51 protein-coding genes (2 of these 51 only partly in view) are annotated in these 57,671 nt (G+C 61.6%); 31 read left to right on the top strand and 20 right to left on the bottom strand.

Annotated elements, in window-relative coordinates:
- The 14 genes in view from M0808_RS09935 to M0808_RS09870 are tightly spaced (at most 25 nt apart) and all read left to right on the top strand, a layout consistent with a single transcriptional unit that may run on beyond the window.
- A protein-coding gene (locus M0808_RS09935) for a glycosyl transferase (RefSeq protein WP_134785261.1) crosses the window boundary here: on the top strand, positions 1–33 show its 3' portion. The gene continues 915 nt to the left of window position 1, outside the view; only the last 33 of its 948 coding nucleotides appear in the window; its start codon lies beyond the left edge, outside the window; it ends in the stop codon at positions 31–33.
- Positions 14–1,558, top strand: a complete 1,545-nt coding sequence (locus M0808_RS09930) for an aromatic amino acid ammonia-lyase (RefSeq protein WP_097087039.1) — start codon at positions 14–16, stop codon at positions 1,556–1,558. The genes M0808_RS09935 and M0808_RS09930 overlap by 20 nt, the downstream gene beginning before the upstream one ends.
- Entirely contained in the window at positions 1,551–1,976 is a 426-nt protein-coding gene (locus M0808_RS09925) for an acyl-CoA thioesterase (RefSeq protein ID WP_027611337.1), read from the top strand. The genes M0808_RS09930 and M0808_RS09925 overlap by 8 nt, the downstream gene beginning before the upstream one ends.
- Entirely contained in the window at positions 1,973–2,575 is a 603-nt protein-coding gene (locus tag M0808_RS09920; protein ID WP_247840928.1) for an outer membrane lipoprotein carrier protein LolA, read from the top strand. Before M0808_RS09925 ends, M0808_RS09920 begins: the two co-directional genes overlap by 4 nt.
- Positions 2,559–4,898 (top strand): MMPL family transporter, encoded by a 2,340-nt coding sequence (locus M0808_RS09915; protein ID WP_247840926.1) that lies wholly within the window; start codon positions 2,559–2,561, stop codon positions 4,896–4,898. Before M0808_RS09920 ends, M0808_RS09915 begins: the two co-directional genes overlap by 17 nt.
- Positions 4,895–6,058: a sodium:proton antiporter gene (locus M0808_RS09910; protein WP_247840924.1), complete on the top strand. Its 1,164-nt coding sequence runs from the start codon at positions 4,895–4,897 to the stop codon at positions 6,056–6,058. The genes M0808_RS09915 and M0808_RS09910 overlap by 4 nt, the downstream gene beginning before the upstream one ends.
- Positions 6,045–7,292 carry an NAD(P)/FAD-dependent oxidoreductase gene (locus M0808_RS09905; protein WP_098966841.1) on the top strand — a complete coding sequence of 416 codons (1,248 nt, stop codon included), beginning with the start codon at positions 6,045–6,047 and terminating at the stop codon, positions 7,290–7,292. Before M0808_RS09910 ends, M0808_RS09905 begins: the two co-directional genes overlap by 14 nt.
- Positions 7,289–8,014, top strand: coding sequence for a class I SAM-dependent methyltransferase (locus tag M0808_RS09900; RefSeq protein WP_247840923.1), 726 nt, complete (start codon positions 7,289–7,291; stop codon positions 8,012–8,014). The genes M0808_RS09905 and M0808_RS09900 overlap by 4 nt, the downstream gene beginning before the upstream one ends.
- Complete coding sequence (locus M0808_RS09895; RefSeq protein ID WP_247840921.1) at positions 8,014–8,604, top strand: DUF3261 domain-containing protein; 591 nt, start codon at positions 8,014–8,016, stop codon at positions 8,602–8,604. The genes M0808_RS09900 and M0808_RS09895 overlap by 1 nt, the downstream gene beginning before the upstream one ends.
- Positions 8,601–9,797 (top strand): beta-ketoacyl-[acyl-carrier-protein] synthase family protein, encoded by a 1,197-nt coding sequence (locus tag M0808_RS09890; protein ID WP_247840919.1) that lies wholly within the window; start codon positions 8,601–8,603, stop codon positions 9,795–9,797. Before M0808_RS09895 ends, M0808_RS09890 begins: the two co-directional genes overlap by 4 nt.
- Entirely contained in the window at positions 9,794–10,258 is a 465-nt protein-coding gene (locus M0808_RS09885; RefSeq protein ID WP_134785254.1) for a hotdog family protein, read from the top strand. The genes M0808_RS09890 and M0808_RS09885 overlap by 4 nt, the downstream gene beginning before the upstream one ends.
- Positions 10,251–10,979 (top strand): 3-oxoacyl-ACP reductase FabG, encoded by a 729-nt coding sequence (fabG, locus tag M0808_RS09880; RefSeq protein ID WP_027611328.1) that lies wholly within the window; start codon positions 10,251–10,253, stop codon positions 10,977–10,979. The genes M0808_RS09885 and fabG overlap by 8 nt, the downstream gene beginning before the upstream one ends.
- Positions 10,979–12,205: a beta-ketoacyl-ACP synthase gene (locus M0808_RS09875; RefSeq protein WP_247840917.1), complete on the top strand. Its 1,227-nt coding sequence runs from the start codon at positions 10,979–10,981 to the stop codon at positions 12,203–12,205. Before fabG ends, M0808_RS09875 begins: the two co-directional genes overlap by 1 nt.
- 25 nt (positions 12,206–12,230) lie before the next feature.
- Entirely contained in the window at positions 12,231–13,034 is an 804-nt protein-coding gene (locus M0808_RS09870; protein WP_007967258.1) for a hypothetical protein, read from the top strand.
- 213 nt (positions 13,035–13,247) lie between these two features.
- On the opposite strand, the gene M0808_RS09865 is transcribed toward M0808_RS09870, so the two are convergent.
- Positions 13,248–13,631, bottom strand: coding sequence for a type II toxin-antitoxin system PemK/MazF family toxin (locus M0808_RS09865; RefSeq protein WP_115985328.1), 384 nt, complete (start codon positions 13,629–13,631; stop codon positions 13,248–13,250).
- A 208-nt stretch (positions 13,632–13,839) separates the two neighbouring features.
- Here M0808_RS09865 and M0808_RS09860 point away from each other — a divergent pair, with 208 nt between their 5' ends.
- On the top strand, positions 13,840–14,277 hold the full coding sequence (locus M0808_RS09860; RefSeq protein ID WP_098966827.1) for an excinuclease: 438 nt from the start codon (positions 13,840–13,842) through the stop codon (positions 14,275–14,277).
- A gap of 103 nt (positions 14,278–14,380) precedes the next feature.
- Here M0808_RS09860 and M0808_RS09855 read toward each other — a convergent pair whose 3' ends face one another.
- Complete coding sequence (locus tag M0808_RS09855) at positions 14,381–15,283, bottom strand: LysR family transcriptional regulator (protein WP_247840915.1); 903 nt, start codon at positions 15,281–15,283, stop codon at positions 14,381–14,383.
- 118 nt (positions 15,284–15,401) lie between these two features.
- On the opposite strand from M0808_RS09855, the gene M0808_RS09850 reads away from it, so the two are divergent.
- The gene (locus M0808_RS09850; RefSeq protein WP_247840913.1) at positions 15,402–16,679 is read left to right on the top strand and encodes an MFS transporter; all 1,278 of its coding nucleotides are present in this window, start codon (positions 15,402–15,404) and stop codon (positions 16,677–16,679) included.
- Between the two features lies 1 nt (position 16,680).
- Here the strand turns inward: M0808_RS09850 and M0808_RS09845 are convergent, their stop codons facing one another.
- The 12 genes from M0808_RS09845 to M0808_RS09790 form a co-directional block, all read right to left on the bottom strand.
- Positions 16,681–17,193, bottom strand: coding sequence for a cytochrome b/b6 domain-containing protein (locus M0808_RS09845; RefSeq protein ID WP_247840912.1), 513 nt, complete (start codon positions 17,191–17,193; stop codon positions 16,681–16,683).
- A gap of 188 nt (positions 17,194–17,381) precedes the next feature.
- Positions 17,382–18,449, bottom strand: a complete 1,068-nt coding sequence (gene hemE / locus M0808_RS09840) for a uroporphyrinogen decarboxylase (protein WP_047290897.1) — start codon at positions 18,447–18,449, stop codon at positions 17,382–17,384.
- A gap of 242 nt (positions 18,450–18,691) precedes the next feature.
- Positions 18,692–20,110, bottom strand: a complete 1,419-nt coding sequence (locus M0808_RS09835) for an FAD-dependent oxidoreductase (RefSeq protein ID WP_134785249.1) — start codon at positions 20,108–20,110, stop codon at positions 18,692–18,694.
- A 33-nt stretch (positions 20,111–20,143) separates the two neighbouring features.
- Complete coding sequence (gene gltB, locus M0808_RS09830) at positions 20,144–24,589, bottom strand: glutamate synthase large subunit (protein WP_139053555.1); 4,446 nt, start codon at positions 24,587–24,589, stop codon at positions 20,144–20,146.
- A 350-nt stretch (positions 24,590–24,939) separates the two neighbouring features.
- On the bottom strand, positions 24,940–26,529 hold the full coding sequence (locus tag M0808_RS09825; RefSeq protein ID WP_123585560.1) for an AAA family ATPase: 1,590 nt from the start codon (positions 26,527–26,529) through the stop codon (positions 24,940–24,942).
- A 10-nt stretch (positions 26,530–26,539) separates the two neighbouring features.
- Positions 26,540–27,640, bottom strand: coding sequence for a 3-dehydroquinate synthase (gene aroB / locus M0808_RS09820; RefSeq protein WP_027611317.1), 1,101 nt, complete (start codon positions 27,638–27,640; stop codon positions 26,540–26,542).
- A gap of 151 nt (positions 27,641–27,791) precedes the next feature.
- Positions 27,792–28,310: a shikimate kinase AroK gene (aroK, locus tag M0808_RS09815; protein ID WP_027611316.1), complete on the bottom strand. Its 519-nt coding sequence runs from the start codon at positions 28,308–28,310 to the stop codon at positions 27,792–27,794.
- A 4-nt stretch (positions 28,311–28,314) separates the two neighbouring features.
- Positions 28,315–30,393, bottom strand: a complete 2,079-nt coding sequence (gene pilQ / locus M0808_RS09810) for a type IV pilus secretin PilQ (RefSeq protein WP_139053557.1) — start codon at positions 30,391–30,393, stop codon at positions 28,315–28,317.
- Positions 30,394–30,406: 13 nt separating this feature from the next.
- Positions 30,407–30,934 (bottom strand): pilus assembly protein PilP, encoded by a 528-nt coding sequence (locus M0808_RS09805; protein ID WP_098966815.1) that lies wholly within the window; start codon positions 30,932–30,934, stop codon positions 30,407–30,409.
- On the bottom strand, positions 30,931–31,554 hold the full coding sequence (pilO, locus tag M0808_RS09800) for a type 4a pilus biogenesis protein PilO (protein WP_098966813.1): 624 nt from the start codon (positions 31,552–31,554) through the stop codon (positions 30,931–30,933). The genes M0808_RS09805 and pilO overlap by 4 nt, the downstream gene beginning before the upstream one ends.
- Positions 31,551–32,117 carry a PilN domain-containing protein gene (locus M0808_RS09795; RefSeq protein WP_247840910.1) on the bottom strand — a complete coding sequence of 189 codons (567 nt, stop codon included), beginning with the start codon at positions 32,115–32,117 and terminating at the stop codon, positions 31,551–31,553. Before M0808_RS09795 ends, pilO begins: the two co-directional genes overlap by 4 nt.
- Complete coding sequence (locus tag M0808_RS09790) at positions 32,117–33,181, bottom strand: pilus assembly protein PilM (RefSeq protein WP_247840908.1); 1,065 nt, start codon at positions 33,179–33,181, stop codon at positions 32,117–32,119. The genes M0808_RS09795 and M0808_RS09790 overlap by 1 nt, the downstream gene beginning before the upstream one ends.
- Before the next feature lie 216 nt (positions 33,182–33,397).
- On the opposite strand from M0808_RS09790, the gene M0808_RS09785 reads away from it, so the two are divergent.
- Positions 33,398–35,845 carry a penicillin-binding protein 1A gene (locus M0808_RS09785; RefSeq protein ID WP_096794690.1) on the top strand — a complete coding sequence of 816 codons (2,448 nt, stop codon included), beginning with the start codon at positions 33,398–33,400 and terminating at the stop codon, positions 35,843–35,845.
- Positions 35,846–36,164: 319 nt separating this feature from the next.
- On the opposite strand, the gene M0808_RS09780 is transcribed toward M0808_RS09785, so the two are convergent.
- From M0808_RS09780 to rpmE, 3 genes are all read right to left on the bottom strand, one after another.
- Positions 36,165–37,433 carry a malic enzyme-like NAD(P)-binding protein gene (locus M0808_RS09780; protein WP_041074924.1) on the bottom strand — a complete coding sequence of 423 codons (1,269 nt, stop codon included), beginning with the start codon at positions 37,431–37,433 and terminating at the stop codon, positions 36,165–36,167.
- A 183-nt stretch (positions 37,434–37,616) separates the two neighbouring features.
- Positions 37,617–38,399, bottom strand: a complete 783-nt coding sequence (locus M0808_RS09775; protein WP_247840949.1) for a thermonuclease family protein — start codon at positions 38,397–38,399, stop codon at positions 37,617–37,619.
- A 41-nt stretch (positions 38,400–38,440) separates the two neighbouring features.
- Positions 38,441–38,656, bottom strand: coding sequence for a 50S ribosomal protein L31 (gene rpmE, locus M0808_RS09770; protein ID WP_007968345.1), 216 nt, complete (start codon positions 38,654–38,656; stop codon positions 38,441–38,443).
- Positions 38,657–38,942: 286 nt separating this feature from the next.
- On the opposite strand from rpmE, the gene M0808_RS09765 reads away from it, so the two are divergent.
- From M0808_RS09765 to M0808_RS09720, 10 genes are all read left to right on the top strand, one after another.
- Entirely contained in the window at positions 38,943–41,162 is a 2,220-nt protein-coding gene (locus M0808_RS09765; RefSeq protein ID WP_247840906.1) for a primosomal protein N', read from the top strand.
- 230 nt (positions 41,163–41,392) lie between these two features.
- The gene (gene argS, locus M0808_RS09760) at positions 41,393–43,129 is read left to right on the top strand and encodes an arginine--tRNA ligase (RefSeq protein ID WP_247840904.1); all 1,737 of its coding nucleotides are present in this window, start codon (positions 41,393–41,395) and stop codon (positions 43,127–43,129) included.
- 1 nt (position 43,130) lies between these two features.
- Positions 43,131–43,838, top strand: a complete 708-nt coding sequence (locus M0808_RS09755) for an SPOR domain-containing protein (protein WP_041074932.1) — start codon at positions 43,131–43,133, stop codon at positions 43,836–43,838.
- A 284-nt stretch (positions 43,839–44,122) separates the two neighbouring features.
- Positions 44,123–44,659 carry an ATP-dependent protease subunit HslV gene (hslV, locus tag M0808_RS09750; protein WP_003220875.1) on the top strand — a complete coding sequence of 179 codons (537 nt, stop codon included), beginning with the start codon at positions 44,123–44,125 and terminating at the stop codon, positions 44,657–44,659.
- A 49-nt stretch (positions 44,660–44,708) separates the two neighbouring features.
- Positions 44,709–46,046, top strand: coding sequence for an ATP-dependent protease ATPase subunit HslU (hslU, locus tag M0808_RS09745; protein ID WP_007968354.1), 1,338 nt, complete (start codon positions 44,709–44,711; stop codon positions 46,044–46,046).
- Positions 46,047–46,199: 153 nt separating this feature from the next.
- Positions 46,200–46,577, top strand: a complete 378-nt coding sequence (locus M0808_RS09740) for a DUF971 domain-containing protein (RefSeq protein ID WP_003220870.1) — start codon at positions 46,200–46,202, stop codon at positions 46,575–46,577.
- 257 nt (positions 46,578–46,834) lie between these two features.
- Positions 46,835–48,514: a class II poly(R)-hydroxyalkanoic acid synthase gene (gene phaC / locus M0808_RS09735; protein WP_027611304.1), complete on the top strand. Its 1,680-nt coding sequence runs from the start codon at positions 46,835–46,837 to the stop codon at positions 48,512–48,514.
- Between the two features lie 224 nt (positions 48,515–48,738).
- Positions 48,739–49,593: a poly(3-hydroxyalkanoate) depolymerase gene (phaZ, locus tag M0808_RS09730; protein WP_027611303.1), complete on the top strand. Its 855-nt coding sequence runs from the start codon at positions 48,739–48,741 to the stop codon at positions 49,591–49,593.
- Between the two features lie 139 nt (positions 49,594–49,732).
- A complete protein-coding gene (gene phaC, locus M0808_RS09725; protein ID WP_103368731.1) occupies positions 49,733–51,415 on the top strand; it encodes a class II poly(R)-hydroxyalkanoic acid synthase in 1,683 nt (560 codons plus the stop codon).
- Positions 51,416–51,445: 30 nt separating this feature from the next.
- Entirely contained in the window at positions 51,446–52,066 is a 621-nt protein-coding gene (locus M0808_RS09720; protein ID WP_103520650.1) for a TetR/AcrR family transcriptional regulator, read from the top strand.
- A gap of 256 nt (positions 52,067–52,322) precedes the next feature.
- Here M0808_RS09720 and M0808_RS09715 read toward each other — a convergent pair whose 3' ends face one another.
- The 3 genes from M0808_RS09715 to M0808_RS09705 form a co-directional block, all read right to left on the bottom strand.
- A complete protein-coding gene (locus tag M0808_RS09715) occupies positions 52,323–53,234 on the bottom strand; it encodes a phasin family protein (protein WP_096794687.1) in 912 nt (303 codons plus the stop codon).
- Positions 53,235–53,244: 10 nt separating this feature from the next.
- The gene (locus tag M0808_RS09710; protein ID WP_027611299.1) at positions 53,245–53,667 is read right to left on the bottom strand and encodes a phasin family protein; all 423 of its coding nucleotides are present in this window, start codon (positions 53,665–53,667) and stop codon (positions 53,245–53,247) included.
- A gap of 244 nt (positions 53,668–53,911) precedes the next feature.
- Complete coding sequence (locus tag M0808_RS09705) at positions 53,912–54,187, bottom strand: polyhydroxyalkanoic acid system family protein (protein WP_003220859.1); 276 nt, start codon at positions 54,185–54,187, stop codon at positions 53,912–53,914.
- 154 nt (positions 54,188–54,341) lie between these two features.
- Between M0808_RS09705 and ubiE the strand changes: the two genes are divergently transcribed.
- The 4 genes from ubiE to hisI all read left to right on the top strand — a co-directional run.
- Positions 54,342–55,112: a bifunctional demethylmenaquinone methyltransferase/2-methoxy-6-polyprenyl-1,4-benzoquinol methylase UbiE gene (ubiE, locus tag M0808_RS09700; RefSeq protein ID WP_007961779.1), complete on the top strand. Its 771-nt coding sequence runs from the start codon at positions 54,342–54,344 to the stop codon at positions 55,110–55,112.
- A complete protein-coding gene (locus M0808_RS09695) occupies positions 55,112–55,735 on the top strand; it encodes an SCP2 domain-containing protein (RefSeq protein WP_003220855.1) in 624 nt (207 codons plus the stop codon). The genes ubiE and M0808_RS09695 overlap by 1 nt, the downstream gene beginning before the upstream one ends.
- Complete coding sequence (gene ubiB / locus M0808_RS09690; protein ID WP_027611297.1) at positions 55,732–57,336, top strand: ubiquinone biosynthesis regulatory protein kinase UbiB; 1,605 nt, start codon at positions 55,732–55,734, stop codon at positions 57,334–57,336. Before M0808_RS09695 ends, ubiB begins: the two co-directional genes overlap by 4 nt.
- A gap of 80 nt (positions 57,337–57,416) precedes the next feature.
- Positions 57,417–57,671: the 5' portion of a phosphoribosyl-AMP cyclohydrolase gene (gene hisI, locus M0808_RS09685; RefSeq protein WP_003220851.1), read on the top strand. It continues 147 nt past the right edge of the window; only the first 255 of its 402 coding nucleotides appear in the window; it begins with the start codon at positions 57,417–57,419; its stop codon lies beyond the right edge, outside the window.

The raw sequence follows: 57,671 nt of genomic DNA, 5'->3' as shown, positions 1-57,671 counted from the left end.
TTCTGGAAGACCGATGACGACGCCAACCCATGAGCCGGTAACCTTCGGCGAACGCCCTTTGCGCATCGAAGACGTGCTGGCCCTGGCCAACCGTCAGGCGCCCGTGCAGTTGCAGAGCGACGCCGCTTACCGCGAGCGCATCGCCAAAGGCGCACGGTTCCTCGACTCGCTGCTGGACAAGGAAGGCGTGATCTACGGCGTGACCACCGGTTACGGCGATTCCTGCGTGGTCGCGGTGCCGCTGCATCACGTCGAGGCACTGCCGCGTCATCTCTACACCTTCCACGGTTGCGGACTCGGCAAACTGCTCGACGCGCAAGCCACCCGCGCCGTGCTGGCGGCGCGTTTGCAGTCGCTGTGTCACGGCGTGTCCGGGGTGCGCATCGAACTGCTGGAGCGCCTGCACGCCTTCCTCGAACACGACATCCTGCCGCTGATCCCCGAGGAAGGTTCGGTCGGGGCCAGCGGCGATCTGACGCCGCTGTCCTACGTCGCCGCCACCCTGTCCGGCGAGCGTGAAGTGCTGTTCCGTGGCGAGCGTCGCCAGGCTGCCGATGTGCATCGCGAACTCGGCTGGACGCCGCTGGTGCTGCGCCCGAAAGAAGCGCTGGCCTTGATGAACGGTACGGCGGTGATGACCGGCCTCGCCTGCCTCGCCTTCGCCCGCGCCGACTATCTGCTGCAACTGGCCACGCGCATCACCGCGCTCAACGTGGTCGCGCTGCAAGGCAATCCGGAACACTTCGACGAGCGTCTGTTCGCCGCCAAGCCGCATCCGGGGCAGATGCAAGTCGCCGCGTGGCTGCGCAAGGATCTGGCGATCGACGCGCCGACCGCGCCGCTGCATCGCCTGCAGGATCGCTACTCGCTGCGCTGCGCTCCGCACGTGCTCGGGGTGCTGGCCGACAGCCTGAACTGGCTGCGTGCGTTCATCGAGACCGAACTCAACAGCGCCAACGACAACCCGATCATCGACGCCGAAGCCGAACGCGTGCTGCACGGCGGGCACTTCTACGGCGGGCACATCGCGTTCGCCATGGACAGCCTGAAAAATCTGGTGGCCAACGTCGCCGACCTGCTCGACCGGCAGCTCGCGCTGCTGGTCGACGAGCGCTACAACCACGGTTTGCCGAGCAACCTGTCCGGCGCCCCGGCGGATCGCGCCATGATCAACCACGGTTTCAAGGCTGTGCAGATCGGCACCAGCGCCTGGACCGCCGAAGCGCTGAAAAACACCATGCCGGCCAGCGTGTTCTCACGCTCCACCGAGTGTCACAACCAGGACAAGGTGAGCATGGGCACCATCGCCGCCCGTGACGCGATCCGCGTGCTGGAGCTGACCGAACAAGTCGCCGCCGCCACGTTGCTCGCGGCCAATCAGGGCGTCTGGCTGCGTGGTCGCGATGAAGACGCACGCGCGCTGCCACCTTCGCTGGCCGCCATGCACGAAGAGCTGGCCAAGGACTTCCCGCCGGTCATCGAAGACCGTGCACTCGAAGGCGAATTGCGCCTGTGTCTGCAACGTATCGCCGAGCAACACTGGAGGCTGCATGCGTAGCGCCGGAGTGCTGCACGCCGACACGGAAATCCTCGTACCGTTTTTCGACGTCGACACTATGCACGTGGTCTGGCACGGGCATTACGTCAAATACCTGGAAGTGGCGCGCTGCGCGCTGCTCGACCAGATCGGCCACAACTACACGCAGATGTCCGAGTCCGGTTACGCATGGCCGATCATCGACCTGCAACTGCGTTATGTGCGCGGCGCGGTGTTCGGCCAGCGCTTGAACGTACGCGCCAGTCTGGTGGAGTGGGAGAACCGCTTGAAGATCAATTATCTGATCACCGACCTGCAGACCGGTGAGCGCCTGACCCGTGCCAGCTCGGTGCAGGTAGCGGTCGAGATCAGCAGCCGCGAGATGCAACTGGCCTCACCCAAAGTGTTCACCGATGCGGTGGAAAGGATGCTGCGATGAACCTGTTCTGCAAATGCCTTGGCGCGATGGCGCTGCTCGCCGTGTCGACGCTGGCCAACGCCTTCGACCTGCAACAGCTCAGCGAACAACTGGCGAAACCGGAAGTGATCCACGGCCAGTTCATTCAGGAAAAACACCTGCGCGCCCTGCCTCAGCCGTTGATCAGCAAGGGCAACTTTGTCCTGGCGAAAAACCACGGCCTACTCTGGCTGCTCAAGACCCCGCTGCAACAGGATTACCGCATCACCGCCAACGGCATCGCCCGTCGTGACGGCAACGCTTGGCAGTTGCTGCCGAACAAGAGCGCCGGTGCCGAACAGAACCGCTTGTTCCTCGCCGTGCTGCAAGGCGACAGCAGCGGTTTGCAGCGGGATTTCGAACTGGCCCTGAGCGGCGACGCACAGCAGTGGAAACTCACCCTGACCCCGCGTTCGGTGCTGCTCAAGCAAGTGTTCAATCAGATCAATATCGACGGCGGTGAGCTGGTGCAGAGCATCGAACTGCTGGAAACCCAGGGCGACAGCACCGTGCTGCGCATGCAGGACAGTACCTCCGGTCAACCGTTGAGCGAATCGGAGCAACATGACTTTGCCGAGTGAGCGCAGGCTGCCGTGGCTGTTTCTGATCCTGCTGCTGGCGGTCGTCGCGCTGGCCGGGTGGCAGTGGCGCGACGGTGCGCCGCTGTCGGCCAACCTCATGGAACTGGTGCCCGGAACCAACCCTGACGCCCTCGAACTGCGCGCCGAACAGCGCATGCAGGAGCCGCTCAATCGGGAAATGCTGGTGTTGGTCGGTCACACTGATCGCCAGCAAGCGGTGGCCATGGCCCAGACTTTGGGCGAGCAATGGCAGGCCAGCGGTCTGTTCGAAAAGGTCCAGTGGAACCTGCAGGCGGATCTGCCGGCGCTGCGCACGCAACTGCTGCAAGGGCGGCTGGCGATGCTCTCAGCGGATGACCGGCAACTGCTGACCGAGCATCCCGATGCGTTCATTCAGCAACGGGTGCAGGCACTGTTCGACCCGTTCAACGGTTTCACCCTGGTACCGAGCCAGGACGACTGGCTGGGCCTGACCGGACGGATCCAGAACAGCCAGCCGAAACACGGCGCGGTGCAACTGGACATCGGCAGCGGCGCACTGATCGCCGATGCCGACGGCAAGAGCTGGGTGCTGCTGCGCGCGCGCACCACCGGCAATGCCTTCGACATGAACCTGCCGCTGAAAGTCGCCGATCTGCTGCAGCACAGTCGCGAGCAGGCGGCGAAATCTGACGTACAACTGTTGGCTGCCAGCGGTCTGCTCTACGCCGCCAACGGTCAGCAGCAAGCCACCCGCGAAATGACCTGGGTCGGCGGCGGCGCCACTCTCGGCATTCTGCTGTTGCTGCTGTTGGCGTTTCGCCGCTGGCGGGTGCTGCTGGCGTTCGTGCCGGTGTTGGTGGGCATGCTGTTCGGCGCGGTGGCCTGCGTGGCGCTGTTCGGCCACATGCACGTGATGACCCTGGTACTCGGCTCCAGCCTGATCGGCGTGGCGGTGGATTACCCGCTGCACTATCTGTCGAAAAGCTGGAGCCTCAAGCCGTGGCGCAGCTGGCCGGCGCTGCGCCTGACACTCTCCGGACTGACGCTGAGCCTGATCACCAGCGCCATCGGTTATCTGGCGCTGGCCTGGACGCCCTTCCCGGCGCTGACACAAATCGCGGTGTTCTCTGCCGCCGGATTGCTCGGTGCCTATCTGTCGGCGGTGTGCCTGCTGCCGGCCCTGCTGAACAACGTTGAGCTGCAACCGGCGCAATGGCCGCTGCGTCTGGCCGAGCGCTTGGTGCAGCTGCGCGAAACCCTGCTCGAACACGTGCGCACCCCGGTGCTGCTGGCGCTGTTGATCGCGTTCTGCGCTGGCGGTCTGGTGCAGCTGCAAAGCAAGAACGACATTCGCCAGTGGGTCGGTGCGCCACAACGCCTGACCGATGAAGCGCAGACCATCGCACACATCACCGGCTATCAGCCGACCAGCCAGTTCTTCCTCGTGCGCGGCGCCAATCAGCAGCAACTGCTGGAGCGTCAGGCCGCGTTGAGCGAGCGTCTGCAGCAACTGGTCAACCTCGACAAACTGCAAGGCTATCTGGCCCTCGATCAACTGCTCAGTCCGCCGAGCCAGCAACAGCAGGTTCGCGAAGCGCTGAGCAAACTGCCGCAATACTGGCAGCCACTGCTCGAGCTCGGCGTACCGCTCGCGGCGTTGCAAACCGAGTTGCAGCAGTTGCAGAACCTGCCTGCCGAAGACATCGACGCGGCACTGGCCGGGCCGTTAGGCGAGCCTTACCGTACGCTGTGGCTCGGCCCGACCGCTGACGGCGTAGCGGCGATGACCAGCCTGCAAGGGCTGAACAATCCGTCACTGCTGCGGGTGCAGGCGCTGGACTTGCCGGGCGTGATGCTGGTCGATCGTCTCGGCGAATTGAACAACGTGTTCGCCGCGACCCAGATCAGTGCCGCCGAACTGAAACTCGCCTCCTGCGTGTTGATTGTGCTGGTGCTGACCGTGCCGTTCGGCTTGGGCGGCGCGTTGCGCATCGTCGCCCTGCCGTTACTCGCGGCGCTGTGCAGCCTCGCCAGTCTCGGTTGGCTCGGTCAGCCGCTGACCCTGTTCAGCCTGTTCGGCCTGCTGCTGGTAACGGCGATCAGCGTCGATTACGCGATCCTCATGCGTGAGCAGGTCGGCGGTGCCGCTGTCAGCCTGCTGGGCACCTTGCTGGCGGCGCTGACGACCTGGTTGTCGTTCGGTCTGCTGGCGGTGTCGAGCACGCCGGCGGTGAGCAACTTCGGCCTGGCGGTAAGCCTGGGGCTGGCGTTCAGTTTCATTCTGGCGCCGTGGGCCGGACGTCACGTCCACCGCGCCGCCGTCGTGGAGCCGGCAGCGTGATGGTCGTAGGTTTCTGGCTGATGGCCCTGGCGCTGTTTGCTGTGGCGACCCGTATCGGCCGGCATTTCGGCCTGATCCCGATCGTCAGCCAGTTGCTGCTGGCCAGCTTCGGTTTGCCGCTGCTGATGTATTTCTGGATCGAACCGGGCTGGCAGCTCAGCGGTGCCGAACTGATTGCGCCGGGGTGGCTGAAAGACCTCTACAGCCTGAGTTTCGCGCTGTTGCTCGGGCACATTCTCAGTGATGTGATCGACCTGCGTCTGGACCGCCAGAGCGTGAAAATCGCCGTGCCGAGTTTTGCCGTGCCATTTGCCTCCGGTCTGGCGGCCGCCGCTTGGTTGCTGCCAGCGCAACCGTGGCTGAACTCGCTGGCCATTGGGCTGGTGTTCGCGATCACCGCGATTCCGGTTTTGTATCTGTATTTGCGTCACATCGACTACCCGCCCGCCGCCACCCGGCGTCTGGTGCAGACCGCCATCCTCATCGACCTGACCTGCTGGACGCTGTTCGGTCTCGCTCAGGGCAGTCTGCATTTGAGTAGCCTGTTGTTGCCGCTGGGACTGGCCTGCGTGCCGCTGCTGTTGAGTCTGCTGCGCGTGCGTCGACCGCTGACCTACAGCCTCGGTTTCTTTGCGCTGCTGGTGCTGGTCGAGCACTACAAGCTCAACGCGCTGATTTTCGGCATCGGTTATCTGCTGTGCATGGCCTTGCTGAAAGTGCCGTTGGTACTGCCATTGCCGGCGCGATGGATGAGCCGTTTGCAGACGTGGATCGCGATCCCGCTGATCCTCACCTTCGGTATCGTGCAGATTGACGTGCACAGCGCCCTCGCCAGTCTCGGCGCGGCGCAATGGGCGGCGCTGCTGCTGTTGCCGATTGCCAGTAAACTGCTCGGCAACTGGCTGGGCCTGGGCTGGGCCGGTGCGTCGTTCGAAGGCGCCAGCCGCTGGCGTGAAAGCGTGCTGCTGAACATTCGCGGGCTGAGCGAAATCGTCTTTCTCAACCTGTTGCTGCAACAACAGCTGATCAGCCCGGCGCTGTACTTCGCGCTGATGCTGATGGGCCTGATCGCGACGCTGTTGCCGGCCCTGATCGGCCTGCACCGCGCGCCCCTGAAAACCACCGCCACTGCGCCCGGGAGTTCACGTGCCAACCGTTGAAATGCAACGTCGTCAGGTAGTGATCATTGGTGCCGGCCCGTCCGGCGCCATCGCCGCTGCGCTGCTCACGCGCAAGGGCCACGATGTGCTGGTGCTCGAGCGCCAGCACTTCCCGAGGTTTTCCATTGGTGAAAGCCTGCTCAGCCATTGCCTGGACTTCGTCGAAGAAGCCGGCATGCTCGACGCCGTCAACGCCGCCGGCTTCCAGCGCAAGACCGGTGCTGCGTTCGCCTGGGGCGAGCGCTACAGCGCCTTCGATTTCGGCGACACCTTCAGCGCAGGCAAGCCGACCACATTCCAGGTGCAGCGCGCCGATTTCGACAAGCTGCTGGCCGATCAGGCTGAATTGCAGGGTGCCGAAATCCGCTACGGTGACGCCATCGTCCGCGTTGATTTCGACCGCGCCAGACCGCAGCTCGACGTGCTGCGCGAGGACGGCAGCGAGTACCGCGTCGAAGCGGATTTCGTGCTCGACGCCAGCGGCTACGGGCGCGTGCTGTCGCGTTTGCTCGAGCTGGAAGCGCCATCGAATTTCCCGGTGCGCCAGGCGGTGTTCACCCACGTTGAAGATCACATCGACAACCCGGCCTTCGACCGCGAGAAGATCCTCGTCACCACCCACCCCGAGCACCGCGACATCTGGTTCTGGACGATCCCGTTCAGCAACGGGCGCTGCTCGGTGGGCGTGGTGGCTGCCGCCGAACACTTCAAGGGTCGCGACAGCGATCTGGACGCCTGCCTGCGCGGCTTCATCGCCGAAACCCCAAGCCTCGCCGGCGTGCTGAACAACGCGGTGTGGGACACTCCGGCGCGCACCCTCGGTGGTTATGCGGCGAATGTGAAAACCCTGCATGGCCCCGGCTTCGCCCTGCTCGGCAACGCCGCGGAATTTCTCGACCCGGTGTTCTCCTCCGGCGTGACCATCGCCATGCGTTCGGCGAGCATGGCCGCCGCCGTCCTGCACCGGCAGTTGCAGGGCGAAACCGTCGATTGGCAGCGCGAGTTCGCCGAACCGCTCAAACGTGGGGTCGACACCTTCCGCTGCTACGTCGAAGGCTGGTATGCCGGCACCTTTCAGGACGTGATTTTTTATCAAGACAGTCAGGCGGACATTCGCCGAATGATCTGCTCGATCCTCGCCGGCTACGCCTGGGATGAACGCAACCCGTTCGTCAGCGAAGCGCGCCGCCGGTTGAAGATGATTTCCGAACTCTGTGCAAAGGACGCCCCATGAATTACTTGAGCGACAGCTACGTCGAGGAAACCCGCTTCGGTTTCTGGTTCCTGCGCAGCCACACCTGGCAGCACCATGTGTTGCGCGTGGCGATCAACGATTTGCGCGGGCTGTTCAGCGAGTCGCTGCCGGCCAATCCGGTACTGCTGGATGCTGGCTGCGGTCAGGGCAAATCGTTCCGCCATCTGCGCCAGACCTTCGCCCCACAGCGTCTGATCGGCATCGACGCCGATCCGCACAGCCTGCAACTGAGCGCCGAAGAAGCGGCGCGGCAGGGCTTCGACGTGGAGCTGATCGGTAGCGATTGCGCGACGCTCAACGTCGCCGATGCCAGTGTCGACCTGCTGTTCTGCCACCAGACCTTTCATCATCTGGTCGAACAGGAAAAAGCCCTCGCCGAGTTCTACCGCGTACTGAAGCCGGGCGGTTATCTGCTATTCGCCGAGTCCACCGAGGCTTACATTGATACCTGGGTGATTCGCTGGCTGTTCCGCCATCCGATGCATGTGCAGAAGAGCGCGGCGCAGTACCTGGAGATGATTCGCCAGCAGGGTTTCCAATTCAGTGAGTGCAACGTTTCGTACCCGTATCTGTGGTGGAGCCGGTCGCAGGATTTCGGGCTGCTGGAACGGTTTGGATTGCGCCGGCCGAAGCCGTTTGGCGAGCGTGAGGAAACCTTGGTGAATGTCGTTGCCCGAAAACCATTGGCAGGGGCTTGCTGATGCAACACTTAACCTGTGGGAGCGGGCTTGCTCGCGAAAGCGGTGGGTCAGTTGGCATTGATGTCGGATGTGCCGACGCCTTCGCGAGCAAGCCCGCTCCCACAGGGGTTGTGGTGTGGCTGGTATTGTTGCTAACGGCCCTGCTAAGTGGATGCGCCAACCAGGCGCCGCTGCCCGCGAGCAACCCGACGCTGCCGTTACCGCTGCAATTGCACATCGAACGTAATCAGGCCAATCAACGTCAGGACTGGCTGCTGGTGATCCAGCGCGAAGGCTCCGGCATCCGCTGGTCGATGATGGATCCGCTAGGCATCCCCCAGGCGCGTCAGCAACTGATCGACGGTCGCTGGCAGGCCGACGGGCTGCTGCCGCCCAATCCGGAGGCCCGGGAGCTGTTTGCCGCGTTGCTGTTCGCCCTGACCCCCTCCGGCGAACTGGCGCGCAATTACCCCGCCGCGCAGCAGCAGGGCGAGCAACGCACGCTGGCGCCGCGCTGGGCGATCCGTTATGCACAACCGTTGAGCTTCGAATTGAATCTGCCCCAAGGCCCGCACTATCGGGTTTCTCCCCTCGGTGAACCGACGCCATGACTGCCTACCTCAATGCCCTCGGCGTGATCTGCGCGCTGGGCCACGACAAGCACCAGGTCGCGCACAACCTGTTTGCCGGTGACTGCTCGGGCATGCGCCGCGAGTCCGGCTGGGTGGCCGGGCGTGAGTTGCCGGTGGCGGCGGTGCACGCTGAGCTGGCGGCGATTCCGGCCGAACTGGCCGACCAAAGCAGCCGCAACAATCAACTGCTGCTGGAAGCCGCACTGCAGATTCGCGAGGACATCGACCGGGCGATTCAGACCTACGGTCGCGAGCGTATTGGCGTGGTGCTTGGCACCAGCACCTCGGGCATCGACGAAGCCAGCCGAGGGCTGGCGCACTACCTTCGCGAGCAGCAGTTCCCTGGCGAGTACGACTATCGGCAACAGGAACTTGGCGCCCCGGCGAATTTTCTCGCCGACTGGCTGCAACTCAGCGGCCCGACCTACGTGATTTCCACCGCCTGTACGTCCAGTGCGCGGGCGTTGATGAGCGCGCAGCGCCTGCTCGATCTGGGCCTGTGCGACGCGGTGCTCTGCGGCGGGGTCGACAGCCTGTGCAAACTCACGCTCAACGGTTTCACCTCACTGGAAGCGGTGTCCGACGAGCGCTGCAATCCGTTCTCGGCCAACCGCAACGGCATCAACATTGGCGAAGCGGCGGTGCTGTTCCTGATGAGCAAGCAGCGCAGCGACGGCCCGGCCATTGCCCTGCTCGGCAGCGGCGCCAGCTCCGACGCGCACCATATTTCCGCGCCGGAACCGAACGGCCGCGGCGCTCTGCAAGCGATGCAGAAAGCCTTGAGCCGCGCACAGCTGAAAGCGGCGCAAATCAGCTACCTGAACCTGCACGGCACCGCGACCCAGCACAACGATGCGATGGAAAGTCTGGCGGTCGCCACGCTGTTCCCCGACGGCGTGGCCTGCTCGTCGACCAAGCCGATGACCGGCCACACCCTCGGCGCTGCCGGCGCCCTCGAAGCAGCGTTCTGCTGGCTGAGCCTGAGCGCCGACAACCCGCAGCACGCCCTGCCGCCACACGTCTGGGACGCCCAGCCCGACCCCGACTTGCCGGCGCTGAAGTGGGTGACCGCGAGCGAACGCCTGTCGTCCATTGCACCCCGCTACCTGATGAGCAACTCGTTTGCTTTCGGCGGCAACAACGTCAGCCTGATTATCGGAGACGCCCCATGAACGACTGGCCGCTCGCCGAACTGCTGCCCCACGCTGGCGACATGATTCTGCTCGACCGCATCCTCAGCTTCGACGAGGAGCAGATCCACACCCGCCTCACGGTCAAGCCCGATGGCTTGTTCAACCTGCCCGACGGCAGCCTGCCGGCGTGGGTCGGCATCGAGTTGATGGCGCAGAGCGTCGCCGCGTTCGCCGGTTGCCATGCACGGCAGAAGGGCAACCCGGTGGAGCTGGGCTTCCTCCTCGGCACGCGCAAATTCGAGTGCAACGTCGAGGCGTTTCCGGCCGGCAGCGAACTGACCATCCACGGCATCCGTTCGCTGGAAGACGACAACGGCATGGGTGTTTTCGAATGCCACATCAACGCCCCCGGCATCGAGGCCAGTGCACGCTTGAACGTGTTCCGCCCGCCGCAGCCCAGCCAATACCTTGAACAAAACAGAGAGTCGAACGATGACTGAATCCGTACTGGTCACCGGCTCCAGCCGTGGCATCGGCCGCGCCATTGCCTTGCGTCTGGCGCAGGCCGGGCATGACATCGTCCTGCATTGCCGCAGCGGCGTGGCTGAAGCCCAAGCGGTGAAGGCCGAAGTCGAAGCGCTGGGCCGCAACGCGCGCATCCTGCAATTCGACGTCGCCGACCGCGAAACCTGCAAAACCATCCTCGAAGCCGACGTCGAAACCCACGGTGCCTATTACGGCGTGGTGCTCAACGCCGGCCTGACCCGCGATGGCGCTTTTCCGGCGTTGAGCGATGACGATTGGGACGTGGTGTTGCGCACCAACCTCGATGGTTTCTACAACGTCCTGCACCCGGTGATGATGCCGATGATCCGTCGTCGCGCCGCCGGTCGGATCGTCTGCATCACTTCGGTGTCGGGTTTGATCGGCAACCGTGGCCAGGTCAACTACAGCGCCTCCAAGGCCGGGGTGATCGGTGCGGCGAAAGCGTTGGCGATTGAACTGGGCAAGCGCAAAATCACGGTTAACTGCGTCGCGCCGGGCCTGATCGACACGGCGATGCTCGACGAAAACGTGCCGGTGGAAGAGCTGATGAAAATGATCCCCGCACAACGCATGGGCACCCCGGAAGAGGTCGCTGCTGCGGTAAATTTCCTGATGTCGGCGGAAGCCTCGTACATCACCCGCCAGGTCTTGGCGGTCAACGGAGGCCTGTGCTGATGAAGCGCGTTGTCGTCACCGGCATGGCCGGCATCACCTCGCTGGGCAGCGACTGGCAGACCATCGCCGGCAACTTCGCGGCCAACCGCAGCGGCATCCGCCGGATGGACGAGTGGGACCGCTTCAGCGAACTCAACACCCGCCTGGCCGGGCCGATCGATGATTTTGTCGTGCCGGCGCACTGGACCCGCAAACAACTGCGCAGCATGGGCCGGGTGTCACGGCTGGCGGTGGGCGCGGCGGAACAGGCACTGGCCGACGCCGGCCTGCTCGGTGACGATTCGATCAAGGACGGACGCATGGGTGTGGCCTGCGGCTCATCCACCGGCAGCACCGACGAGATCAAGGCCTTCGGCAACATGCTGCTCAACTCGGTGGCCGAGGGCCTCAACGCCAACTCCTACGTGCGGATGATGCCGCACACTACCGCGGCCAACATCAGCATTTTTTTCGGCCTCACCGGACGCCTGATCCCGACGTCCAGCGCCTGCACCAGTGGTAGTCAGGGCATCGGCTACGCGTATGAAGCGATCAAGTTCGGGCGTCTGCCGCTGATGCTCGCCGGCGGTGCCGAAGAGCTGTGCCCGACCGAAGCCATGGTTTTCGACGCGCTGTACGCCACCAGCCTGAAAAACGACGCGCCACAGACCAGCCCACGTCCGTACGACAAGGGCCGCGACGGTCTGGTGATCGGCGAAGGTGGCGGCATGCTGGTGCTTGAAGAGCTGGAGCATGCGCTGGCGCGCGGGGCGCGGATCCACGCCGAGATCGTCGGTTTCGGCAGCAACGCCGACGGCCAGCACACCACTCGCCCCGAGCAGATCACCATGCGCCGCGCCATGGAACTGGCGCTGGAAGACGCCGGGCTGACGCCGGATGCCATCGGTTACGTCAATGGTCACGGCACCGCTACAGAACAGGGCGACATTGCCGAAACACTGGCGACCAGCAGTCTGTTCGGCGAACACATGCCGATCAGCTCGCAGAAGAGTTTCCTCGGCCACACGCTGGGGGCCTGCGGGGCGCTGGAGTCATGGTTCAGCATCGAGATGATGAATCGCGACCTGTATGTGCACACGCTCAACCTCGACGAGGTCGACCCGCACTGCGGCAAGCTCGATTACCTGCGCGGCGAATTCCGCCAGATGCATCACGAGTACGTGATGAACAACAATTTCGCTTTTGGTGGCGTCAACACCTCGTTGATTTTCCGCCGCTGGCACTGACCGCAACACGTTTGGAGTGAAGGGAATGACTCAGTTTCACCGCATCGCCGCCCTGCTGGCCCTGGCCTTTGTGCTCGGCGGTTGCACCAGCAAACCGGTTTACAACGCCAAGGAAGAGTTCTCGCCCAACCTCGGCTTCACCCAGCAACAGATGAGCCGCGCCATCGTCACCGCGCTCAATGATCGCCAGTGGGTGGTGCAGTCGGTGCGTCCGGGCATGATCAAAGCGGCGATTACCGTACGCGGCCGTCACCACGCCGAAGTCGACATCCCGTTCAGCCCGACCTCGTTTGAAATCGACTACCGCAGCAGCTACGGCCTCGACGCCAAGGACGGCAAGATCCACGGCAACTACAACCGCTGGGTCAACCGCCTGCGCGACAACGTGCTCAAGGAACTGTCGATCAACCCGGACATCGAGTTCGTCAACGACCTGGGCATCGTCAAGCAAGGCGCCGACGAACCGACCTACCTGAGCTTTCGCGAGGGCGTCAAACGCGCCACCGACGCCGGCCTGCTCGACGGCAGTGTGAAGTTCTACCTGGCCGGCGAAACCCTGCCTAAACAGGTGCGCAAACTCGACACCGTGAGCAGCAGCCGCAAAACCAATGGTTCGAACAAATCCGACACCGACGCCTGCTTCTGGGCCCTGCAGTCGGCCCTCGCCACCCTGCAGAACGCCGCGAAAAAAGCCGACGCCAACGCCGTGATCAACATCGCCAGCGTCGACCAGCGCGACCTGTACAAAGACACCGAGAAATTCCAGTGCCGCGCCGGCCTGGTGGTGTCGAGCGTGGCGTTGCGTGGGGATTTGGCCCACGTCGATTGATTGACAGTAGAAACTACAAAGGGCGCCTTGCGGCGCCCTTTCACAAACAGGTTGGCTTGTCATCGCCCTTCCACCTGTCTGGCTCTGTGATGGCTGGTTGCCCAGGATCCTCAGAGTCTCACAAGCCCCTTTCGGGAACGCCGGCAGTATTGCCTGAAATGTCATTACCAGCAATGGATGGCAATTGGCTTCGATGCACCCTCTCAACGGCTACTACACGCCCAAGGCCTTTCTAACCGCAGTCTTGATGGCGTAAAACTCGTCTGTTGCAAGATGTGAAATCAAGTAAACACGCTTTCCGTGACGGTCTTTACTTCTGATCCTGTCCAGTCGCGCAAGACTGACCGTCGCTACCATGTCGCATTTTGCCCAGCAGGTTGAACTGGCACCTTGAAGATGGCTGGCGAGCTCCAGATGATGCTCCAGCACACAATCCGGCGCAGTTGTACTCAATGGCACCACAGTCACCAACAAACTGTTGGATCGGTGCTTGCGTATCACCACCACGGGCCTGATTTTGACCATCTCCGGTACTTCAAAACCTCTGAAATCACAGATCAGAACACTGCCCTCCTTGGGCTGATAGAGAAGTGGCATCCATGGCACTCACTAAAAAGAACTGATTTTGCGCATTTACCGCAACTTTCCCTAAAGCAGTTCCGTTACCAGAAATGTAAAGGGCTGACTCCTCTCATCACCTGAACGACAACTACACTCGTCCTGCGGGTCTCAACCATCGCCAGCCAGAACGGCGAGCCCATTGTTCGAGCACTCGCGGTTCTCTTTCACCGTCAAGGAGATGACCATGCAAGTGAAAGCCCTGATCGCCGCCACGCTCCTCGGGTTATTGCCCAGCGCCAGCCACGCCACCAACCTGATGTACATGCCGTTCGAGACCGTGCTCTCGGATGCGATTCGCGCCGGGCGGCTGGATGGCAGTGTGAAGTTCTATCTGATCGGCAATGGGCCGCAGGGCACGCAGCGCTTGTTGCGCCGGGATGTGGTCAGTGATCTGAAGACCAACGGTTTCAACAAGAGTGATCACGATTCCTGCGAGTGGGTGCTGCAGTCGAACCTGATCAAGTTGCAGGCCGATGCCAAACGGGTCGGGGCGAATGCGGTGGTCAATATCGTCAGTTATTACGACCAGCATGTGCGCAAGGATTTGAATACTTATGAGTGCCGGGCCGGGGTGTTTGTGACGCGGGTGGCGTTGAAGGGGGATCTGGTGCGGTTGCCCTGAGAGGTGTGGTGTTTGGGCGAGCGCCTTCGCGAGCAAGCCCGCTCCCACAGGGGAACGTATTCCAGGGTGGGAGCGGGCTTGCTCGCGAAGAGGCCGGCAGGCATCACACTGATGAAGGTTCGACCTTGCGCGTCAGCAGTTCGACGAACGCCTTGGCCATTGGCGATTTCTGATCCTTGCGCTGCACCAGCCACACCGCCGACACCGCCTCCGGATCGAGCAGCGGTCGATAGACCACACCGTCAATGCGCATCCGCTGATACGACGCCGGCAACACCGAAACCCCCAGCCCCGCTGCGACCAGTCCGATGATGGTCATCGCCTCACCGGCCTCTTGGGCGAAGTGCGGACTGAATCCGGCATCGCGGGCCAGACTGAGCAGCTGCGCATACAGCCCGCTGCCGTAGCTGCGTGGAAAGAACACGAACGGCTCCAGCGCCAGCGCCGAGAGGAACAAGCCTTCCTCGCTGCCCTGGGCCAACGGATGTTTGGAGCCGAGCACCGCCACCAGCGGCTCACGCATCAGCTCCACCACACTGAGCGAATCCGGCAGGCCCAGCGGGCGCATGATCCCGACTTCGATCGACTGATCCACCAGCGCATCCGCGACCATGGTGCTGCTCATCTCCCGCAGGTTCAGGTGCACTGCCGGGAAACGCTGACGAAAAGCAAAAATCGCCTGGGGAATGGTCGAGTTGAATGGCGCCGACGAGGTGAAGCCAATCTTCAATTCACCGAGTTCGCCGAGTTGCGCACGCCGGGCGACGTCCGCCGCTTTGTCGACCTGCGCCAGCACCAGCCGCGCCTCCTGCAGAAACAATCGGCCGGCCTCGCTCAGCTCGACCCGACGATTGGTGCGCTCGAACAACCGCGCGCCGACCTCTTGCTCCAACGCCTGAATCTGCTGACTCAGCGGTGGCTGAGAGATCCCCAGCATCTGTGCGGCGCGGCCGAAATGCAATTCTTCGGCGACGGCGATGAAGTAGCGCAGATGACGCAATTCCATGGAAACCCCATTAGGTCGTTAAAGCTATCAAACAGGTCGAACAATATATTGGATAGAAACATTAGCCAGCTATATGATTTTTTCATTGCCTGCCTGGCCGTGCCCTCCGAGGTCTGATGTGAAAACCGCCGCCGCCCCTCTTGCCCATGAAGTTCCGCCTGCCGCGGCGGACGATGTCATCGCCGAGCTGCAGGAGATCTACATCGAAAAAGGTACACCGATGTTCATGCGCACGGTGCTGGCGCTGTTCAGCGGCGGCTTCGCGACCTTCGCCCTGCTGTACTGCGTGCAGCCGATGATGCCGCTGCTGTCCCACGAATATTCGATCAACGCCGCGCAGAGCAGCCTGATTCTGTCGGTGGCGACCGGCATGCTGGCCTTCGGTCTGCTGATCACCGGGCCGATCTCCGACCGCGTCGGGCGCAAACCGGTGATGGTCACGGCACTGTTCGCCGCCGCGCTGTGCACCATTGCCAGTTCGATGATGCCGAGCTGGCACGGCGTGCTGATCATGCGTGCGCTGATCGGGCTGTCGTTGAGTGGTCTGGCGGCGGTGGCGATGACGTATCTGAGCGAGGAAATCCATCCGCAGCACATCGGTCTGGCGATGGGCCTGTACATCGGCGGCAACGCGATTGGCGGGATGAGCGGACGCTTGATCACCGGAGTGTTGATCGATTTCGTCAGCTGGCACACGGCGATGCTGGTGATTGGCGGTCTGGCGCTGGTCGCAGCGGCGGTGTTCTGGAAGATCCTTCCCGAATCGCGCAACTTCCGCTCACGCTCGCTGCATCCACGCAGCCTGCTTGATGGCTTCACCATGCACTTTCGCGACGCCGGCCTGCCGCTGCTGTTTCTTGAAGCGTTCGTGCTGATGGGCGCCTTCGTCACCCTGTTCAACTACATCGGTTATCGCCTGCTGGCCGCGCCGTACAACCTCGATCAGGTGTTCGTCGGTTTGCTGTCGGTGGTGTACCTGTCGGGCATCTACAGTTCGGCGAAAATCGGTTCGCTGGCGGACAAACTGGGGCGGCGCAAAGTGCTGTGGGCAACCATCGCACTGATGTTCGCCGGCCTTGCACTGACTATGTTCACGCCGCTGTTGCTGGTGATCGTCGGCATGCTGATCTTCACCTTCGGCTTCTTCGGCGCGCACTCGGTGGCGAGCAGCTGGATCGGCCGGCGGGCGACCAAGGCCAAGGGCCAGGCGTCGTCGTTGTATTTGTTCAGCTATTACGCCGGGTCGAGTATTGCCGGCACGGCTGGCGGGGTGTTCTGGCATCTCGGCGGGTGGAATGGCATCGGCCTGTTTATTGGCGCCCTGTTGATGATCGCGCTGTTGGTGGCGTTGAAACTGGCGAAGTTGCCGCCCCTCGGTGGCAGCGCTCCCGCTTGAGTCAGAACACCATTTTTTTCAGGATTCGGCGCCCACACATTTCGTGTTTGATAACGGCTGCGATGTGTAGCGCTACTTGAACCAGTAACATCACGCACGCCCAAACATGGATGACGAAGAACCGATCAATCCACTGTAGATCGTTCAGCGGCGCCGGAATAAGAACCAGATCAAATATATTGATCGGTCGATCCATCATTAATATTCCTGTGAGCAAGACAACCGCCGTCATCAGATAAATAGACTTATGCATCCAGCTCGCCAGACACTCCATAAAGGGCTTGGCCACCTCGCGAGAGGTATGAGAGCCTCTGACAGAAATATACAATCTCAGTATAAATACCGGAACAAATAAAGCCGTCACCGAAACATTTATAAATCCGACTATCGATTTTGTTTCCGCTGCAACTTTAATGACTGACACATAGAAGCCAGACAATAGAGCCCATAAAATTACTGCCGCAGATATCCAGTGCAAAGCAATCTGGAGACGCGAATATCCAACCCTTTTCATTGCAACCATCCTGATAAACAAGTGGCGCCATTACAAGGCTCTGAATTATCAGCGTCAACGAGAAAACCATTAACAGAAACTGCACAAAGTAAACAATCTTTACGAGCAAGATTTATTGCACTTTCAACTTAAACATACAAAAATCAATTACCGCCCGAACATTGCATTCGGGCGGTAGTGTCAAAATCTTACTCGTGATACTGCGCCGACAGTTCATGTACCGCGCGCAGGAACGCACCGGCGTGCTCTGGGTCGACTTCCGGAGTGATGCCGTGACCCAGGTTGAACACGTGGCCACTGCCTTTGCCATAGCTGGCCAGAATGCGCCCGACTTCAGTGCGGATCGCTTCCGGTTTGGCGTAGAGCACGGTCGGGTCCATGTTGCCTTGCAGCGCGACCTTGTCGCCGACGCGGGCGCGGGCGTTGCCGATGTCGCAGGTCCAGTCCAGACCCAATGCGTCGGCGCCGGCCTCGGCGATGCTTTCCAGCCACAGGCCGCCGTTCTTGGTGAAGAGGATCACCGGCACCTTGCGACCGTCGTGCTCGCGGATCAGGCCGCTGACGATTTTCTTCATGTAGGCCAGAGAGAACTCCTGGTACGCCGCCGCCGAAAGATTGCCGCCCCAGGTATCGAAGATCTGCACCGCTTGCGCGCCGGCCTGGATCTGGCCGTTGAGGTACGAGGTCACCGACTGCGCCAGCTTGTCCAGCAGCAGGTGCATGGCTTGCGGGTTGTCGTAGAGCATCGCCTTGGTCTTGCGGAAGTCCTTCGACGAACCGCCTTCAACCATGTAGGTGGCGAGGGTCCACGGGCTGCCGGAGAAGCCGATCAGCGGCACACGGCCGTTCAGCTCGCGGCGGATGGTGCTGACCGCGTCCATCACGTAGCCGAGGTCTTTGTGCGGATCAGGGATCGGCAACGCTTCGATGTCGGCCAGGGTGCTGACGACTTTCTTGAAGCGCGGGCCTTCACCGGTCTCGAAGTACAGGCCCTGGCCCATGGCATCGGGAATGGTGAGGATGTCGGAAAACAGGATCGCCGCGTCCAGTTGCGGGTAGCGGTCGAGCGGTTGCATTGTGACTTCGCAAGCGAATTCCGGATTCATGCACAGGCTCATGAAATCACCGGCCTGGGCACGGCTGGCGCGGTATTCAGGCAGGTAGCGGCCGGCCTGGCGCATCATCCACACCGGGGTGACGTCAACGGGTTGCTTGAGCAGGGCGCGGAGGAAACGGTCGTTCTTCAGGGCAGTCATGTCGGCATCCGGAAAAAAAGTGCGGGCATTTTCTCAGAGCGCGACGCAAAAGGCACGGATGCAGGTCAGCCTTTTGTCTATCGGGTCAATTTATTGCGCTGTATTGAGCGCACAGAAACCAATGTGGGAGCGGGCTTGCTCGCGAAAGCGGTGTGTCAGTCAATACATCGGGTGACTGATACAAAGCCTTCGCGAGCAAGCCCGCTCCCACATTTTTGATCGCATTTCAGGCTGAAATGTAATCAGACGCCCAGGTAATCGAGGATCCCTTCAGCCGCATTGCGGCCTTCGAAGATTGCCGTTACCACCAGGTCGGAACCGCGCACCATGTCGCCACCGGCGAAGATTTTCGGGTTGCTGGTCTGGTGCTTGTACTGACCGTGCTCAGGCGCGACGACGCGGCCCTGGCTGTCGGTCTGGATTTCGAACTGTTCGAACCACGGCGCCGGGCTCGGGCGGAAACCGAACGCGATGACCACGGCGTCGGCCGGGATGATCTCTTCGGAGCCCGGGATCGGCTCGGGGCTGCGGCGGCCACGGGCGTCCGGTTCGCCGAGACGGGTCTCGACCACTTTCACGCCTTCGACCTTGTCCTCGCCAACGATCGCGATTGGCTGGCGGTTGTAGAGGAATTTCACGCCTTCTTCCTTGGCGTTCTTCACCTCTTTGCGCGAGCCGGGCATGTTCGCTTCGTCACGACGATAAGCACAGGTCACCGACTTGGCGCCCTGACGGATCGAGGTGCGGTTGCAGTCCATCGCCGTGTCGCCACCGCCGAGTACCACGACCTTCTTGCCTTTCATGTCGACGAAATCTTCCGGCGACTTTTCAAAGCCCAGGTTGCGGTTGACGTTGGCAATCAGGAAGTCCAGCGCGTCGTAGACGCCCGGCAGGTCCTCACCGGCAAAACCGCCCTTCATGTAGGTGTAGGTGCCCATGCCCATGAATACCGCATCGTATTCGGCGAGCAGTTGCTCCATGGTCACGTCCTTGCCGACCTCAGTGTTGAGGCGGAACTCAATGCCCATGCCGGTGAAGACTTCGCGACGATTGCTCAGCACGGTCTTCTCAAGCTTGAACTCGGGAATGCCGAAGGTCAGCAGACCGCCGATTTCCGGGTTCTTGTCGAACACCACCGGGGTCACACCGCCACGCACCAGCACGTCGGCACAGCCCAGACCCGCCGGGCCCGCACCGATAATCGCGACACGTTTGCCGGTCGGTTTGACCTTGGACATGTCCGGGCGCCAGCCCATGGCGAATGCGGTGTCGGTGATGTACTTCTCGACCGAACCGATGGTCACCGCGCCGAAACCGTCGTTGAGGGTGCAGGCGCCCTCGCACAGACGATCCTGCGGGCACACCCGGCCGCAGACTTCCGGCAGGGTGTTGGTCTGGTGCGACAGCTCGGCGGCCTGGAGGATGTTGCCCTCGGCCACCAGCTTCAGCCAGTTGGGAATGAAGTTGTGCACCGGGCACTTCCATTCGCAATACGGGTTGCCGCAACCCAGGCAGCGGTGGGCCTGGTCGGCCGACTGCTGGGGTTTGAACGGTTCGTAGATCTCGACAAACTCTTTCTTGCGTTGACGCAACAGTTTCTTCTTCGGATCCTTGCGCCCGACATCGATGAACTGGAAGTCGTTATTCAGACGTTCAGCCATTGTTAAAACCTCATCAAACTCTTCAGGCGCATATCACTGCGGGTTGGCACGAGTGCTGGAAAGCAACGACTTCAGGTTGGCAGCCTTAGGCTTGACCAGCCAGAAACGACGCAGGTAGTCATCAAGGTTCTCGGCGAGTTCACGACCCCACTCGCTCTCGGTTTCCTTGACGTACTCGTTCAGCACGTTCTGCAGGTGGCTGCGGTAGGCTTCCATCGCCTCGCCGCTGATCCGCTGGATTTCCACCAGTTCGTGGTTGACCCGGTCAACGAAGGTGTTGTCCTGATCGAGCACGTAGGCGAAACCACCGGTCATGCCAGAGCCGAAGTTGTAACCGGTCTTGCCCAATACGCAGACGAAACCACCGGTCATGTACTCGCAGCAGTGATCGCCAGTGCCTTCCACGACCGTGTGGGCACCGGAGTTACGCACAGCGAAACGCTCGCCCGCGGTGCCGGCGGCGAACAGCTTGCCGCCGGTGGCGCCGTACAGGCAGGTGTTGCCGATGATGGCGCTGTTTTGAGTCTGATAGACGCTGCCCTTCGGCGGCACGATGACCAGTTTGCCGCCGGTCATGCCTTTGCCGACGTAGTCGTTGGCGTCGCCTTCCAGGTACATGTGCAGACCGCCGGCGTTCCACACGCCGAAGCTCTGACCGGCCGTGCCTTTGAAGCGGAAGGTGATTGGCGCGTTGGCCATGCCCTGATTGCCGTGCTTGCGTGCGATTTCGCCGGAGATCCGCGCACCGATCGAACGGTCGCAGTTGCAGATGTCCAGTTCGAACTCGGCGCCGCTGAGGTCGTTGATCGCCGACGTCGCCATGTCGACCATTTTCTCGGCCAGCAGGCCCTGGTCGAACGGCGGGTTGCGCTCAACGCCGCAGAATTGCGGTTTGTCCGCCGGGATGTGATCGCTGCCCAACAGCGGGGTCAGATCCAGATGGTGTTGCTTGGCGGTCTGGCCTTCGAGGATTTCCAGCAGATCGGTACGGCCGATCAGCTCTTCGAGGGAACGCACGCCGAGCTTGGCCAGCCACTCACGGGTTTCTTCGGCGACGTAGGTGAAGAAGTTCACCACCATGTCGACGGTGCCGATGTAGTGATCCTTGCGCAGCTTCTCGTTCTGAGTCGCGACGCCGGTGGCGCAGTTGTTCAGGTGGCAGATGCGCAGGTATTTGCAGCCCAGAGCGATCATTGGCGCGGTACCGAAGCCGAAGCTTTCGGCGCCGAGGATCGCTGCCTTGATCACGTCGAGGCCGGTTTTCAGGCCACCGTCGGTCTGCACCCGGACTTTGCCGCGCAGGTCGTTGCCGCGCAGAGTCTGGTGGGTTTCAGCCAGGCCGAGCTCCCACGGCGCACCCGCGTATTTGATCGAGGTCAGCGGCGAAGCACCGGTGCCACCGTCGTAACCAGAAATGGTGATCAAGTCCGCATAGGCCTTGGCCACACCGGCAGCAATGGTGCCAACGCCGGCTTCAGCGACCAGTTTCACCGAAACCAGCGCCTTCGGGTTGACCTGTTTCAGGTCGAAGATCAGCTGCGACAAGTCTTCAATCGAATAGATGTCGTGGTGCGGCGGCGGCGAAATCAGGGTCACGCCCGGCACTGCGTAACGCAGCTTGGCGATCAGCCCGTTGACCTTGCCGCCCGGCAGTTGCCCGCCCTCGCCCGGTTTGGCACCCTGCGCGACCTTGATCTGCAGCACTTCGGCGTTGACCAGGTATTCCGGGGTGACACCGAAACGGCCGGTCGCGACCTGCTTGATTTTCGAGCTCTTGATGGTGCCGTAGCGCGCCGGGTCTTCGCCGCCTTCGCCGGAGTTGGAACGCGCACCGAGGCGGTTCATGGCTTCGGCCAAGGCTTCGTGCGCTTCCGGCGACAGAGCGCCCAGCGAGATACCGGCGGAGTCGAAGCGCTTGAGCACCGATTCCAGCGGTTCGACTTCACTGATGTCCAGCGGCTTGTCGAGGGTCTTGACCTTGAACAGGTCGCGAATCATCGATACCGGACGGTTGTCCACCAGCGAGGTGTATTCCTTGAACTTGGCATAGTCGCCCTGCTGCACGGCGGCTTGCAGGGTGTTGACCACGTCCGGGTTGTACGCGTGGTATTCGCCGCCGTGGACGAACTTCAGCAGACCGCCCTGCTGGATCGGTTTGCGCGGGCTCCAGGCTTCGGTAGCGAGGGCTTTCTGCTCGGCTTCGATGTCGACGAAACGCGCACCCTTGATGCGGCTCGGCACGCCACGGAAGCTCAGCTCGCACACTTCTTCGGACAGGCCGATGGCTTCGAACAGCTGCGCACCACGGTACGAGGCGATGGTCGAGATGCCCATCTTCGACAGAATCTTCAGCAGGCCTTTGGTGATGCCCTTACGGTAGTTCTTGAAGACCTCATAGAGGTCGCCCAGCACTTCACCGGTACGGATCAGGTCGCCCAGCACTTCGTAGGCCAGGAATGGATAGACCGCCGAGGCGCCGAAACCGATCAGCACCGCAAAGTGGTGCGGATCGCGCGCGGTGGCGGTTTCCACGAGGATGTTGGAATCGCAGCGCAGGCCTTTTTCGGTCAGACGATGGTGCACTGCACCGGTGGCCAGCGAAGCGTGGATCGGCAGTTTGCCCGGCGCGATATGACGGTCGCTCAGGACGATCTGGGTACGCCCGGCACGCACGGCTTCTTCAGCCTGATCCGCAACGTTGCGGATCGCCGCTTCGAGGCCGACGCTTTCGTCGTAGTTGAGGTCGATGATCTGCCGCTCGAAACCCGGGCGGTCGAGGTTCATCAGCGAGCGCCACTTGGCCGGCGAGATCACTGGCGAGCTGAGGATCACGCGCGAGGCGTGCTCCGGCGATTCCTGGAAGATGTTGCGCTCGGCCCCGAGGCAGATTTCCAGCGACATCACGATCGCTTCACGCAGCGGGTCGATCGGCGGGTTGGTGACCTGCGCGAACTGCTGGCGGAAATAGTCGTACGGCGTGCGCACGCGCTGCGACAGCACGGCCATCGGCGTGTCGTCGCCCATCGAGCCAACGGCTTCGTAGCCCTGTTCGCCGAGCGGACGCAGCACCTGATCACGCTCTTCGAACGTGACCTGATACATCTTCATGTATTGCTTGAGCTGATCGACGTCGTAGAACGCCGAACCGTGGTCGTTGTCTTCCATGGTCGCCTGGATGCGCAGGGCATTCTTGCGCAACCATTGCTTGTACGGATGACGGGACTTCAGACGGTTGTCGATCGCGTCGGTGTCGAGGATCTGCCCGGTTTCGGTGTCCACGGCGAGGATCTGCCCCGGGCCGACACGGCCCTTGGCGATCACGTCTTGCGGCTGGTAGTTCCAGACGCCGATTTCCGACGCAACGGTAATGAAACCGTTGGTGGTGGTGACCCAGCGCGCCGGACGCAGACCGTTACGGTCGAGCAGGCACACCGCGTAACGACCATCGGTCATCACCACGCCGGCCGGGCCGTCCCACGGTTCCATGTGCATCGAGTTGTACTCGTAGAACGCACGCAGATCCGGGTCCATGGTTTCAACGTTCTGCCACGCAGGCGGAATGATCATCCGCACGCCACGGAACAGGTCGATGCCACCGGTGACCATCAGTTCGAGCATGTTGTCCATGCTCGAGGAGTCGGAACCGACACGGTTGACCAGCGGGCCGAGCTCCTCCAGATCCATCAGATCGTTGGTGAACTTGGTCCGACGGGCCTGTGCCCAGTTACGGTTACCAGTGATGGTGTTGATCTCGCCGTTGTGGGCGAGGAAGCGGAATGGCTGGGCCAGCGGCCATTTCGGCAAGGTGTTGGTGGAGAAGCGCTGGTGGAACACGCAGATCGCGGTTTGCAGGCGCTGGTCACCCAGGTCCGGATAGAACGCGGCCAGGTCGGCCGGCATCATCAGGCCTTTATAGATGATGGTCTTGTGCGAAAAGCTGCAGATGTAGTGGTCGGTGTCGGCGGCGTTGGCCACCGACGAGCGACGACGGGCGCTGAACAGCTTGACCGCCATGTCCTGATCGCTCAGGCCTTCACCGCCGATGTACACCTGCTCGATCTGCGGCAGGCGCTCGAGGGCCAGGCGGCCGAGGACGCTGGTGTCGATCGGCACTTTGCGCCAGCCGATCAGTTGCAGGCCTTCAGCGAGGATCTCGCGGTTCATGTTCTCGCGAGCGGCTTCGGCCTTGGCCGGATCCTGGTTGAAGAAGACCATGCCCACGGCATATTGCTTGGGCAGCTCGACGCTGAAGTTTTCCTGGGCCATCGCCCGCAGGAACGCGTCAGGCTTTTGAATCAGCAGACCGCAACCGTCACCGGTCTTGCCGTCGGCATTAATCCCACCGCGGTGGGTCATGCAGGTCAGGGCCTCGATGGCCGTTTGCAAAAGGGTATGACTGGGCTCGCCCTGCATATGGGCTATCAGGCCGAAACCGCAGTTATCCTTGAATTCATCTGGTTGGTACAGACCTGCTTTCATAGACACTTTCTCACCAGGCTGCCTCTTTTCGAGGCAAATTTCTTTTCAATTCAACCACTTGCTTGCCGCGCCGAACGTACGCCGGCTTTGCGGGGGCAAAAGGGTGGTCATTGTACACAGCGACACAGAGGCTCACAAATTTGACGACGAAATGTCGCAAATTAATGTCGCATTTGTGAAAGGTTTAAAGCGATCTGCTGTGCTAGTCAAAACTTTTTTAATTTTGACCGCAACGACTCAAAGACTACTGTGACGCAGACACCACAAGGCACGCGGTCTGTAGAGACGGCGCGCACTCGTAGAAATTTTGAGGTGCTTGGAGAGGCGGCCTGGGTAAGGCCGCCGAATCTTCAGCGAGTTGTTGCCAGTTCCTGTTGGACGCTGGCGACAGTGCGAGGCCAAGGTTTACCAGCCTGAACCTTCGCTGGCAAGGCCTTGATGGCAGAAACGGCTGCATCACGATTGGCGAAGTTGCCGTAGGTGATCACGTAGAGAGGCTTGCCGTTAAGGACTTTCTTGAAATAACGGTACTCGCCGCCCTGCTCCTTGACGAAGTTCTGCGCGGTCGCTTCGGAGCTGGTGCCGAGGATCTGCACCACGTAGTTGCTGGTCGGTTGACCGGCGTACCAGCTGCCACCGGCAGCCTTGGCCACGGTAACCGGCTTCTCGGCCGGTTTGGCAGCCGCAACAGGCTTGGCCGGAGCCGGAGCCGGTTTGGCCGCTGGCGCTGCCGGAGCAGGCTTGGCGGTGGCGACCTGAGTCGGTGCCGGGGTCGGCTTGGCCGCCGGAACAGGTACTGGCGTCGGAGCCGGGCCGGCCGGAACACCTGCCGGTGGTGCGGAAGTCGTGACGGTCGGCGGCGTTGCGCTGGAGCCTTCGACCGGCACGCCGTCGTCACCTTCAGTGATGCCACCCGCAGCTTCAGCCAGCGGGCCGCGCATCACCGGTTGCGAGTTGCCGACCAGCGGCAGCGGCATCGGCTGGGTATTGCCGGCGAACTCGACATTCGGTGCGCCACCCTTGGCGCCCTGACCCAATGGCAGTTGTGCCTGTTCGTTGGCGGGTGCGCCAGTGGTTGGCGCCTTGTTGCGACCCGGCATCAGCCAGGCGGCGGCGACCGCGACCACAACGACGGCGGATATCGCCAATACGTGTTTCTTCGGCATGTTGAACCCCATACTTGGACGCTTGACCGCAGAGCGGCTGGCAATCATGACTTCGATCAGTGCATCGCGAGCGACCTGGTTGATGTTGCCAGGCCAGCCCTCGGCGCTTTCGTGAATCTCAGAGATCTGATCCGCGGTGAAAAGTTCGACACCCCGGCCCGCACCTTCCAGCCGTTGGTCGAGATATTCGCGGGTCTCTTCTTCGGTATACGGCTGCAGTTCGATGACGTGGAAGCGCTCTTCCTCGAGGTGCAAGGCCTCCAGTTGCGCGATCAGCGACGACTCACCGAACAGGAACACATGCGGGCGACCTTCCGGTGCACCGGCCCCTAGCGCCATCAGCGCTTCGAGCGCGGATTCGTCGAGCTGCTCGGCGTCATCCACCAGCAGATAGACCTCCTGGCCGGTAAGCGCGAGCTGCACCACCTGATCCAGAATCGCGCCAACTTCGGCCTGAGCCACGTTCAGTGCCTGAGCCACCTGACGCAGCACGCCGGCGGCATCGCCAGCTCCACGGGCCGACACGACAACGCTTTGTACCGATTGCTTGTTGGTGCTGGCCACCAGCGCCTGGCGCAGCAGGGTCTTGCCGCTGCCTTGCGGGCCGGTGACCACCAGCAGCAACTGGCTGTAACGCGCCAGGTGGTGCAGTTGCCCCAGCACCGGCTTGCGCTGGGCCGGGAAGAATTTGAAGCCCGGCACCCGCGGCGCGAAAGGGTCGTGACTTAACTGGAAATGGCCGAGGAACGCCTCGTCGGCATGCAAACTAGTCATCGGAATCTTATTAACCTTTAAGCTGAGCCAGAGCGCGGTAATCCGCTCCCAGCGTGGCCTGTAGAACCTCTTTCGGATAATCGGCGGTCACCACCGCTTCGCCCATCCGGCGCAGCAGCACCAGGCGCAGACGACCGTCGATCACTTTTTTATCAATTGCCATATGTTCGAGAAAATCGGCTTCGGTCATTTCTTCCGGCGGAATCACCGGCAGACCGGCACGCTGGAACAGACGAATGCCGCGATCACGTTCCTGCTCGCTGATCCAGCCCAGACGCGCGGACATTTCCAGCGCCATCACGGTGCCAGCGGCCACCGCCTCACCATGCAACCAGACACCATAGCCCATGTGGGTCTCGATGGCGTGGCCGAAGGTGTGGCCGAGATTGAGCGTGGCGCGCACGCCGGTTTCCTTCTCATCGGCACCGACCACTGCAGCCTTGGCCGCGCAGGAGCGCTCGATGGCATAGGTCAGGGCCTTCTGGTCCAGCGCGCGCAAGGCGTCGACGTTGTCTTCGAGCCAGGTCAGGAACGGCTCGTCGCAGATCAGACCGTACTTGATGACTTCGGCCAGACCGGCGGACAGCTCACGCTCTGGCAGGGTTTTCAGGGATGCAGTATCGATCAGCACCACGTTCGGCTGATAGAACGCGCCGACCATGTTCTTGCCCAGCGGATGGTTGATACCGGTCTTGCCGCCCACCGACGAATCGACCTGGGACAGCAGCGTGGTAGGAATCTGGATGAAATCGACACCGCGCTGGTAGCAGGCGGCGGCAAAACCGGCCATGTCACCAATGACACCGCCGCCGAGGGCGATGATCGTGGTGCGGCGGTCGTGACGGGCAGTCAGCAGGCCGTCGAAGATCAGTTGCAGGGTTTCCCAGTTCTTGAAGGCTTCGCCGTCCGGCAGCACCACCGAGATCACCGAGAACTGCGCAAGGCTGCGGGTCAGACGTTCGAGATAGAGCGGCGCAACGGTCTCGTTGGAGATGATTGCCACTTGCCGCCCATGGATATGCGGCGCCAGCAACTCGGGCTGATCCAACAAACCTTCGCCAATATGAATCGGGTAGCTGCGCTCGCCTAGATCGACCTTGAGTGTCTGCATGTGTCCCCACAGTGAAGATGGAAGCAGGCGTCCTGCCCTGAATTATTGGTTGTCTGCGGCCTATAGCGAATCTGACGCCGCTCGCACGCCATCCGCCACAACCTCGGCGGCTGTGACAGGACGCCGAGGATAGCGCATTTCCGGCGGCGCTTTAACGGGGTGGCAGCTGCGCCAGACGGTCGAGAATGTCGAGCACCACCATGCGCGGTGGCCGTTCGTCGGTTTCAACCACCAGATCGGCGATCTCTCGATAGAGCGGATCGCGGATCTCGAGCAGGTCTCGCAGGGTTTTCGCCGGATCGGCGGTGCGCAGCAAAGGACGATTGCGATCGCGCGACGTACGCCCGACCTGCTGCTCGACGGAGGCGTGCAGATATACCACCCGTCCGCCCGCGTGCAGGGCCTTGCGGTTGGCATCACGCATCACCGCGCCGCCACCGGTCGCCAGCACCACGCCGTCGAACGCGCACAGCTCGGCGATCATCGCCTGCTCACGGTCACGAAAGCCGGGCTCGCCTTCCTTGTCGAAGATCCACGGGATATTGGCGCCCGTGCGCAGTTCAATTTCCTTGTCGGAATCTTTGAACGGCAGGCGCAGCTCTTTGGCCAGCAACCGGCCGATGGTGCTTTTTCCAGCGCCCATCGGTCCTACAAGAATCAAATTTCGCACAGAATCAACGACTCACAGCAATCGCCTGGTTATTCATGATACGCGGAGTGAGAAATACCAGCAGCTCGGATTTTTTCTCCGAAACCACATCACGCCGGAAAAGGCGGCCAAGATACGGCACATCGCCAAGAAATGGCACCTTATCTACGACCTTGCTTTGAGTATTTGAGAAAACGCCCCCAATCACGATGGTCTCGCCGTCGTTCACCAGCACCTTGGCGTTGACCTCGTTCTTCTTGATCGGCGGTACATCCTGCACTTTGTTCAGGTAGTCCGGTTCGTCCTTGGTGACCTTGACCTCCATGATGATGCGGTTGTCGGGGGTGATCTGCGGCGTCACTTCCAGCGACAGCGAAGCCTCCTTGAACGACACCGACGTCGCACCGCTGGAGCTCGCCTCCTGATACGGAATCTCGGTGCCCTTGAGGATCTTCGCCGTCTCTTTGTCGGAGGTGACCACTTTGGGCTGCGAGACGATCTCACCGTTGCCGGTCTTCTCCATGGCGGTCAGCTCAAGATCGAGCAGCACATTGTCGGTGATGAAGGCGATGCCGATCCCCGAGGTATTACCCACCGTGCCCATGTCGACGAACGGCGAGTTGGTACTGGTACTGCCCGGTGTGCCGATGGTGGTCGACGAGCCATTGCTGACCCCCGAGGTGTTCCAGTTGCCCTTGTTCTGGATCGAACCGCCCCAGCGCACGCCCAGACTCTTGTCGTAATCGACGTTGGCCTCGACGATCCGCGCCTCGATCATCACCTGACGCACCGGAATATCCAGTTGCGCCACGATCCGCCGCAGTTCGTCGAGGCGATCCTGGGTCTGGTAGGCAATGATGTTGTTGGTGCGCTCATCGACAGTGATCGAGCCACGCTCGTCGATTTTCGCCTCGGCGCTGGTCACCGACTGGAACAGCTTGGCGATGTCCGCGGCCTTGGCGTAATTCACTTGCAGCAGCTCGCGGCGCAGCGGCGCAAGTTCGGCGATCTGTTTCTGTGACTCCAGTTCCTGGCGTTCGCGGGCGGCGATTTCGTCGGCCGGCGCCACCAGCAACACGTTGCCGATCTTGCGTTTATCCAGCCCCTTGGTTTTCAGCACCAGGTCCAGCGCCTGATCCCACGGCACGTTTTGCAGACGCAAGGTGATCCCGCCCTGCACGGTATCGCTGGCCACCAGATTGAGGTTGGTGAAATCGGCGATCAGTTGCAGCACCGAGCGCACGTCGATGTCCTGGAAATTCAGCGAAAGCTTTTCGCCGCTGTAGCTGTTGCGGTCAGCGTTGCGCTTTTGCAGGTCATCGACCGTCATCGGGCGAATGCTGACGGTCAGTTTGTTGTCGGTCTGGTAGGTGGAATAGTCGAACGTGCCGCTGGGTTCGACGGTGATGACCGCACGATCACCGGTGGCGGCAGCGTTGACGAACTGCACCGGCGTGGCGAAGTCCTTGACGTCGAGGCGCACCCGCAGCCTGTCGGGCAACTGCGTGCGAGCAAAGCTCAGGATGATCTTGCCGTCATGCTCCTGGATGTCCGGGGCGATGGTCGGGTCCGAAAGGTCAATGACCACGTTGCCCTCCCCCGCAGTGCCGCGCTGGAAGTCGACACCACGAATGGTTTTGGCGACGGGGGTATAAGCCTTCGCCGGCGCTGGAGCCGCGACCGGTCGTGGCGCAACAGCGGCTGGCCGTGGCGCAGCAGGCTTGGCGCCCTGCCCGACCACTACGAACAGATTGTTGCCCTCGACCCGCGAGGTGTAGGACGTCAGTTGCGTCAGGCTGATGATCAGGCGCGTGCGGTCGTTGGCTTCCACCACTGTGGCGGTTCGCGCGTTACCGCTGCCCAGATCGCGGGTCTTGCTCGTCAGTTGGCTGGCGACACCCGGCAGATCCAGGGCGATTCGCGCCGGCGATTCGGTGGTGTAGCCCTTGGGTTGCGGTGGCGGGCTGTCGAACGACAGCTTCAACTCGATGCGATCACCCGGTAACGCCGCGACATCCAGCGTCTTGAGGCTGGCCGCCTGAACCATCGGTGAAAGCAGCGCTATCCATAGCGAAAAACCGAGGGTGGAGAAAATCCTGTTCATTGTTCGACTTCCACTATGAGTGCTCTTTCAAAGGAATGGTGCGCGGACGTTCCAGCCAGGCGCCTTCGCCGTCGGGCACGATCTCGACCACATCGACCTGAGTGGCGCTGATGGCGACAATGCGCCCGTCGTTGCGCCCCAGGTAGTCGCCGACTTTCAACCGATGCACTGCACCCGCCCCGCGCAGCAAGGCAAAGGAGCCGCTGGCATTGGAGATCGTGCCAACCATTTCAAACTGCTCGATGTTGAAACCTTCGAGGTATTGCTTGACCCGGTTGGGGTCGGGTTTGACGTTGCGCGAGCCACGCTGCTGCCCGGCCAGATCGACGCGCACCTGGCGCGAGAACGGGCTACGCAGGTTGGCCGCGCTGTAGGTAAAGGTAGGATAGGAATGAAAGGTCGGCGTCGGCTCGATCTTGCCGGCCGGGCGCAGACGCACTTCGTTCATGTAGGCGTCGAGGTCGCTGAATTCGTCACTGCTGCCGCAACCACTGAGGCCGAGCACCAGCACTGACAAAGCGAAATAACGGATCGGGGTCATTTGTCCAACCCCTTGTCGTTATAGCGGTAGGTCTTGGCGAGAATGCTCATGCGCAGCTTCGTCCCGCCGTCGGGATTGGCCGGTGCCAGTTCGAAATCGTGCAAGGTGACGATCCGTGGCAACCCGGCGACGCCACTGACGAAGGTCGCGAGGTCGTGGTAAGCCCCGGTGACAGTGATCTGGATCGGCAGCTCGATGTAGAACGGCTGGGTCACCTCCGGCAGCAGCTTGATCTCTTCGAATTCAAGACCGCTGCCCAGCCCGGTACGGGTAATGTCCTCGAGCAATCCCGGGACCTCGGTGTCGCTGGGCAACTGCCGCAAGAGCACGCCGAAGGAGGTCTCCATCTCCTTCATCTGCTGGGTGTACAGCTCCAGGTTGGCGGCCATGTGCGCCTTGCTGGCGAACTGCTCCTTCAAGGTGTCCTCTTCCTGACGCTTGGCTTCCAGCTGGTTTTCCATGTCGCTGATGAAAAAGTTATAGCCAAGCGCCAACACCAGCACCGCCAGCAATGCTCCCGCGATAGTTTTCACCGCGGCCGGCCAGGAGCCGATATTGCTGGTGTCCAGATCGTTGAAGTCGATGTTGCGCAGACTTTGCAGCCATTCGGACGGCTTCATTTTTCGCCCTCCGTCACGGCTGGCTGGGTCTGACGCACAGTCAGCTGAAAGACGTTGGCCTGATCCACCTGACCGGCGGTCGTCGCTTTCACCTCGTTCAAGCTGGGCGCATCGAACCAGTCGGAAGCGTCCAGATTGCGCATCAGCTCCGAGACGCGATTGTTCGACTCCGCCGCGCCACTGATCGACAGCGTCTTGCCGAGCAATTTCACGCTGGTGAAATACACCCCGTCCGGCAGCGTGCGCGCCAGTTGGTCGAAGATTCGTCCGCTGATCTGCCGGTTGCCCTGCAAGTCCTGGATGATGCGCATGCGCTCGACCAGTTGCTGGCGCCGTGCCTTGAGTTCGCTGATCTGCTTGATCCGTTCGTCGACCACCGCGATCTGTTTGCCAATGTAGTCATTGCGTGCTGTCTGCCGCTCGATGGCGGTGCCGACGATCTGATCGGCGATGAACACTGCGCCCACCGAACCGACGAACACCCCGATCAGAATCAGCAGAAAGCGTTTGCGCCGCTCTTCGCGGCGTTCCTCACGCCAGGGGAGAAGGTTGATCCGCGCCATCAGTCGAAACTCCTGAGCGCGAGCCCGCAGGCAATCATCAGGGCCGGCGCGTCACTGGCCAGGGCCCCGGCGTTGACCTTGCTGCTCAAGGCCATGTCGGAAAACGGGTTGGCGACCTGGGTCGGGGTACCCAGACGCTGTTCGATCAGCCGATCCAGCCCCGGCACCGAGGCGGTGCCGCCGGCCAGCAGAATGTGATCGACCGCGTTGTACTGCCCGGAGGCAAAGAAGAACTGCAACGAGCGCGAGACCTGCTGCACCAGAGCATCACGGAACGGTTGCAATACCTCGCTGACATAGTCGTCCGGCAGACCGCCCTGCTTTTTCGCCAGCCCGGCCTGCTCGACGGTCAGGCCGTAGCGGCGCTGGATCTCCTCAGTCAGCTGCCTGCCACCGAACAGCTGCTCACGGGTATAGATGATGCGGCCGTTGTGCAGGACGCTGAGGGTGGTCATGGTCGCGCCGATGTCCACCACCGCCACGGTCAGGCGTTCCTGCGAGGCTGCCAGTTGAGTGGCGAGCAGGCCGAACGAGCGCTCCAGCGCATAGGCCTCGACATCAACCACGCGCGCGGTCAGCCCGGCCAGCGCCAGCGCCGCTTCGCGGACTTCGACGTTTTCCTTGCGACAGGCGGCCAGCAGCACGCTGACCCGCTCCGGGTTGCGCGGCGACACGCCCTGGACTTCGAAATCGATGGCGACTTCGTCCAGTGGATAGGGAATGTATTGGTCGGCTTCGATCTTCAGCTGGTTTTCCAGCTCGTCATCGGTCAGCCCGGCGTCCATCTCGATGATCTTGGTGATCACCGCAGAACCGGCCACCGCCACCGCCACGCTCTTGAGCCCGGTGCGTGCCTTGACCAGCACCCGGGCCAAGGCGTGGCCCACGCCTTCGAGCTCGGCGATATTCTTTTCGACCACGGCGTTGGGCGGCAGCGGCTCTACCGCGTAGGCCTCGACCCGGTAGCGGTCGCCCTGACGGCTCAACTCCAGCAGCTTCACCGAAGTGGAGCTGATGTCGATCCCCAGTAACGTATTGGTCTTTTTCTTGAAGAGTCCCAGCACTACCAATTCCCTATGACTTTCCGTGAGTTACGGACTCTGTAATACGCATTGCGTTCCTTCACCCCGTCTTGACAGAAGCGCAAATGACGCCCCCAGCAGAAAAGTGCTTATAATGCCCAGCGTTTTTTTCCGCTTTTTACTGCCGGCCCAGCCTGTTCTGTGTGTTACCGGAACCCTGTCGCCCAATTCATTCTTTGCCCTGGATGTTCAAAAGCCTTGATTCGTCTGCTGAAATTTTTCGGTTGGTCCATCGTCGCCGTTTTCTGCGGACTGCTTTTAGGTCTCAGCGGCGCGTTTCTTTACCTTAGTCCGGGTTTGCCGTCTGTGGAGGCGCTGAGAAGCATTCAGTTGCAGATTCCGCTCCGGGTCTACAGCAGCGACAACAAGTTGATCGCAGAATTTGGCGAAATGCGCCGTACTCCGATCCGTTTCGCCGACATTCCACCCAATTTCATTAATGCGTTACTAAGTGCTGAAGACGACAATTTCGCCAACCACTATGGCGTCGATCCGAGCAGCCTGATGCGCGCCGCGACCCAACTGGTCAAAAGCGGGCACATTCAGTCCGGCGGCAGCACCATCACCATGCAGGTGGCGAAGAACTTCTTCCTGACCAGCGAACGCAGCTTCTCGCGCAAAACCACCGAGATTCTTCTGGCCCTGCAGATCGAGCGGCAGCTGACCAAGGACGAGATCCTCGAGCTGTACGTGAACAAGATCTACCTGGGTAACCGCGCCTACGGCATCGAGGCGGCGGCGCAGGTGTATTACGGCAAGTCGATCCGCGACGTCAGCCTGGCGCAGATGGCGATGATCGCCGGCCTGCCGAAAGCCCCGTCGCGCTTCAACCCGCTGGCCAACCCGGCGCGCAGCAAGGAGCGTCGCGACTGGATTCTCGGACGCATGTACAAGCTCGGAAAGATTTCCGAGGCTGACTACACCGCCGCGATCAACGAGCCGCTGAACGCCAGCTATCACGTGCCGACCCCGGAAGTGAACGCACCGTACATCGCCGAAATGGCCCGTGCCGAAATGGTCGGTCGCTATGGCAGCGACGCTTACACCGAAGGTTTCCGCGTCACCACCACGGTGCCGAGCAACCTGCAGGAAATGGCCAACACCGCGCTGCACGAAGGCTTGATGACCTACGATCAGCGCCATGGCTACCGCGGACCCGAGTCGCGCCTGCCGGGCAAGACTCACGAAGCCTGGGCGACCGAGCTGACCAAGCAGCGCACCATCAGCAGCCTGGAGCCGGCCATCGTTACCCAGGTCGACAAGAATGGCTTGCAGGTGCTGACCCGTACCGGCGAAGAACACGTCGCCTGGGACACCATGAAATGGGCGCGGCCGTTCCTCAACACCAACAGCATGGGTGCCGCACCGCGCCAGCCGTCGGATGTGGCGCAGGTCGGCGATCTGATTCGCGTGCAGCGTCAGCCGAACAATTCGCTGAAATTCAGCCAGATCCCGCAGGCGCAAGGCGCGCTGGTGTCGCTGGATCCGCAGAACGGCGCGATTCGCTCGCTGGTCGGCGGCTTTGCGTTCGAGCAGAGCAACTACAACCGCGCCCTGCAGGCCAAGCGTCAGCCGGGTTCGAGCTTCAAGCCGTTCGTCTACAGTGCTGCACTGGACAGCGGTTATACCGCCGCGACGCTGGTCAACGATGCGCCGATCGTGTTCGTCGACGAGTACCTGGACAAGGTCTGGCGGCCGAAGAACGACACCAACACCTTCCTCGGCCCGATCCGTCTGCGCGAGGCGCTGTACAAGTCGCGTAACCTGGTGTCGATCCGCCTGTTGCAGGCGATGGGTGTGGGCAAGACCATCGACTACATCACCCGCTTCGGTTTCAACAAGCAGGACCTGCCGCCGAACCTGTCGCTGGCACTGGGCACCGCGACCCTGACCCCGATGGAGATCGCTACCGGCTGGAGCACCTTCGCCAACGGCGGCTACAAGATCACCCCGTACATCATCGACAAGATCGAAAGCCGCAACGGTGACACGCTGTTCGTCGCCAACCCGCCGACCGTGCCACAGGGTGGCTCGGCGACCGATGGCCTTGCCGCGCCGGAGTCTCAGCCGATCACCGTCAACGCCGCTCCGGTTCCGGGTGAAGCACCGGGCGCTGCCACTGCGCCACAAGCGCCGGCCGTGGCTGAGCGGATCGTCGATGGCCGCACCACGTATATCCTCAACAGCATGCTGCAGGACGTGATCAAGCTCGGCACCGGACGCCGCGCACTGGCCATGGGTCGCAGCGACATCGCCGGCAAGACCGGTACCACCAACGAATCGAAGGATGCGTGGTTCTCCGGTTACAACGCCGATTACGTGACCACCGTGTGGACCGGCTTTGACCAGCCGGAAAGCCTTGGTCGCCGCGAGTTTGGTGGCACCGTGGCGTTGCCGATCTGGATGAACTACATGTCTGCCGCGCTCAAGGACAAGCCGCCGCACGTACAGCCTGAGCCGGAAGGCATTCTCAGCCTGCGGGTGGATCCGGTCAGCGGTCGTGCGGCAACGCCGAGCACGCCGGGCGCCTACTTCGAGCTGTTCAAGTCCGAAGACACGCCGCCCTCGGTGAATGAGCTGGGCAACGGCGCCGTACCGGGCAGTCCGCTGCCGGCGGATGAGCAGGCACCAATCGATCTGTTCTGATCAATGCGCCCCAAAAAGCCCCGCCTTCGAAAGAAGTGCGGGGCTTTTTTATGCCTGAAAATCAAGAGCCCCTCACCCTAGCCCTCTCCCGGAGGGAGAGGGGACTGATAGGGGGATGCTCGAGCGTTGCGCCGACCTGAACGTGCTGTGCCGAATCCATAATCGACACCACCCTTATAGGTCGGCGTATGAACCCAGACAACTCGGTCAGTCCCCTCTGCCTTTGGGAGAGGGTTAGGGTGAGGAGGCTCTTGATCTTCAGGCACAAAAAAGCCCCGACTCTCACAAGCCGGGGCTTTCGTTGAAGCGCTACAACGGCTTAGCCGTTGAACACGTCATCCACGCTTTTCAGCGGGTAGTTCTTCGGATACGGCAGGGTCGCCACACCGGTCTCGATCGCGGCCTTGGCCACAGCGTCGGAGATCAGGGTGATCAGGCGCTTGTCCATTGGCTTCGGAATGATGTACTCACGACCGAATTCCAGCGGCGCACCACCGTAGGCGTCGCACACGTCCTGTGGCACTGGCAGTTTGGCCAGCTCACGCAGGGCGTTGGCCGCAGCCACTTTCATTTCTTCGTTGATGCGCTTGGCGCGAACGTCCAGGGCACCACGGAAGATGAACGGGAAGCCCAGAACGTTGTTGACCTGGTTCGGGTAGTCGGAACGACCGGTGGCCATGATCACGTCGCTGCGAGTGGCGTGCGCCAGTTCCGGGGAGATTTCCGGATCCGGGTTCGAGCAGGCGAAGACGATCGGGTTGGCCGCCATCGACAGCAGACCTTCAGCGCTCAGCAGGTTCGGGCCGGACAGACCGACGAACACGTCAGCGCCTTGCAGAGCATCAGCCAGGCTGCGCTTGTCGGTGGCGTGAGCGAACACGGCTTTGTACTGGTTCAGGTCATCACGGCCGGAGTGGATCACGCCGGTACGGTCAACCATGAAGATGTTTTCGATTTTTGCGCCCATGCTCACCAGCAACTTCATGCAGGAGATGGCCGCAGCGCCGGCGCCGAGGCAGACGATTTTGGCTTCCGGCAGGGTTTTGCCGGCGATTTCCAGGGCGTTGATCATGCCCGCAGCGGTCACGATCGCGGTGCCGTGCTGGTCATCGTGGAATACCGGAATGTCGCACTGCTCGATCAGAGCACGTTCGATCTCAAAGCACTCAGGCGCCTTGATGTCTTCCAGGTTGATGCCGCCGAAAGTGATGGAGATGCGTTTTACGGTGTCGATGAAGGCTTGCGGGCTTTCGGAGTCGACTTCGATGTCGAATACGTCGATGCCGGCGAAGCGCTTGAACAGTACGCCTTTACCTTCCATCACTGGCTTGGAGGCCAGTGGGCCGAGGTTACCCAGGCCCAGAATCGCGGTGCCATCGGAAATGACTGCAACCAGGTTGCCCTTGCCGGTGTATTTGTAGGCCAGTTCAGGATCGCGGGCGATCTCACGCACTGGTTCAGCTACGCCGGGGCTGTAGGCCAGCGACAGGTCGCGGGCGGTAGCAGTGGCCTTGGTGAGCTCGACACTCAGCTTCCCTGGACGAGGATTGGCATGATATTCGAGAGCGGCAGTTTTCAGATCAGACATTTTGGCATTCCGCTTTTTACTGTTGGACAGACTGGTCAGCGAGGATACGCGCCTCGCAAAGTCCCCACAAGACTGAGCGGTCACCCCTGTCAAGCGCCCTGTCCTACGACTTTGGGCCAAGAGCCACGGCGCACAAGGGCTTGACTGTTCACAATCGACAGAAAAAATGTCTACAATTTTTCTTCAGCGCGCGCTTTGCAGCATCGACGGATCGGTCAACGGCAGCAGCCAACGCGGCTGACCCGGTTTCAACCCGCCACGCCGCGAACGGTCGACGACCCAGCCGCGAGCCTCGATCTGTCTGCCCTGCAGCGTCTGCAACCGGGCGTTGTCGAATTGTCCGACGAGATTGGGTGCAACGCGCAGTACAACCGAGTCCTGCAACTCGATCCAGATTCCGCCGCGATTGCGTTGAACCTTGCTCACACGCCCACTGACCAAGGCGAAACCCGAAGTGCGGATCTGCTCCGCTTTCAGTACAGGTGACTGGCGCCACAGGCCCCGACCGGCCTGCCGGGCGCTGCGTTCGGCCGCCTGCTGACAGGCAACAAGATCGACATTCGGTGCCACCGCCACCTGAAAACCGAGGCCGTCGGCGAGCATTTGCGCTTCGAGATTGGCGCCGCTGGCGCTGTAGACATGCGCGAGGGTGCGGCCGTAATGGTCCTTGGCCTGCTTGCCGAGCTGCAAACCGACCCGCCCGCCGCTGTCCGCCACTAGCGCTTCGAGGCGCTTGCGCGCTGCCACGGCGAATGGCTCGTCGCTGCGCCCCTGTTTGCCCAGTTCCGGGGTGTTGAGGCCGATCAGGCGTACACTGCGCCCGTCGCTCAGGCGCAAGGTGTCGCCATCGACCACGCGCTGGACGCTGACGCTGCTCAGGCCGGCAGGCGTGGGGCAAAATGCCTGGGCTGCGGACAGCCAAATTGCGGACACAAAAAAGGCGCCCACAAGGGACGCCTTTTTCATCAGCCTGGAGAAACCGTCGAAGTTTTCCAGAATGACCAATCTTACTTCTTGGCGCCGAAGGCACCGAAACGGTCGGCGAACTTCTGAACGCGGCCACCGGTGTCCAGAGTCTTCTGCTTACCGGTGTAGAACGGGTGGCACTCGTTGCAAACGTCGATCGCCAGGGCTTTGCCGAAGGTCGAACGGGTTTCGAACTTGTTGCCGCAGCTGCAGGTTACTGCAACTTCTGGGTAATTCGGGTGGATATCAGCTTTCATGATGTCTTCCTCAGCTAGCGTGCCGCCACCCAACACTATTGTTGAATACCGCACGTAATTAGGCCGCGGATTCTACCAGACAATGTCAATCGCGCAAGCTGTCCCTGAGACCGACCGTCTGCTAGGCTCCCGGCCTTGAACGCACTCCCCTGTGGGAGCGAGCTTGCTCGCCAACGCGTTGTGCCAGTTGATGACTTCGTGCCTGACACACCGCGTTCGCGAGCAAGCTCGCTCCCACAGTTGATCTGCGCCAAGCCTCCTTTTGTGTTGATCGAGATCCCCCCGCGTGCCCGACGCCATTCTGCGCCTCGCCCTGCCTTCGCCCCTGCGCCGCCTGTTCGACTATCGGGCCCCGGCCGGGGTGCTGCGCGCCCAATTGCAGCCGGGCATGCGCCTGCGGGTGCCGTTCGGGCGGCGGGAGATGATCGGGATTCTGGTCGAGATCACCGATACCAGCGACGTGCCTCTGGAGAAACTCAAACCGGCGTTGGCCCTGCTCGATGCAGAGCCGCCGCTGCCGCCCGCACTGTTCAAGCTGTGTCTGTGGACGTCGCAGTATTACCAGCACAGCCTCGGCGACACCTTGAGCTGGGCGCTGCCGGTGCTGCTGCGTCAGGGCGAACTGGCCGAGGCGCGACAGGAGCGCTTCTGGTCAGTCGCCCCCGGCGCCAGCCTCGATGATCCGCGCGTCGCCCGCGCGCCACGGCAACGGGAAGCACTGGCAACACTGGCGCAGCACCCGCACGGCGTGGCCCATCAGTTGTTGAGCAAGCTGATGCTGAGCAAGGACAGCCTCGACCTGCTGCTGGCCAAGGGTCTGGTGCAAGTGGAGATTCGTCGGCACGCCCCTGGCGTGCGCCATGAACATTGGTTGGCGCAACCGGAGTTGCCGCTGAACACCGAACAACGCGCCGCTTACGAAGCGATCCGTGCCGGGTTCGACAGTTATCACGCGTTTCTGCTGGCCGGGGTCACGGGCAGCGGCAAGACCGAAGTCTATTTGCAACTGATCCGCGAAACCCTCGAAGCCGGCAAGCAGGCACTGGTGCTGATCCCGGAGATCAACCTCGGTCCGCAGACCCTGGCGCGTTTCGAGCAGCGCTTCAATGCGCGTATCGCCCTGCTGCATTCGGCGGTCAACGACCGTGAGCGCCTCGACGCCTGGCTCGCTGCCCGCGACGGCGAGGCCGACATTATTATCGGCACCCGCTCGGCGCTGTTCACCCCGATGAAGAACCCGGGGCTGATCATCATCGACGAAGAGCACGACGGCTCCTATAAACAGCAGGAAGGCCTGCGCTACCACGCCCGGGATCTGGCACTGGTGCGCGCGCGACAGGAAAACATCCCGATCGTCCTCGGCTCTGCCACGCCTTCACTGGAAAGCCTGCACAACGCCTACACCGGTCGTTATGGCCTGCTGCGCCTCAACGAGCGGGCCGGCGGCGCCAAACAACCACGTTTCCTGCGGCTGGACGTGAAAAGCCGCCCGCTGGACAGCGGCATTTCCGGGCCGATGCAACAAGCCATTGGCCAGACCCTCGCGGCCGGCCAGCAGGTGCTGGTGTTCCTCAACCGCCGCGGCTTTGCGCCGACGCTGCTGTGCCACGATTGCGGCTGGATGTCCGAGTGCTCGCGCTGCGATGCGCGAATGACCGTGCACCAGCGCTACGGCGAACTGCGCTGCCACCACTGTGGCAACGTCGAGCGCACGCCGCGCCAATGCCCCAAGTGCAACAAAGTCGATCTGCGGCCGGTGGGCGCCGGCACCGAACGCGCCGAAGAGCGCCTGGCGATTCTGTTCCCGGACTACCCGGTGCTGCGCGTCGACCGCGACAGCACTTCGCGCAAGGACGCGATGAATCAGCTGTTCGCGACCATTCAGAAGGGTCAGCCATGCATTCTGGTCGGCACCCAGATGTTGGCCAAGGGGCACCACTTCCCCCGGGTTACGCTGGTGTCGATTCTGGATGCCGACGGCGGACTTTTCTCCGGCGACTTCCGTGCCAGCGAGCGCATGGCGCAATTGATCGTGCAGGTCGCCGGGCGCGCCGGGCGGGCTGAGGAGCCGGGCAAGGTGATCATTCAGACCCACCTGGCCGACCATCCTTTATTGGTGCAACTGACCGAGCAGGGTTACTTCGCTTTCGCCGAGCAGGCCTTGAGCGAGCGCCGGGCTGCCGGACTGCCACCGTTTTCACACTTGGCCCTGTTGCGTGCCGAAGCGCACAAACCGGGGCAGGCCGAAGGTTTTCTCGATGAGGCATGCAGCGCGGCCGAACGCTTGCTGGTCGAGCAGAATCTGAGCGGCATCGAATTGCTCGGGCCGGTGCCGGCGCCGATGGAGCGGCGTGCCGGTCGCTATCGTGCACAGTTGTTGGTGCAGGCGACAGCGCGGGCGCCGCTGCATCGGTTGCTCGCCGGCTGGTTGCTGGAATTAGAGCAGATGCCGAGCGGGCGCGCGGTGCGCTGGTCGCTGGATGTCGATCCCGTGGATCTGTATTGATCTGAAAATCGCCTTCGCGAGCAAGCCCGCTCCCACAGGGTATGAGCCAGACAAATGAACGCCGCTGATCCATTGTGGGAGCGGGCTTGCTCGCGAAGAGGCCCGAATTGTCACCACATATCCATAAGCTGCCTGCTAAGGTTGGCAAGCCCGTCTTCGCAACGGATAATGCCCAGTTTTTCCACCCGCGCATCGATGCGCCGCCGCGCTTGCGGTCGAAAGAGAAGACCATGAAAGACACCATTCGCCAGCTGATCCAACAAGCCCTCACCCAACTCGTCAACGAAGGTGTGTTGCCTGAAGGCCTGTCGCCGGCGATTCAGGTGGAGAACGCCCGCGACAAAACCCACGGCGACTTCGCCAGCAACATCGCCATGATGCTGGCCAAGCCTGCGGGCATGAAGCCGCGCGATCTGGCGGAGAAAATCATCGCCGCGCTGCCGGCCGACGAGAACGTCACCAAGGCCGAAATCGCCGGTCCGGGCTTCATCAATTTCTTCCAGAACACCCAGGCCCTGGCCTCGCGCCTCGACGCCGCTCTGGCCGACGCTAACGTTGGCGTGCGCAAGGCCGGCCCGGCGCAGCGCACCGTGGTCGACCTGTCGGCACCGAACCTGGCCAAAGAGATGCACGTCGGCCACTTGCGCTCGACCATCATCGGCGACGGCGTGGCCCGTGTTCTCGAGTTCCTCGGCGACGAAGTGATCCGCCAGAACCACGTGGGCGACTGGGGCACCCAGTTCGGCATGCTGATGGCGTATCTGCAGGAAAACCCGATCACCAGCGACGAGCTGTCCGATCTGGAAAACTTCTACCGCGCCGCCAAGCAGCGTTTCGACGAATCCGAAGAGTTCGCCGACCGCGCCCGTGGTCTGGTGGTCAAGCTGCAGGCCGGCGATGCCGAGTGCCTGGCGCTGTGGACCAGGTTCAAGGACATCTCGCTGTCGCACTGCCAGAAGATCTACGAACTGCTCAACGTCAAACTGACCATGGCCGACGTGATGGGCGAAAGCGCCTACAACGACGACCTGATCAACGTGGTCAACGACCTCAAAGCCGCCGGCATGCTGGTCGAGAGCAACGGCGCCCAGTGCGTGTTCCTCGACGAGTTCAAGAACGCCGACGGCGATCCGCTGCCAGTGATCATCGTCAAGGCTGACGGCGGCTACCTCTATGCCACCACTGACCTGGCGGCCGTGCGCTATCGTTCTGGCAAACTGAAGGCCGACCGCGCGCTGTACTTCGTCGACCAACGTCAGGCCCTGCACTTCCAGCAAGTGTTCGCCGTGGCGCGCAAGGCCGGTTTCGTGACCCATCCGATGGAAATGGAGCACATGGGCTTCGGCACCATGAATGGCGCCGACGGCCGTCCGTTCAAGACCCGTGATGGCGGCACCGTGAAGCTGATCGATTTGCTGACCGAAGCCCAGGAACGTGCCTACAACCTGGTCAAAGAGAAAAACCCGACACTGGCCGAAGACGAACTGCGCAACATCGCCAAGGTTGTCGGCATCGGTGCGGTGAAATACGCCGACCTGTCCAAGCACCGCACCAGCGACTACAGCTTCAACTTCGACCTGATGCTGAATTTCGAAGGCAACACCGCGCCGTACCTGTTGTACGCCTACACCCGTGTGGCCGGGGTGTTCCGCAAACTGGGCAAGGACTTCAGCGAAGTCGAGGGCCAGATCGTCCTCGAAGCCGCGCACGAGCAAGAGCTGGCGGCGAAGCTGGCGCAGTTCGGCGAAGTGCTGAACAACGTCGCGGAAAAAGGCACACCACACATCCTCTGCACTTATCTGTATGACGTCGCCGGTCTGTTCTCCAGCTTCTACGAGAACTGCCCGATCCTCGCCGCCGAGACGCCGGTCCAGATGCAGAGCCGTCTGCGTCTGGCCGCGCTGACCGGTCGTACTCTCAAGCAAGGCCTGGAACTGTTGGGCCTGGAAACTCTGGAGCGCATGTAAGTTGGCTGCCAAGAAAAAACCTGCACCCAAGCGTGGCGCCAGCCGTTACCAAGCTCCTGCAAAGCAACCGATCCCGGGCTGGCTGTGGATGGCCATCGGCCTGACGGTCGGTGCGTTCATCGTGTTCCTGATGAAACTGGAGCCAGGCAAGGGCAGCGACACGGTCAAGCGCGAGAAAGTCGAGCAGGCGCAACAGCAGAAAGCGTCGAAAATCGCCGAGGCCAACAAGACCCCGCCGAGCCCGACGCAACCGGTGAAGCCGAAGTACGACTTCTACACGCTGCTGCCGGAATCGGAAGTGATCGTGCCGCCGGATGCCGTGCCGGAGAAAACCCTGCCGACGCCACAAGTGCCGACCACGCCGGTCACCCCGGCGGAAGCGGCGAAGATCGATACCGCGCGGGCGCAGGCTGCGCTGTCGGGCATTACCCCGCCGCCAGCGCCACCGGTGGCGAAAGCGGCGCCGGTGACCAAGTTCTTCCTCCAGGCCGGTTCGTTCCGCAAAGAGGCGGACGCGGACAAGGTGCGGGCGCAGATCATTCTGCTGGGCCAGGCTGTTTCGGTTGAGTCGGGCACGGTGAAGGATGAAACCTGGTACCGCGTATTGGTCGGCCCGTTCAGCAATCGCGAGCAACTGACCACCGCACAGAAACAATTGGCCGGCAGCGGCTTCAGCAACCTGTTGTTACAACAACGCCAGAGCCGCTGATTGGCCTGTGGGCACCTCACTCTGAGGTTGCCCACAATCTTGTGGTGAGGGGATTTATCCCCGACCGGCTGCGCAGCAGTCGTAAATCCGGCATTCGCGGTGTGTCATTCCTACTGCAATTGCTGGATTCAGGGCCGCTTCGCGCCCCATCGGGGATAAATCCCCTCGCCACGGTCATCACAAACCATTCGTCTCCCATTGCCCTGCCCGGTTGAAATCCTCTCCAGCACCCCCATATGAATGGGCATAAGGCACTTTCGCCCCGCTGCGTGGAGACTCTTCCCTTGACCACCATCGTTTCAGTCCGCCGCCACGGCAAAGTCGTCATGGGCGGCGACGGCCAGGTTTCTCTCGGCAACACCGTGATGAAAGGCAACGCCAAAAAGGTGCGTCGCCTGTACCACGGTCAGGTCATCGCCGGTTTCGCCGGTGCCACCGCCGACGCCTTTACCCTGTTCGAACGTTTCGAAGGCCAGCTCGAGAAACATCAGGGCCACCTGATCCGCGCCGCTGTCGAACTCGCCAAAGAATGGCGCACCGACCGCTCCCTGAGCCGCCTCGAAGCCATGCTCGCGGTCGCCAACAAGGACGCCTCGCTGATCATCACCGGCAACGGTGACGTGGTCGAACCCGAGAATGGCCTGATCGCCATGGGTTCCGGCGGTGGCTATGCACAGGCTGCAGCCAGCGCACTGTTGAAAAAGACCGACCTGTCGGCCCGTGAAATCGTCGAAACCGCACTGGGCATCGCTGCAGACATCTGCGTATTCACCAACCACACTCAGACCATTGAGGAGCAGGATCTCGCTGAAGAAGCCTGATACGGCCACTGTGCCACGGCTTTTTTCTGCTTGAGGACCGCCAATTACTATGTCCATGACTCCCCGCGAAATCGTCCACGAACTCAACCGCCATATCATCGGCCAGGACGATGCCAAGCGCGCCGTCGCGATTGCCCTGCGCAACCGCTGGCGCCGCATGCAGCTGCCTGAAGAGCTGCGCGTTGAAGTGACCCCGAAGAACATTCTGATGATCGGCCCGACCGGTGTCGGTAAAACCGAGATCGCCCGTCGCCTGGCGAAACTGGCCAACGCGCCGTTCATCAAGGTCGAAGCGACCAAATTCACCGAAGTCGGCTACGTCGGCCGCGACGTCGAATCGATCATCCGTGATCTGGCCGACGCCGCGATCAAGATGCTCCGCGAGCAGGAAATGACCCGCGTGCGTCACCGTGCCGAAGACGCTGCCGAGGACCGTATCCTCGACGCACTGCTGCCGCCTGCACGCATGGGCTTCAGCAATGAAGAAGCACCGAGCAGCGATTCCAACACCCGTCAGCTGTTCCGCAAGCGCCTGCGCGAAGGCCAGTTGGACGACAAGGAAATCGAGATCGAAGTCGCCGAAGTGGCCGGCATCGAAATCGCCACGCCGCCTGGCATGGAAGAAATGACCAGCCAGCTGCAGAACCTGTTCGCCAACATGGGCAAGGGCAAGAAGAAAGCTCGCAAGCTCAAGGTCAAAGAAGCGCTGAAACTGGTGCGCGACGAAGAGGCCGGGCGTCTGGTCAACGAAGAAGAGTTGAAGGCCAAGGCGCTGGAAGCGGTCGAGCAGCACGGTATCGTGTTCATCGACGAGATCGACAAGGTCGCCAAGCGCGGCAATGTCGGCGGCGCCGATGTGTCCCGTGAAGGCGTACAGCGCGACCTGCTGCCGCTGATCGAGGGCTGCACCGTCAACACCAAGCTGGGCATGGTCAAGACCGACCACATCCTGTTCATCGCTTCCGGTGCGTTCCACCTGAGCAAGCCGAGCGATCTGGTGCCCGAGCTGCAAGGCCGTCTGCCGATCCGCGTCGAACTCAAGGCGCTGAGCCCGGAAGACTTCGAGCGCATCCTCAGCGAGCCGCACGCTTCGCTCACCGAGCAATATTGCGCGCTGCTGAAAACCGAAGGCCTGAACATCCAGTTCCAGCCGGAAGGCATCAAGCGTCTGGCGGAGATCGCCTGGCAGGTCAACGAGAAGACCGAGAACATCGGTGCTCGTCGTCTGCACACGCTGCTTGAGCGTTTGCTGGAGGAGGTGTCGTTCAGCGCCGGCGATCTGGCCAGCGCGCATGACGACAAGCCGATCCTGATCGACGCTGCGTACGTCAACAGCCATCTGGGCGAATTGGCGCAGAACGAAGACCTGTCCCGTTATATCCTGTAAGCCATACTTACAGCGGTAGCGGACCCTGTGGGAGCGGGCTTGCTCGCGAAGAGGCCGTGCCAGTCGACAGCAATGTTGGCTGACACACCGCATTCGCGAGCAAGCCCGCTCCCACATTTGAATCAGGGTCGCCCACACAACGGACGCCAGACCATGACCTCAATCCCCACCGACATCAAACTGCACAAAGCCTCGAAAACCCTGACGCTCAAATACGCGTCCGGCGAGGAGTACACCCTGCCCGCCGAATTCCTGCGCGTGCATTCCCCTTCCGCCGAGGTCCAGGGCCACGGCAAACCGATCCTGCAATTCGGCAAGCTCAATGTCGGCCTCAGCGGCCTGGAACCGGCCGGTCAGTACGCACTGAAACTGACCTTCGACGACGGTCACGACAGCGGCTTGTTCACCTGGGAATATCTCTACGAGCTGGGGCGACGCCATGACGCACTCTGGGCCGATTATCTGGCCGAGCTCAAAGCGGCCGGGAAAACCCGCGATCCGGACCAGTCAATCGTCAAGCTGATGCTCTAGTCCGAGACTCTTGCTGTTTAGAGGGCATTTTCTAAATTCATCTGTTTGAATGCTCTGCTGTGTGGCCGAGGATCGGCCTGCTTGCGAAAAAAATTAAACTCGGGTAACCAATGGAGCTGGCAAGTTCCCTGCAGTGCTCTACGACTGTAAAGCAGCTATGCAGAATTAACGGTCACCCGAGCAGTAGTACCTGGCATTCGCTGTGGAACTGCACAGCAGAAACCGGGTACTCGTCTCAGGACAATGGAGCGTCGTAGATGAGTAACAAGAATAACGATGACCTGAAGTACCAAGCCTCGGAAAACACCCTGGGGCTTAATCCCGTCGTTGGGCTGCGCGGAAAGGATCTGCTGGCCTCTGCTCGAATGGTGCTGACCCAGGCCATCAAACAACCGATCCATAGCGTCAAGCACGTGACCCATTTCGGTCTTGAACTGAAGAACGTGCTGTTCGGCAAATCCGAACTGCAACCGGCCAGCGATGACCGTCGCTTCGCTGATCCGGCGTGGAGTCAGAACCCGCTCTACAAACGTTATCTGCAAACTTACCTGGCGTGGCGCAAGGAGCTCCATTCCTGGATCGACGACAGCAGCCTGTCACCCAAAGACATCGCACGCGGCCACTTCGTGATCAACCTGATGACCGAAGCCATGGCCCCGACCAACACCGCAGCCAACCCGGCGGCAGTCAAACGCTTCTTCGAGACCGGCGGCAAAAGCCTGCTCGACGGCCTCTCGCATCTGGCCAAGGATCTGGTACACAACGGCGGCATGCCGAGCCAGGTCAACATGGGCGCGTTCGAGGTCGGCAAGAGCCTGGGCGTGACCGAAGGCGCGGTGGTGTTTCGCAACGACGTGCTGGAGCTGATCCAGTACAAGCCGATCACCGAGCAGGTCCATGAGCGGCCGTTGCTCGTCGTGCCGCCACAGATCAACAAGTTCTACGTTTTCGACCTGAGCCCGGACAAGAGTCTGGCGCGCTTCTGCCTACGCAATAACGTGCAGACTTTCATCGTCAGTTGGCGCAACCCGACCAAGGCCCAGCGCGAGTGGGGCCTGTCGACCTACATCGATGCGCTGAAGGAAGCAGTCGACGTGGTCACCGCCATCACCGGCAGCAAAGACGTGAACATGCTCGGTGCCTGTTCCGGCGGCATCACTTGCACCGCCCTGCTCGGCCACTACGCCGCGCTCGGCGAAAAGAAGGTCAACGCCCTGACCCTGCTGGTCAGCGTGCTCGATACCACCCTGGACAGCGACGTCGCCCTGTTCGTCGACGAGCAGACCCTCGAGACCGCCAAGCGTCACTCATATCAGGCCGGCGTGCTCGAAGGCAAAGACATGGCCAAGGTCTTCGCGTGGATGCGCCCGAACGATCTGATCTGGAACTACTGGGTCAACAACTACCTGCTGGGCAACGAGCCACCGGTGTTCGACATCCTGTTCTGGAACAACGATACGACTCGACTGCCGGCCGCGTTCCACGGCGACCTGATCGAGATGTTCAAAAACAACCCACTGATCCGCCCCAATGCACTGGAAGTGTGCGGCACGCCGATCGACCTCAAGCAGGTCACCGCCGACATTTTCTCGCTGGCCGGTACCAACGACCACATCACCCCGTGGAAGTCCTGCTACAAGTCGGCGCAGCTGTTTGGCGGCAAGGTCGAGTTCGTGCTGTCGAGCAGCGGGCACATCCAGAGCATCCTGAACCCGCCGGGCAACCCGAAATCGCGCTACATGACCAGCGAAGGCATGGCCGCCAATGCCGACGAATGGCAAGAGAACTCGACCAAGCACACCGATTCCTGGTGGCTGTACTGGCAGGCGTGGCAGGCCGAGCGCTCGGGTAATCTGAAAAAAGCACCAACCAAACTCGGCAACAAGGCGTACGCGCCAGGTGAAGCATCGCCGGGCACTTACGTTCATGAGCGGTAACTGACACACCTCATCCCCCTGTGGGAGCGGGCTTGTGGTGAGGGGATTCATCCCCGATGGGTCGCGCAGCGGCCCCAAAACCTGCATTCGCGGCAACTATGATTCTCCGCGTTTGAGGGTGTGCGACTGCTTCGCAGTCGATCGGGGATAAATCCCCTCGCCACAATGCCCGCTCCCACAAGGGATTGGAGGTGATATTGAGATTGACCCACAGGGCCTGAAGCATGCCGCAACCGTTCATTTTCCGTACCGTCGATCTGGATGGGCAGACCCTCCGCACCGCGGTACGCCCCGGCAAGCCTCATTTGACGCCCTTGCTGATTTTCAACGGCATCGGCGCCAACCTGGAGCTGGTGTTTCCGTTCGTCGCGGCGCTGGACCCGGATCTGGAAGTGATCGCCTTCGACGTACCCGGTGTCGGCGGCTCGTCGACGCCCAACCGGCCTTATCGCTTTCCCGGGCTGGCGAAGCTGACGGCGCGGATGCTCGACTACCTCGACTACGGTCAGGTCAACGTGATCGGCGTGTCGTGGGGCGGCGCGCTGGCGCAGCAATTCGCCCACGACTACCCCGAACGCTGCAAGAAACTGGTGCTGGCGGCGACTGCGGCCGGCGCCTTCATGGTGCCGGGCAAGCCGAAAGTGCTGTGGATGATGGCCAGCCCGCGACGCTACATCCAGCCGTCCCACGTGATCCGCATTGCGCCGTTGATCTACGGCGGCTCATTCCGTCGCGACCCGACGCTGGCTGCCAGCCATGCAGCGAAAGTACGTTCGGCGGGCAAGCTCGGTTACTACTGGCAACTGTTCGCCGGCCTCGGCTGGACAAGTATTCACTGGCTGCACAAGATCCATCAGCCGACCCTGGTGCTGGCCGGTGACGACGATCCGCTGATCCCGTTGATCAATATGCGCATGCTCGCCTGGCGGATTCCCAACGCCCAGTTGCACATCATCGACGACGGTCATCTGTTTCTGATCACCCGCGCCGAAGCCGTGGCGCCGATCATCATGAAATTCCTTGAGGAGGAACGGCAGCGCGCCGTGATGCACCCGCACCCGACCCCGCTGGGCGGATAAATCACGGCGGCAGGCTTTGTGCAGGGTTTTGAACAAAGTGCGCGGCAGGACGCCGCGCAGGCAGCAACCCGTAACAGCGACTATGGTGTTCTGGTTCGGTGAGTTTGTTTTTGACCTGAAGACGAAGGAGTGTTGAGTCATGCGCGACAAACCTGCGACGGGCGTAGTGCCCAGTCCCGCCGTGTTCATCAATGCACAAAGTGCAATGACCGGCCTGCGTGGGCGGGACTTGCTCTCGACCTTGCGCAGCGTCGCCGCCCACGGTCTGCGCAACCCGCTCCACAGTGCCAAACACGCCTTGAAACTCGGCGGCCAGCTCGGTCGCGTGCTGCTCGGTGAAACCCTGCACCCGACCAACCCGCAGGACGCGCGGTTCGCCGATCCGGCGTGGAGCCTCAATCCGTTCTACCGGCGCAGCCTGCAGGCGTATCTGGCCTGGCAGAAACAGGTCAAGAGCTGGATCGATGAAAGCAGCATGAGCGAGGACGATCGCGCTCGCGCGCACTTCGCGTTCACCTTGCTCAACGATGCCGTCGCGCCCTCCAATACCTTGCTCAATCCGTTGGCGGTCAAGGAGCTGTTCAATTCCGGCGGCCAGAGTCTGGTGCGCGGCCTGAGCCATCTGTTTGATGATCTGCTGCACAACGATGGCCTGCCGCGCCAGGTCACCAAACAGGCTTTCGAAGTTGGCAAGACCGTCGCGACCACCACCGGTGCGGTGGTGTTTCGCAACGAGATGCTCGAGCTGATCCAGTACAAACCGATGAGCGAAAAGCAGTACGCCAAGCCGCTGCTGGTGGTGCCGCCGCAAATCAACAAGTACTACATTTTCGACCTCAGCCCGCAGAACAGCTTCGTCCAGTACGCGCTGAAAAACGGTCTGCAGACCTTCATGATCAGCTGGCGCAACCCGGACGTGCGCCACCGTGAATGGGGCCTGTCGACCTACGTCGAAGCCGTGGAGGAAGCGATGAACATCTGCCGGGCGATCACCGGCGCGCGCGAGGTGAATCTGATGGGCGCCTGCGCCGGCGGCCTGACCATCGCCGCGCTACAGGGGCATCTGCAGGCCAAGCGGCAACTGCGACGGATCTCCAGTGCGACCTATCTGGTCAGCCTGCTCGACAGTGAGATCGAAACCCCGACCACCCTGTTCGCCGACGAACAGACCATCGAAGCGGCCAAACGCCGCTCCTATCAGCGAGGCGTGCTCGACGGTCGCGACATGGCCAAGGTGTTTGCCTGGATGCGGCCCAACGATTTGATCTGGAGCTACTTCGTCAACAACTACCTGCTCGGCAAAGAGCCCCCGGCCTTCGACATTCTCTACTGGAACAACGACAACACGCGCCTGCCCGCCGCATTCCACGGCGACCTGCTGGACTTCTTCAAGCACAATCCGCTGACCCACCCGGGTGGCCTGGAAGTCTGCGGTACGCCGATCGATCTGCAAAAAGTCACCGTCGACAGCTTCAGCGTGGCCGGCATGAACGACCACATCACGCCATGGGACGCGGTGTATCGCTCGACGTTGCTGCTCGGCGGCGAGCGGCGCTTCGTGCTGTCCAACAGCGGTCATGTGCAAAGCATCCTCAACCCGCCGAGCAACCCGAAAGCCAATTACGTCGAGAACGGCAAGCTGAGCAGCGATCCGCGCGCCTGGTACTACGACGCCAAGCGCGTCGACGGCAGTTGGTGGCCGCAGTGGCTGGAGTGGATACAGCAGCGCTCCGGCACGCAGCACGAAACCACGTTTACCCTCGGCAACCCGAATTATCCACCGATGGAGGCAGCACCCGGCACCTACGTGCATGTGCGCTGACGCTTAACCGAACTTTTCTAAGAAGACTGGATGAAAACCCGCGACCGGATTCTCGAATGTGCTCTGCAACTGTTCAACGAAAAGGGTGAGCCCAACGTCTCCACCATGGAAGTTGCCAATGAAATGGGGATCAGCCCCGGCAACCTCTACTACCACTTCCACGGCAAGGAACCGTTGATTCTGGGCCTGTTCGAACGCTTCCAGAACGAACTGGCGCCGCTGCTCGATCCGCCATCGGATGCCGAGCTGGCGCCGGAGGATTACTGGCTGTTTCTGCACCTGATCGTCGAGCGCCTGGCGCAGTACCGGTTTCTGTTCCAGGACCTGTCGAACCTCGCCGGGCGCCTGCCGAAACTGGCCAAGGGTATTCGCAACCTGCTCAACGCGCTCAAGCGTACGCTGGCGTCATTGCTGGCGCGGTTGAAGGCTTCGGGGCAACTGGTCAGTGATACCCAGGCGTTGGGGCAACTGGTGGAACAGATCACCATGACCCTGCTGTTTTCGTTGGACTATCAACGGATTCTCGATCGCGAGGGTGAGGTCAAACTGGTGGTGTACCAGATCATGATGCTGGTGGCACCGCATCTGCTGCCGCCGGTGAAAGTGGCGACGGAGCGGATGGCCCTGCAATACCTCGAAGATCACGAATGAAATCAAGAGCCCCTCACCCTAACCCTCTCCCAGAGGGAGAGGGGACTGACCTTATTGTCTTACGCGATACGGCGACCTGAAGAATCCAGTCGATTATGGATTCAATACGACACTTTCAGGTCGGTGTAAGGCTGAAGCATCCCCGAATCGGCCCCCTCTCCCTCGGGGAGAGGGCTGGGGTGAGGGTAAGCTTTTAAAAGCACAAACAAAAACGCCCGACCTTCACAGGCCGGGCGTTTTGTTTTGCCCTGAAAAATCAGGACTGACTGGTTGGCGTCGACGGGGTCGATGCAGCAGTCGGGGTGGCTACCGGAGTCGGTGCAGCGGCGGAGTTCGACGCGCTGGCCGGGGTTGCCGGGGTGGCTGGCTTGGCTGCTGCGGGTGCAGCTGGCTTCGGAGCAGCGGCCTTCGGCGCGGCCGGTTTTTTCACTGCCGGTTTTTTCGCCGCAGCCGGTTTGGCCGCAGGTTTGGCAGCCGGTTTCGCGGCAGCGGTTTTCGCTGCTGGCTTGGCGGCTGGTTTGGCCGCGGACTTGGCCGCAGGTTTCGCAGCGGCTTTGGCAGCAACCGGTTTCGCGGCAGCCTTGGCGGCTGGTTTGGCAGCGGCCGTTTTAGCAGCAGGCTTGGCGGCAGCGGTTTTTGCCGCTGGCTTGGCCGCAGCTTTGGCAGCTGGTTTCGCAGCCGCTTTAGCCAGTGGCTTGGCGGCGGTTTTGGCTGCCGGTTTGGCCGCTGCGGTTTTCGCCGCGACCGGTTGGGTTTTCAGACCGGTGAGTTTCTCGATCTGCTTGGTCAAGGTCTCGACCTTGCTGTGCAGCGCTTTGACTTCATTGCGGCTAGGCACACCCAGGCGCGAAATCGCGCTGTTCAGGCGCTTGTCGAAAGCCCCTTCCAACTCGTCCCACTTGCCCAGTGCGCGATCTTTCACGCCGCTGATGCGCGACTTGGCCGAAGAAGCGGAATCCTTGGCGGCATCGACTTTCTTGCCGACTGCCGACTTGGTGAGCTTCTCGGCTTTCTCGCCGTCTTTGACCAGTGACTCGAAGAGCTTGCTGCCGTCAGTGTCGATCTTCGAGTACACGCCTAAACCAGCCAGCCAGATTTTGCGGGAGTAGTCTTCGACTTTCCCAATCCACGAGCTGCCTTCTTTATCGGTGTTCTTTTTACCAGCCATCCCGTTCTCCTTAAGATTTACGCGCGACGCGTTCGAGCAATGCCGTCAGCTCATCGAGCTTAGCAGAGAGTGTCTCAACGTCATGTTTAGACGGAATGCCGATACGATTCAAGGCGCTTGCTACACGGGAGTCGAACGCCTTCTCGACCTTGTCGAGCTGAACTTCGACGCGACCTTTGAACGAGCTGACTTCATCCTTGGCTTCGTCGATCTCGGCATTGGCGGCTTCGAGTTTTTCGGTGACGACTCTTTTGCCTTTCTTTTCAACAGTTTGACCAGCCTTGATCAGCTCTTGAAAGTAGTCGCTGCCCTCTTGGCCGACCTTGGTGTAGGCACCCAGGCCTGCCAGCCAGATCTTGCGGGCATAGGATTTGACGTCGCTCAGAGCAGAAGTCGAAGCGTCGATTTTTTTCTTCAGAATGACTTTGGCCATGGTGCACCTCACGCGCAGAAGGTTTGAGGAACTGCCCGCAGATGTGTCGGGCTCAGGCACAAAGTAGGGAGAAAAATTAGAAACGGCACCCTAACAACTGACATAAAATCCGGGAGCACCACAAAACAAATGTGGGAGCGGGCTTGCTCGCGAATGCGGTGTACCAGTCACGAGAAATGTCGACTGTTGCACCGCATTCGCGAGCAAGCCCGCTCCCACAGGAGAATTTCATTTCAGGCAGAAATCAGACCAGCGCTTTGTCCAGCGCCTTCTCGATCTCGGCTTTGATCATGCCGCTCATGGCCGACATCATGATGCCCAACTCTACGTCGACACGGATCGAGTCGTCGGCCACATGCACCGCGCCTTTCACGCCCGAGCGCTTGAGGTTCAGGGTGTCGCCCGACCACTGCGGCTCCAGGCCATATTGATCGGAGAGTTTCTGCGCCAGCTTGTCGGCCTTCTCGCGGGCGGCTTCCTTGCCCAGGCTGTGGGCACGCTCAACACTGATTTTGGCCATCGAATGACTCCTGCTTGATGAATAGGTGACGGTAAATCTTGACCGCGTCTGCGGCAAATCGTCCCGAAGGTCGCCCATCTTACCTTTAGCCATTCCAAGACAAAGCATGGCTTGGGGATTAGAATGTCGCGCATTCTCTTTTGGTGACAGCGATATGACTGATCAGCGCAAAGGCAGCGATGCCGAACCCACCACTCACTTCGGCTTCAAAAACGTTCCGGAAAGCCAGAAAGCGGAAAAAGTCGCTGAGGTGTTCCACTCCGTAGCCGCGAAGTACGACCTGATGAACGACCTTCTGTCGGGCGGCATGCACCGTCTGTGGAAGCGTTTCGCGATCGAACTGTCTGGCGTGCGTGCAGGCAACCGCGTGCTCGACATCGCCGGCGGCACCGGCGATCTGACCAAAAAATTCTCGCACCTGGTTGGCCCGACCGGTCAGGTGGTATTGGCCGACATCAACGAATCGATGCTCAAGGTCGGCCGTGACCGTCTGCTGGATCTGGGTGTGTCGGGCAACGTCGAATTCGTTCAGGCGGACGCGGAAAAACTGCCGTTCCCGGACAACCATTTCGACTGCGTGACCATCGCCTTCGGCCTGCGCAACGTGACGCACAAAGAAGACGCCCTGCGCTCGATGCTGCGCGTGCTCAAGCCCGGCGGCCGCCTGCTGGTGCTGGAGTTCTCCAAGCCGACCAACGCGCTGATGTCGAAAGCCTACGACGCCTACTCGTTCGCCTTCATGCCACTGATGGGCAAGCTGATCACCAACGACTCGGAAAGCTATCGCTACCTGGCCGAATCGATCCGCATGCACCCGAATCAGGAAACCCTGAAGTCGATGATGGTCGACGCCGGTTTCGACCGCGTGACCTATCACAACATGACCGCAGGCATCGTCGCCCTGCACCGCGGCATCAAGCCCTGATGTTACTCACCGGGCTGCTCGCCAGCGTCGAACTCGGCCTCAACCGGGTGCTGCGTCTCGACAGCACGGCGCTGCCGCGGCTGGCGCATCTGACCGGCAAAGTGATTGCCGTCGATTGCCGCAGCCCGGCGCTGCAACTGTTCATCCTGCCCAGCGATGAGGGCCTGATGCTCGCCTCGCACTGGGAAACCGGTGTCGACTGCACCCTGCGCGCCCCGGCCTCGAGCCTGGTGAAACTGGCCGTGAGCAAAGACAAGACCGCGGTGCTGCACGCCCCGGAAGTCGAGCTCGACGGTGACAGCGGTGTGTTGCTGGAACTGGCCGGGGTGCTGCAGGACCTCGAGCTGGACTGGGAGTACGAACTCTCGCGCTGGCTCGGACCGGTCGCCACGCAACTGATTGGCGGTCACCTGCGCAGCCGCGCACGCTGGTATCAACAAGGATTTGCCAGCCTCAACCAGAACCTCGCCGAATACCTCGCCGAAGAATCACGCACCCTCGTTGGGCAGCGCGAAGCCGAAGCGCGATTCAGCGAACTGGACCGGATCAAACTTGATCTGGAACGTCTCGAGGCGCGTTTCGAGCGCCTTTCCCGATCCCTCGACCCAAGCGATAACGCATGAAGCTGCTTGCCGTCCGCCGTCTGTTGCGCATCCAGCGCGTCGTGATCCGCTACCGCCTCGATGACCTGCTGTTCGAGCTGCCGCTGCCCTGGTTCCTCCTGGCGCTGCGCTACGTGCTGCCGTGGCGCTGGTTGCCGCGCAAGCCGCTGGAGCTGAGCCGTGGTGCGCGTCTGCGCCTGGCGCTGCAGGATCTGGGGCCGATTTTCATCAAGTTCGGGCAGATTCTTTCGACCCGCCGCGACCTGCTGCCGGAAGACATCGCCGATGAACTGATGCTCCTGCAGGACCGCGTGCCGCCGTTCGATTCGCAGCTGTCGATCAAGCTGATCGAAGAACAGCTGGGCAAGAAAATCAGCGAAGTGTTCAGCCGCTTTGACGTCGAACCGCTGGCCTCGGCCTCGGTGGCGCAGGTGCACGCCGCGCAACTGAAGACCGGCGAAGAAGTGGTGGTCAAGGTGATCCGCCCGGGCCTGAAACCGGTGATCGCCCAGGATCTGGCATGGCTGTTCATCCTCGCCCGCGCCGCCGAAAAGGTCTCCGCCGACGCCCGCCTGCTGCACCCGGTGGACGTGGTGCAGGACTACGAAAAAACCATCTACGACGAGCTCGACCTGCTGCGCGAGGCGGCCAACGCCAGCCAGTTGAAGCGCAACTTCGAAGGCTCGCCGCTGCTCTATGTGCCGCAAGTCTATTGGGACTGGTGCCGGCCGAAAGTGCTGGTGATGGAGCGCATCTACGGGATTCAGGTGACGGATCTGGCGACCCTCGCCGACCAGCGCACCGACATGAAAATGCTCGCCGAGCGCGGCGTGGAGATCTTCTTCACCCAGGTGTTCCGTGACAGTTTCTTCCACGCCGACATGCACCCGGGCAACATCTTCGTCAGCACCGTCAATCCGTGGAGCCCGCAGTACATCGCGATCGACTGCGGCATCGTCGGCAGCCTGACCCCGGAAGACCAGGACTACCTGGCGCGCAACCTGTTCGCCTTCTTCAAGCGCGACTATCGCCGCGTGGCGCAATTGCACATCGACTCGGGCTGGGTGCCGGCGGAAACCAAGCTCAACGAATTCGAAGCGGCGATCCGCACCGTGTGCGAGCCGATCTTCGAAAAACCGTTAAAAGATATTTCATTTGGCCAGGTGCTGATGCGCCTGTTCCAGACTGCGCGGCGCTTCAACATGGAAGTGCAGCCGCAACTGGTTCTGCTGCAGAAGACTCTGTTGAACATCGAGGGCCTTGGCCGTCAGCTGTACCCGGATCTGGATCTGTGGAACACCGCGCAGCCGTTCCTCGAGCGCTGGATGCGCGAGCGCGTCAGCCCCAAAGCCTTGCTCGGCAACGTGCAGAGCCAGTTCGAACAGCTGCCGCACCTGGCCAACATGGCCCGTGACCTGCTCGAGCGCATGTCGCAACCGCACGCCTACGACCCGCCACCACCGTGGCACAAACGCAAGGACGACTGGTTCCTGCGCCTGCTCGGTTGCGCACATCTGGCCGGCGGGACGATCCTCGCCGCCGGTGGCCCGTTGCACGAACTGGGGCATTGGCCGGCGGGCATCATGGTGGCCGTCGGCTTGTATCTGGTCGTTCGCCGATAGCCAGTTCGCTGATCGGCTGGCACACTGTTTCAACGCCTGAACCTGACAATTGAAGTGCGGGTTCGCTGTCGGAGTCGAAGATGAAAAACTGGCTGGACGAGATCAAGTGGGACGCAGATGGCCTGGTGCCGGCGATTGCCCAGGATCACAAGACCGGGCGCGTGCTGATGATGGCCTGGATGAACCGCGAAGCGCTGGAACTGACCGCTGCGGAAAACCGTGCAATCTACTGGTCACGTTCCCGTGGCAAGCTGTGGCGCAAGGGCGAAGAGTCCGGCCACGTACAGACCCTGCATGAAATGCGCCTGGACTGTGATGCCGACGTGATCATCCTG

It is taken from the genome of Pseudomonas sp. MWU12-3103b (assembly GCF_023100615.1).
Taxonomy (GTDB): domain Bacteria; phylum Pseudomonadota; class Gammaproteobacteria; order Pseudomonadales; family Pseudomonadaceae; genus Aquipseudomonas; species Aquipseudomonas putida_A.
The sequence above is the reverse complement of the archived record's forward strand: the minus strand, read 5'-3'. Positions and strand labels throughout refer to the sequence as shown.

Excerpts from the sequence above, each read along its gene's own strand:
- M0808_RS09930 (WP_097087039.1), top strand. The coding sequence starts at position 14 with ATGACGACGCCAACCCATGAGCCGGTAACCTTCGGCGAACGCCCTTTG.
- M0808_RS09925 (WP_027611337.1), top strand. The coding sequence starts at position 1,551 with ATGCGTAGCGCCGGAGTGCTGCACGCCGACACGGAAATCCTCGTACCG.
- M0808_RS09920 (WP_247840928.1), top strand. The coding sequence starts at position 1,973 with ATGAACCTGTTCTGCAAATGCCTTGGCGCGATGGCGCTGCTCGCCGTG.
- M0808_RS09915 (WP_247840926.1), top strand. The coding sequence starts at position 2,559 with ATGACTTTGCCGAGTGAGCGCAGGCTGCCGTGGCTGTTTCTGATCCTG.
- M0808_RS09900 (WP_247840923.1), top strand. The coding sequence starts at position 7,289 with ATGAATTACTTGAGCGACAGCTACGTCGAGGAAACCCGCTTCGGTTTC.
- M0808_RS09895 (WP_247840921.1), top strand. The coding sequence starts at position 8,014 with ATGCAACACTTAACCTGTGGGAGCGGGCTTGCTCGCGAAAGCGGTGGG.
- M0808_RS09890 (WP_247840919.1), top strand. The coding sequence starts at position 8,601 with ATGACTGCCTACCTCAATGCCCTCGGCGTGATCTGCGCGCTGGGCCAC.
- M0808_RS09885 (WP_134785254.1), top strand. The coding sequence starts at position 9,794 with ATGAACGACTGGCCGCTCGCCGAACTGCTGCCCCACGCTGGCGACATG.
- fabG (WP_027611328.1), top strand. The coding sequence starts at position 10,251 with ATGACTGAATCCGTACTGGTCACCGGCTCCAGCCGTGGCATCGGCCGC.
- M0808_RS09875 (WP_247840917.1), top strand. The coding sequence starts at position 10,979 with ATGAAGCGCGTTGTCGTCACCGGCATGGCCGGCATCACCTCGCTGGGC.
- M0808_RS09870 (WP_007967258.1), top strand. The coding sequence starts at position 12,231 with ATGACTCAGTTTCACCGCATCGCCGCCCTGCTGGCCCTGGCCTTTGTG.
- M0808_RS09865 (WP_115985328.1), bottom strand. The coding sequence starts at position 13,631 with ATGCCACTTCTCTATCAGCCCAAGGAGGGCAGTGTTCTGATCTGTGAT.
- M0808_RS09860 (WP_098966827.1), top strand. The coding sequence starts at position 13,840 with ATGCAAGTGAAAGCCCTGATCGCCGCCACGCTCCTCGGGTTATTGCCC.
- M0808_RS09855 (WP_247840915.1), bottom strand. The coding sequence starts at position 15,283 with ATGGAATTGCGTCATCTGCGCTACTTCATCGCCGTCGCCGAAGAATTG.
- M0808_RS09845 (WP_247840912.1), bottom strand. The coding sequence starts at position 17,193 with ATGAAAAGGGTTGGATATTCGCGTCTCCAGATTGCTTTGCACTGGATA.
- hemE (WP_047290897.1), bottom strand. The coding sequence starts at position 18,449 with ATGACTGCCCTGAAGAACGACCGTTTCCTCCGCGCCCTGCTCAAGCAA.
- M0808_RS09835 (WP_134785249.1), bottom strand. The coding sequence starts at position 20,110 with ATGGCTGAACGTCTGAATAACGACTTCCAGTTCATCGATGTCGGGCGC.
- gltB (WP_139053555.1), bottom strand. The coding sequence starts at position 24,589 with ATGAAAGCAGGTCTGTACCAACCAGATGAATTCAAGGATAACTGCGGT.
- M0808_RS09825 (WP_123585560.1), bottom strand. The coding sequence starts at position 26,529 with ATGACTAGTTTGCATGCCGACGAGGCGTTCCTCGGCCATTTCCAGTTA.
- aroB (WP_027611317.1), bottom strand. The coding sequence starts at position 27,640 with ATGCAGACACTCAAGGTCGATCTAGGCGAGCGCAGCTACCCGATTCAT.
- pilQ (WP_139053557.1), bottom strand. The coding sequence starts at position 30,393 with ATGAACAGGATTTTCTCCACCCTCGGTTTTTCGCTATGGATAGCGCTG.
- M0808_RS09805 (WP_098966815.1), bottom strand. The coding sequence starts at position 30,934 with ATGACCCCGATCCGTTATTTCGCTTTGTCAGTGCTGGTGCTCGGCCTC.
- pilO (WP_098966813.1), bottom strand. The coding sequence starts at position 31,554 with ATGAAGCCGTCCGAATGGCTGCAAAGTCTGCGCAACATCGACTTCAAC.
- M0808_RS09795 (WP_247840910.1), bottom strand. The coding sequence starts at position 32,117 with ATGGCGCGGATCAACCTTCTCCCCTGGCGTGAGGAACGCCGCGAAGAG.
- M0808_RS09780 (WP_041074924.1), bottom strand. The coding sequence starts at position 37,433 with ATGTCTGATCTGAAAACTGCCGCTCTCGAATATCATGCCAATCCTCGT.
- M0808_RS09775 (WP_247840949.1), bottom strand. The coding sequence starts at position 38,399 with ATGAAAAAGGCGTCCCTTGTGGGCGCCTTTTTTGTGTCCGCAATTTGG.
- rpmE (WP_007968345.1), bottom strand. The coding sequence starts at position 38,656 with ATGAAAGCTGATATCCACCCGAATTACCCAGAAGTTGCAGTAACCTGC.
- argS (WP_247840904.1), top strand. The coding sequence starts at position 41,393 with ATGAAAGACACCATTCGCCAGCTGATCCAACAAGCCCTCACCCAACTC.
- hslU (WP_007968354.1), top strand. The coding sequence starts at position 44,709 with ATGTCCATGACTCCCCGCGAAATCGTCCACGAACTCAACCGCCATATC.
- M0808_RS09740 (WP_003220870.1), top strand. The coding sequence starts at position 46,200 with ATGACCTCAATCCCCACCGACATCAAACTGCACAAAGCCTCGAAAACC.
- phaC (WP_027611304.1), top strand. The coding sequence starts at position 46,835 with ATGAGTAACAAGAATAACGATGACCTGAAGTACCAAGCCTCGGAAAAC.
- phaZ (WP_027611303.1), top strand. The coding sequence starts at position 48,739 with ATGCCGCAACCGTTCATTTTCCGTACCGTCGATCTGGATGGGCAGACC.
- phaC (WP_103368731.1), top strand. The coding sequence starts at position 49,733 with ATGCGCGACAAACCTGCGACGGGCGTAGTGCCCAGTCCCGCCGTGTTC.
- M0808_RS09720 (WP_103520650.1), top strand. The coding sequence starts at position 51,446 with ATGAAAACCCGCGACCGGATTCTCGAATGTGCTCTGCAACTGTTCAAC.
- M0808_RS09715 (WP_096794687.1), bottom strand. The coding sequence starts at position 53,234 with ATGGCTGGTAAAAAGAACACCGATAAAGAAGGCAGCTCGTGGATTGGG.
- M0808_RS09710 (WP_027611299.1), bottom strand. The coding sequence starts at position 53,667 with ATGGCCAAAGTCATTCTGAAGAAAAAAATCGACGCTTCGACTTCTGCT.
- M0808_RS09705 (WP_003220859.1), bottom strand. The coding sequence starts at position 54,187 with ATGGCCAAAATCAGTGTTGAGCGTGCCCACAGCCTGGGCAAGGAAGCC.
- ubiE (WP_007961779.1), top strand. The coding sequence starts at position 54,342 with ATGACTGATCAGCGCAAAGGCAGCGATGCCGAACCCACCACTCACTTC.
- M0808_RS09695 (WP_003220855.1), top strand. The coding sequence starts at position 55,112 with ATGTTACTCACCGGGCTGCTCGCCAGCGTCGAACTCGGCCTCAACCGG.
- ubiB (WP_027611297.1), top strand. The coding sequence starts at position 55,732 with ATGAAGCTGCTTGCCGTCCGCCGTCTGTTGCGCATCCAGCGCGTCGTG.